The organism is Rhodococcus sp. NPDC004095, from assembly GCF_053604015.1.
The window spans coordinates 1-57,671 of record NZ_JBSGGS010000007.1 but is presented as its reverse complement, the minus strand read 5'-3'; the positions used below and the strand labels follow the sequence as shown (position 1 = coordinate 57,671).

Sequence of the window (57,671 nt, the reverse complement as noted above, 5' to 3'; positions counted from 1 at the left end):
CCCCTGCGGATCCGCCGGGTGACCCGCTGGGGCTCACCGCCCCTCCCCCGACACGAGCGCCTCTCCGAGGAACTGGCTCACGAGCTGCTGGAAGCGCGCCGCATGTTCGATCTGCGTCCAGTGTCCGCACTTGCCGAACACGTGCAGCTGCGAGTTGGGGATGGTGTCGAACATGTGCTGGGACGCCGCCAGCGGCACGACCCGGTCTTCACGGCCGTGCAGGATGAGTACCTCGTGCTCGATCCCCGCCAGCTCATCGTCCGGCACGATCTGGGCGTCGAGGTGGCGCTGCCGCGGCTCCGGGAAGACCATCTCGAACGCCTCCTGAGCGCCCGGCCGGATCGTGGCGCGGTACCGCAGCTCGGCGAGTTCGTCGGTCACCAGAGACCGGTCGTACGCCATGATGTCCATGATCTTCTTCATGTTCTCGATCGACGGCTCATAGCCCCACAGCGCATCGAGTTCCGGGGTGAAGTCGAACTTCACGCCGCCGGCCCCCATCAGGACGATCCGTCCGAGCCGGTCCGGGAACCGCGTCGCGAGGTGCAGTGCCAGACCGCCACCGAACGAGTTGCCCACCACGTGCACCTTCGGGATGTCCAGCCCGTCGAGCAGCGCCAGGACCTGGTCGATCCAGGTATCGAAGATCTCGAACCGCGCCGGTTCGGGCAGCGAGGTGTATCCGAACCCGACCAGGTCCGGTGCGATCACCCGGAAGTTCTCTGCGAGAACGGGAATCAGACCACGCCAGTTGGCCCAGGCCGACACGCCCGCGCCGGACCCGTGCAGCAACAGCACGGGATCACCAGTGCCGACGTCGTGGTAGTTGGTGTCGAACGATCCGGTCCGCAGGCTCTTCCCGACCTCGGGATTGATCACGGTTGTCATCTCGACTCCTAGTTCTGGAAGACGGACGCCACGGCCGACAGGAGGTCGTCCTGCGGTCGTTCGGGCGAGGGGTAGGCGCGCTTGCTGTGCGCGAGGTCGGTCTGCACGAGCATCTCGCACATCTTGTAGGCCACGACACCGGGATTGAGGACGGGAACGTCCAGTACGGACGACAGATGAGCGTGACTCTGGTGCATCGTCGTCGAGCCGAGGACGATCACGTCGGCGCCGTCTTCCTCCACCGCGGCCCGCGCCTCGCGTTCGAGCGCGGCGAAGACGAATTCCTCCTTGCCGGCGAGCAATTCGGCGGCGTCGGGGCGCACACCGATGTCGCGCACCGATGCCATGCGACCGGTCAGCCCGTTCTCGCGGGCGGCCTTGTGGTACAGCTCGTGCCACTGCGGCCACATCGTCACGACCGAGAATCGCTTGCCGAGCAGGCACGCGAGCAGCATCGTGGCCTGGCTCGGCGCGACGACCGGGATCGTCAACCTGGACCGCAGGGCCGCGAGCGCGGAATCGCTCATCGAGTTGACACACACGCCGGCGTATCCCTGCTCCTCCGCTCTGCATCCGGCGTCGAGCACGAAGGCGTCCGCGAGGGTCGTCTCGTACGCGCTGTCGAGCGCACCGCCGCCCGCCCGCGCCGACACGAATACGTTCTCGAACGCCGGGTGCACGAAGTCGCCGGAGAGCTGGGAGGCGAACGCATCCAATGCCTCCGGAGGGACCGGTACGGGGACGATGTTGAGTACACGCTTCACAGTTCGAGTTCCTCTCTGGTACGAGTGAGGGTGTCGACGACGGCATACGCGACCGCTCGGGTCGCTGTCATCACGTCGGACACCGATGCAACACCCATGCCGCCCAGCCCCTCGTTCAGTTCGTCGGGGGCGGTAGCGGGCGGCCACGGGTAACCGATTCGAGCACAAGGAATTCCGAGACGGCGGATGAGCGTGCCGTCCGTCTGCCCACCCAGCAGCGGAGTCGTCTCGTAAGGACGCCCCTCGACCTCCTCCCACCCACGGCGGCAGGACTGGATGATCCAGTTCGCGGTGTCGGTCATGCCTCCGGGGAGGGACCCGTACATCTCCCAGTCCAGTTCGATGTCCGGGTGACGACACCGCACACCGGCGATCATCTCCGCGAACTGGTGACGGACATCGGCGGGCGTGACCCGCGGGTTGACCCGGACGTCGAGGTAGATCTCCGTGGTGGCCGATGGAAACGCCGGCTTGTCCGGACTGCCGGAGCGCACCGCCGAGATCCAGCCCTCGGGCAGGGTGGATCCCGAGGTGTTCCGTGCGGTGTACTCCGGAAGCCACTGCTCGATCTCCTGAATCACGGTCGCGGCCGGGACGATCGACGAGCGGAAACCGTCCGTGCCGCGGGTGATACCCGCGTAGCCGAAGGTGCCGCGCACCGAAACCTTGAACCAGCACATTCCCGGTTCCTCGGGGTACACCGCCCACCACGGCTTCAGCACGATCGCGTGGTCCGGCATCATGCCGTGCGTGAGCATGTGGAACACGCCGCTGCTCATCCCCACGTGGTCGCGGTTGCTCATCGTCACCGGCATGCCGCCGCCTGCAAATCCGATCGCGAGGTCGCCGACCAAAGGTATGTCCGCGTCGACGACCGCGTTCATCACCTCGGTGAGTCCGGCAACCATGCACTTCGGGTTGGAGGCGCCCAGTCCGATCACGAGATCGCCGTCGACCTTCGCCTGGGGAACCATGTCGGGGCGCAACGACTTCCCCACCCACGGCACGTCCGCCTCGGGGTCGATGTGGGTGTCGATGGGCGCGTACAGCAGCAGGCGGCTCCCTCCGCCCGTTCCGGCCAGTTCACCGACGGCGTTGCCCGTGTGCTCCGACACCGCCTGGTATCGCGCGTCGATCCCGACCCGGTCCCGGAGGTGGGTCGCCATGAACTCGGACGCGGCCCGCTCCCGGCCCGTCGGGCTGTGGATGTCGATCAGGTCGACCAGCAGGTCACGGAACCGGTCCTGATCCAGCTTCGAGCAGACCTGCTCGTACATCTCCCGACGCGTGTCGTCGAGTGGCAGTCGTACGGTCGTCTCCGGCTCAGTCACGTTCGATCTCCTCCGGTACTTCCGGGCGCTCCGCCAGTCCGACGCTGTCGGTGAGGCTGGTGGCCACCCGAATCAGCGCCTGGTCGGCGTGTGCCGGTGCGATGAGCTGGATCCCGAGCGGCAGCCCGTATGCGCCGCGCCCGGTGGGCAGTCCGACTGCGGGACAGCCGCTCACGCTGGCCAGCTTGTTGAACACGGGATCGCCGGTGCTCGTCAGACCCGCCGGCGCCTCCCCTGGCGCGGCGAGCGTCAGCAGCAGGTCTACTTCCGCGAGGGCCCGGTCCACGAACGCTCGCGCGGAGCGCAGCACCCGACGCGCCCGCTGGATCTCGCTCGCCGGCGCGGTTCGTCCGGCGAGGAGGAAGGCGTGCAACTGGTCGCTGATCCGTTCCGGACGCGAACGGTGGATCCGATCGGCGAGCGCCGCGGACGCCTCGGCCGCCATGATGAGCGTGTGTGCCTCGTCGAGGTCCGCCAGCTCCGCCGGTACCTCGATGTCACGGACGTTCGACACCACTTCGCCCATGCCCGAACGGAACTCCTCGAGCATGCTCGCAGCGGCGGGGGTCGCACGGTCCGCCCACGGCGGGCGCAGCACACCCACCCGCATGTCGCGCAGCGCCGGCAGGATCACCGAGTGCGGGGTGTGCGCTCCGTCCGACGCCAGCGACTCGTCCAGCGCTCCCAGCCATGCGGGATGGCGGGCGAATCCGCCGACGGTGTCGAAGGTGAGCGCCACGGGCAGCACGCCGTCGAACGGCCACCGGCCGTACGTCGGTTTCAGGGTGAACACGCCACAGAACGAGCCGGGGCGCAGCACCGAACCGGCGGTCTGCGTGCCGAGAGCCAGCGGCACCTGGCCGTCCGCCACCGCGGCGGCCGAACCGCTCGACGAGCCGCCGGGAGTGTGACCCAGCCCGTGCGGGTTCCGGGTCTGCGTCGGACGGTAGGTGGCGAACTCGGTGGTGGTCGTCTTCCCCAGGACGACGGCCCCGTCCCGGCGCAGGCGTCGCACCACTTCGGCGTCCCGTTCCGGGCGCCATCCCGCCCACAGCTCGGAGCCGTAGCCGGTTGGCTGGTCCCCGGTCTCGATGATGTCCTTGAGGCCGAACGGGATCCCGTGCAGTGCCGAGCGCCGCGGCTCGGCGTCGCGGGACCGGGCCTGCTCCAGCGCCAGATCGGGATCCAGGTGGGCCCACGCCTTGATCGCGTGGTCGCGGGCACCGATCCGCTCGAGGCAGTGTTCCACCGCGGCGGAACTGAGATTCTCGTCGGCCAGGATGTCCGCGAAGGGAGAGGAGACGACTGACATCCCGTTCACTCCGCCTTCTGCGGCTCGTGGCCCCAGCGGGACGGCGAGCGGAAGGTCTTGACCTCCCAGTCGTCGGAGCCGACGAGCTCGCCGCCGTAGCCGATCTCGATGGCGAATCCGGAGGGGGTACGCAGGTAGAAGGACGTCACACCGTCGTTGGTGTGCCGGCCGAAGGTCATCTGCAGCGCGATGGCGGCCTCGTTGATGATGTCGTATGCGCGCCCGACATCATCGATCGATGTCACCTCGAGCATCAGGTGGTTGAAGTCCCCGCCCGTGAAACTGAAGCACTCGTTCATCAGCGCCAGGCTGTGGTGCCGCGGATTGCAGTGCAGGAAGGTGGCATCCGCACCGTCCCACACGATGTAGTCGGTCAACCGGAAGCCGAGGACGCGGGTGTAGAAGTCAACCGCCTTCGGGTAGTCCTTGCACATCAGGACCACGTGCCCCAGGCCGAGCTCACCGGTGACGAAACCACCGATCACGCCGCCCTGCGCCAACGGGAGGTGATCGATCGTCGGACCGAAGCAGACCTCGTTCGGGAACCCGTCGGCGTCGACGAATCGGAAGGCCGCCACCGCCATCCGTTCCTCCGGCGCACCCGTGTCGAGCCACTCCACGGCAAGGCCCTCGGCGCCGACACGGTCCGCGATCGCGCGGAGTTCGTCGAGGCTGTCGACCTCCCACGTGATCGTCCGGATCCGATCCTCGGTCGCGGGGTACAGCGCGATTCGATGATGGTGGTCGTCGATGCGGATCAACAGCGGATCCTGATCGGACTCACGGGATCGTGCATGCAGACCCAGGAGGTCGACCAACACTCGGCGCCAAGCCTCCAGGTCCGTGACGTCGACGCTCAGAGCGCCCAGTCGCGAAATACTCATCTCTTGCCTCTGTTCGGAAGTCGAACCGCGTCGCCGCGCAGTTCAATCACGATCTAGCTGGGAAGGAACTGCTCGGCGTGGATACGCTCAGCCGGCATTCCGAGTTCGAGCAGCCGCTGTTCGGCGGCCTGCAGCATCGCCGGCGGCCCGCACAGGTACGCGGCCGTCTGTGGGTGCGCGACGTCGGCGGCGGTCAGGACGCTGACCGGATTCCCGACCAGGATGTCGGGGATCTCGACGGGTTCGTCGACGACCACCCGGACCGCCAGGTTGCGCATGAAGCTGCGGCGGGCGTCGAGTTCGTCGAGGTGGAACAGGTCGGCCCCACGCGTGCAGCCGAAGACGAGGCGGATCGGGTGATCGTCGCGCGCGGTCTGCAGTGTCTCCAGCATCGACAGCATCGGGGCCAGCCCGGTGCCGCCGGCGATCATCAGGGTCGGTCCCGGATCGTCCGCGAGCCCGAATCCTCCGATCGGTCCCTCGATTTCGATCCGGTCGCCGGTTGCGGCACCGCCGCGGAGGTAATCCGACATCGCGCCGGACGGGAGCACCCGAATCGTGAACGTCAGCTTCTTCCGGTCGCGCTCACCGGACGCCATCGAGTAGGAGCGCCATTCGTCGGTGCCGGGAACACGCATCCGCACGTACTGCCCGGCCCGGAACGAAAAGCGCACCGACTTGGGGAGTTTGAGCTGCAGCTCGACGACGCTCTCACCGAGCCACGTAATGGCGCCCACCTTGGCGGTGGTGACGATCACCGGGTACTCGTCGAGCATCGACGCCGGGTAGTCCAGTTCCACTTCGGAGTCCGCGAACGCGTGCGACTGACACAGCAGTCGGTGTCCGGCGTCCAACTCGTCCTGCCGCAACGAGTAGACCCGACCCTCGGGCATCACCACTTCACCGCAGGCGACCCGACCGACGCAGGTTCCGCAGGTACCGATCGTGCACTGACTCACCAGCCGGACACCGACCGCGTTCGCTGCTTCGAGAATCGTGGTGCCTGCCGGCACCGGAACTGTCTTCGTGCCGTCCGTGAACTTCAGGTGGACGTTGTTCGTGGTCACTGCGCACTCCGGAACTGCGTCGGTCGGGGCGATGGACATGGTCAGTCCTCGTCCTGGAAGGGCGACTCGAAGTAGCCACGCGGGTGCCGCGCTGCCATCTTGCGCCAGGCAATGATGGAATAGTCCATGTCGCAGAGCATCTCGTTGTTCCAGCCGTCGAACCGGGTGTAGTGCTCCTCGGTCGCCTCGCGGGCGAAGACGTCGCTGTTGTTGAAGCCTTCGAGCGCGAGCGGCAGCATGAAGTTGTCGTACTTGAAGTTGAACTCGGCGATCTCCTCGTCGGTGGTCGCGCGGGTCGCGATGATCTCCCAGTACTCGTGGTGATGGTCGTCGATCGGGACGTAGAACTCGTACTGCACGTGGTCGGTGATCGGCCAGTGCTCCACCATCAGGACGCCGGGCACCCACAGCGAGGTGCGGAAGTAGTGCGGCACCGTGCCGCGCGCCTTCATGTTGACCTTCGGGTTGTCGAGGCACGGCTTGTAGAGGTCCGGGCGGTCGTAGCGGTTCATCACGCCCTTGGGACCGTCCGGGATGTCGATCTCCTCGGTGGCCGAGTCGGTGAGGGCGTTGACGCCGAGGGGCAGGGCCCGGTCGAGCGCCACCAGGATCTGGTTGTCCCAGTGCACGAGAAGGTGCCCCGGATCGAGACCGTTCTCCGCGGCCAGGCGCCAGTTGCCCACCAGCTTGCGGTGGATACCGCGGATCACGATGCCCTGGTCCAGCAGATGCGGCACAGGATTGTCATTGGGGTCGTTGGTGACCGGTGCCGGCAGGTCGCTGCCGAGCGGCGGCGGAGTGCCGTAGTCCTCGTCCCCGACGAACACGTAGATGATCCCGTTCACCTCTTCGACGGGGTACGTGCGGATGCCGGCATTGCCGATCAGCGAGTCGTCGGGGTTGCCGACGATCGTGGTGAGGCTGCCATCCTCGAGGCCGTACGTGAATCCGTGGTACCAGCAGGTGATCGTGCCCTCCGACAGGCACATCGGCTTGGCGGACAGCTTCACGCCGCGGTGGATGCAGCGGTCCGACACGGCGTACGCCTTGCCCGCCGAACGGCGCACGGCGATGTCGTGGCCGCCGATCGTGATGCCCTTGACGGTGCCGTCCTCGAGTTCGCCGGACAGCAGTGCGGGGTACCAGTGGTTGGCGTAGCCCCAGTCGGCTTTGACGTAGGGCGCGTACTGCCGGGTCACGCCGGCGGACGAGCCGCTGTAAGAAGAACCGGTCATCGAAGAGACCTCCGTTGTGGTCTGAGTGAATGGGCTGTTCAGCTGCGGGGATGGGACCAGCTGCGCGAAGGCCCGGGCTGTGGGCCGCAAGTTCTGGAGAAGTCGAAACACCTTGGGTGTTGCGAGTCACACTATCAGTTGTCCATGGACTGTCAATAGATTTTTTATGGAACTTCGATGGACTCCTCCTGATACCGTGCACCCAGCGCATATCGCTCCTTGCGGTTCGCGCCCGCGCCAGGTCGTCCGTCGAGGAACAGCGAAAGAGGACATGAGCCCCACCGACCCCCAGCCGTCCGGAGAGCCCGAATCGCTGGCGCCAGGACGGCGCTGGCACCTCGCGGAGAACGCCTACGAGGAGGGGCTCACCGCATTCGAGTTCGCGCTCCTGCAGGTGGAGAGCGGTTTCCAACGGTTCGCGGTCCAGGCGATCCGCGTCGCAGCGGACCTCGACCTGGGTTTCAACGAGGTGGTTGCGCTACACGTCGTTCGAATGCAGGAGCGGTCGAAGGACACCGCCACCATCGCGCAGCTGACCAATCGCGATGACCTGCCGAATCTGCAGTACAACTTGCGCAAGCTGGTCAGCATGGGACTTCTCGAGCGCACCAAGTCCGGCGCCGCGTCCGTCTTCACGGTGACCGCGAAGGGCCGCGAGATCACCGACCGCTATGCGCAGTTGCGCCGCCAGACCCTGGTGTCCAATCTCGAGGAACTGAGCGACATCACGACCAAGATGCACCACGCGGTCCGGTCGATGCAGGTGCTCACCGGTCTCTACGAGGCGGCCAGCCGCGAGCTCGCCACCATCAACACCGCGGTTCTGTTCGAGCCATTGCCCGACGACGAGACCGCAGGCTGAAGCCGCTGCTCAGCCGGCGAACACCGCCGGACAGAGCCGCCCGCGATCCAAGCGGACCCGGTCCTGGCCCGACTCGCCTTCAGGACAGGAAGCGCTCGATCGCGTCCCGCACGGCCAGCGCCTTCTCGCCGTACTCCCGATAGAGATCCGCGGTCAGGCGTGAGGCGGGACCGGAGACGCTGAAACAGCCGCGCACGGCTCCACCTCGCCCGCGCAGGGCGACCGCGACGGCGGCGATCCCGTCGTGCAGTCCCTGATCGGTCACCGCGTACCCGCGGCTTCGGATATCGGCGATCTCCCGGCGGAGCACCGCCGGATCGGTCACCGTGCGATCGGTCAGCTGAGCGAGTTCGGTCGACAGGAACTCCTCGACCTGGGTGTCCGGAAGCGATGCGAGGTAGGCCTTGCCCGTGGACGCCGCATGCAGAGGAAGCCGGGTTCCCAACGGAAGGAACGCCCGAAGCTGGTGCGCGCTGTCGAGGCGCTCGATCAGCACCAGCTCGCTTCCGTCCGGAACCGCCAAGTGGACGGTCTCACCGGTCGCGACCTGCAACCGGCTCAGCTCGGGGAGCGCCACGTCGCGCAGGTCGTCGCCGGCCGACATCGCACTGCCCACACTGAAGGCGCGGCCGGTGATCACCCACCGTCCCGCGTCGTTCGTCGCGGGCCGCAACCAGCCTGCGTCGGCCAGGGTCTTGAGGCATCGCTGAACCGTGCTCTTGGGCACGTCGAGGCGCTTGCTCAGCTCCGACAGCCCGACGGGCTGCGCGGCCGCGACCTCCTCGAACACCCGGATCGCGGTGAGAACACTGTTCATTCAAGACCTTTCACACGCGTCGGTTGACTGCGAGCACCACGGGCTATACGTTAGCCGGACCACAATGTAGCACATCGGTCCACTATGCGGACCGATATGACCGAGACCGTCCGGTAAGGACTTCAGAAGGGACCTTCACCGATGACCACCCTCATACCCGGGCCGCTGCTGACATCTCTCGATCCCGGCAACGGCGCCGAGGATCGCTGCGCCGTCCGTGTCGGAGACGACGCACTCACCAGGTCCGAACTGATCGCAGCGGCATCCGCCGTGGCAGACGAAATCACCGGCGCCACAAGAGTTGCCATCGACGCCACGGCGAGCATCGAGACAGTGATTGCGACGACCGCGTGCCTGATGACGGGTGTGACCGCGGTACCGGTGCCACCGGACTCGGGTCCGGCCGAACGGAACCACATCCTGAAAGATTCGAACGCGCAGTTGTGGCTCGGCGCCGAGCGCTCGGACGTCACCCTCCCCCTCGTCCCGGTCGACGCGCGTGCTCGATCCGGATCGACGCACCTCGAGCCCGATCCCGGAACCGCCGCGATGATCATGTACACCTCGGGCACCACCGGGGCCCCGAAGGGTGTCGTGCTCTCTCGCTCGGCAGTGGCGGCGGGGCTTGACGGACTGGCCGAGGCCTGGGACTGGGGGCCCCACGACACCCTCGTTCACGGGCTTCCACTGTTCCACGTGCACGGACTCATCCTCGGCGTCGTGGGCGCGCTCCGACACGGCTCACCGCTCGTGCACACCGTGCGACCCACACCGGAAGGATATGCGGCAGCTGGCGGTTCGTTGTACTTCGGCGTTCCCACCGTGTGGTCCCGGGTGTGCGCCGACGAGTCTGCCGCCCGTGCCCTCGGCTCTGCCCGACTCCTCGTCTCGGGCAGCGCTCCCCTGCCAGTGCCCGTCTTCGAGCGCATGTTGTCGCTCACCGGATCCGCTCCGGTCGAGCGCTACGGAATGAGCGAGACCATCATCACGCTCAGCACACGGTTCGACGGCGAGAGGCGACCCGGCTGGGTGGGACTCCCGATCGGGGGCGTGGCGAGCCGGCTGCGAGATCAGGCGGGCAACCCGGTACCGAACGACGGAGAAACCCTTGGGCAGTTGGAGATCACGGGTCCGACCCTCTTCGACGGATACCTGGACAACCCCGAGAAGACCGCAGAGTCGATGACCGACGACGGGTGGTTCAAGACAGGGGACATCGCCGTCGTCGACGAGCAGGGCTTCCACCGCATCGTCGGGCGGGAGTCGATCGACATGATCAAGTCGGGCGGCTACCGGATCGGTGCGGGGGAGGTCGAGCAGGCACTGCTGAATCATCCCGGCATCAGCGAGGCCGCAGTCGTCGGCGTACCGGACGACGACCTCGGACAGCGGATCGTTGCGTACGTCGTCGGCGACTGCCACGACCATCGCGAGCTGTCGAACTTCGTCGCACAGACACTGTCGATCCACAAACGCCCACGCGAGATTCGCGTCGTGGACGTCCTGCCGCGCAACGCAATGGGCAAGGTCCAGAAGAAGCTGCTCGTCGAGGACGTCCAGGCGGGTCGATGACCACGCCGGCGTGTCCCGGCCGGATCAGGATCGCCATCGATCAGGACGTTGCGGTCCTCACGATCGACCATCCCCGCCGATGCAACGCACTGACCGGGCAGATGCTCTCCGAGTTGACGAACGCTCTGGCGTGTCTGGCCGATGATCCCGCGGTGTCCGTGCTCGTCGTGACCGGTTCCGGGCCCCATTTCTGTGCCGGAATGGACATTCGCGAGCTGAGGTCGGCAAGGAGATCCGGAATTCGGATGGAAGACCGGGTCACCGATGCGGAAGAGACTCTGGCGGCCTTCCCCAAACCGACGGTCGCGGTCGTCTCCGGCTACTGCATCGGCGGCGGCGCACAGCTCGCATTGGCGTGCGACATACGCATCGCTGCGGAGGACGCCGAGTTCGCGGTGACACCGGCAAGGCTCGGCGTGATCTACCCGCCCCGGACGATCACGAGATTGGTCCGCACGCTCGGGCCCGCCACCGCCAAACGCTTGGTGATCACCGGCGACCGAGTGGATTCCGCGACCGCGCTGCGGGTGGGACTGATCTCGGAAGTCGTGCCCGGAGAATTTCTCCGTTCGCGCGCGGCCGCGCTGGCAGCCACGATCGCAACTCGGTCCTCGATCACCCAGCGGGCGGCCAAGGAGATGATCGACGCCGCGGCAGCCGAGGGAATCGAGCCCGAACTCGAACACCGCTGGGCCAGTGTCCGCAACCCCGATCTCCACATCGGTCTCGACGCCTTTCTCACCGGCAGCACCCCACAGTTCACGAGGTCCGCGGCGGCGCCCTGATCGTCCGCCTCCTCAAGATGTAAGGCAGCCAACGAAAGACCCCCGGTGTCGCGGCGGAGGAGGGTGCGCGACACCGGGGGTCTTCGTGCACTCGGCCCCGAACCGTCGGAGCACCGACGGTCCTACCCCTGAGGCCGAGGGGTCTAGGTGGCCTTGCCCGCCACCGCTCGTTCCGTGATCGACTCCGCTGCCGCGGAGACGTCGTCGGCATCGGTGGTGACGACCGCGCCGCCGAACTCCGGCGCCTCGATCGAGTAGGCCGACTCCCCGTGGACGGCGACGTCGAGTCCGTCGCGCTCGATGTCGTGATGGACGCGCAGGCCGGTGGCCTTGTCCATCCCCTTGGCGATCAGCCAGGTGACGATGAAGGAGTACGCGAGGACCGCAACGACGGCCACCGTCTGCTTACCGAGCAGGCCGAATCCGCCGCCGTAGAACAGGCCCGCGACGCCGTTGGGCGCGGCCTCGGTCGCGAGGAAGCCGATCAGCAGGGTGCCGAGGATGCCACCGACGAGGTGGATGCCGACGACGTCGAGGGCGTCGTCGTAGCCGAGTCGGTACTTCAGCGAGATCGCCACGCAGCACACGGCTCCGGCGAGGCCACCGATGACCAGCGCCCCGATCGGGGAGACCGCCCCGCACGCCGGCGTGATCGCCACGAGGGCCGCGATCAGGCCGGACGCCGCACCGAGGGTGGTGGAGCGCCCCTCCCGGATCCGCTCGACGAGCAGCCATGCGCAGATGCCCGCGCAGGCGGCGGCGAGGGTGTTGAGCACCACGACCGATGCGCTGTTGTTCGCGGCGAGCGCGGAGCCACCGTTGAACCCGAGCCAGCCGAACAGCAGGATGCCTGCGCCGAGCATGGTCAGCGGAAGGCTGTGCGGGCGAGGAGGATTGGTGAAGTTGTGCCGCTTGCCGAGCACCAGGATCAGCGCCAGGGCGGCGATGCCGGCGTTGATGTGCACGGCGGTGCCGCCGGCGAAGTCGACCGCCCCGAGCGTGTTGGCGATCCAGCCGCCGACGACGGTGCCGTCCTCGTTGTCGAACGCGAACACCCAGTGCGCCACCGGGAAGTACACCAGCACAACCCAGATCGCGGTGAAGCCCATCCAGGCACCGAACTTGAGCCGGTCCGCCACCGCACCGGAGATGAGGGCCACGGTGATGCCCGCGAAGAGCAACTGGAACGCCGCGACCAGGGCGGGCGGCAGGCCCGGTTCCGCGGGCGCCTCGAGCAGTTGCCCGAGTCCCATGTATTCGAGCGGGTCACCGAGCAGCCCGGCACCGCCGAGCGAGTTGCCGAGCACCGCCGAGTAGCCGAACAGCACCCACAGCACCCCGACCACGGCGAAGGCGCCGAAGGTCATCATCATCATGTTGAGGGTGCTGCGGACGCTGACCATGCCGCCGTAGAAGAGTGCCAGTCCCGGCACCATCAGCGTCACCAGTCCGGCGGCGGCGAGTATCCAGGCGGTGTCGGCCGCGGCCATAGCCTGATCCATGCGGTCCACCTTTTCGTCCGAAGGGGCCACCGCGCGATCGGCGGTGGTGCGACGCCCGTTTGATACGAGGAATCGTCGTCACCCGAGAGTGGACTGCAGGCTCACCGGTCGCAACCGGGGCGTGTGAACTCTGGGTAAAGGCAATTCCCAAGCAGCGCAATGAAAGACAACGAACCATGGGATCAACACGGCTGTAACACGACCGTCACGCACACGCCGCCGCCGGGAGTGTCAGCTCACCCCGCCATCGCCCGGACGGCGGCGACCGCTCCCCCGTCGACGAGCAGGTCGGCGCCGGTGACGAACCCGGCCTGCGGGGACAACAGGAACGCGGCCGCGGCCGCGATGTCGTCCGGTGTCCCAACCCGTTTCGTGGCGGACATGCCCACCATCGCACGCATCGACTCGCCACTCGCGCCGTCGAGCTCCTGCCGCCCCATCGACGTGGAGATCACCCCCGGGCTGATGGAGTTGACCCGCGCGCCGCGCCCACCCCAGGCACCCGCCGCCGCCTGCACTCGCAGAATGTTCGCCCGCTTGGCCCACACGTACGCCACCGTCGGGAGGCCGATGGCCTCGGGACTCAGGAACGGCAGGTCCAGCAACTCGGCGGTCGGCGTCGCGGCCAGCGCGCGCTCCTGCTCGGCGGGGAATCCGCCGGGCATCATGTGACCCGCCATGCTCGCGATCACCACACCGGCACCGCCCGGCGCGACGACCCGCGCGAACTCGTCGAGGGTGTGCGCGACGCCGAGCAGGTCGACCCGCAGGACGGCCTCCGTCGACGCCTGCTCGGGCGACAGTCCCGCCGTGTGCACCACGTGGACGACTCGACCCAGCTCGTCCGCTGCGTCAGCGAGCGACGCCACCGACGCCGCGTCGGACACGTCGACCACCCGGGTCCTGACGTCGTGCCCCTCGCCACGCAGCTGTTCGGCGGCGGCACCGAGCACGGATTCGGCGAAATCCGCGAGCAGGACCACCCGGCCGCTGCCCACACGCCGGGCGATTGCCAACCCCATGCCGCCCACGCCGATGATGACCGAAACGTCCTTCTCCATTTGCTGTCCTTTCATTCTTCAAATTCGACAATCACAATCTCCATCGAAGCGCAGTCTTCGTCAACGGGCGCACGCCAGGCTCGGCGCACGCGCTTGACACGCGAGGGTGAACAGCGTTCACTGGCTCGGCGGTGAACGCTGTTCACCCCACAGGGGAACGTTTGGAGAACGCGATGGAGAGTGCCGTGACCACCACACCGAAAGCCGCGACATCGAGCGGTGCGGTCACGTTCCTGCTGAGCCTGGCCGGTCTCGTCGTGGCGCTGCAGACGACACTGGTCGTTCCACTGCTCCCCGATTTCCCGGAGATCCTCGACGTCACCAACGGCGACGCCACGTGGCTGGTCACCATCACATTGCTGACCGGAGCAGTGGCCACGCCCATCGTCTCCCGCATGGCCGACATGTTCGGCAAGCGGCGGATGATGGTGCTGTCGCTGACGATGATGGTGGCGGGATCGCTGATCGCCGCGATCGGCGGAACCTACCTGGCGGTGCTGATCGGGCGCGCTCTGCAAGGCTTTTCGTCGTCGCTCATCCCGGTGGCGATGGCCGTGCTGCGCGACGTGCTGCCGCGGGAGAAGGTGGCCGGTGCCGCGGCGATGATCAGCGCGACAATGGGAATCGGCGGCGCACTCGGACTTCCCGCCGCCGGCGTCCTGTACGACCACTTCGGCTGGACGTCGGTCTTCTGGGTCTCGGGCGTCGTCGGATGTGCGCTCCTGCTGGGCATCCTCGTGCTCGTCCCGGCCTCCGTGTCGGGCACCCGGGCCCGGTTCGACGTGATCGGCGCGATCCTGCTGTCCCTCGCCCTGACGGCGTTGCTGCTCGGGATCTCGAAGGGCCCGGCGTGGGGATGGTCGAGCCCGCAGACTCTCGCGAGCCTGGCCGCCGCAGCCCTCATCGTCGCCCTCTGGGTCCCCTACGAGCTCCGCGTGACCGCCCCGATGGTGAACCTGCGGATCTCCGCGCACCGGCCCGTGCTGCTCACCAACGTCGCAGGCCTGTTCGTCGGGTTCTCGTCGTACGCGAACACCCTGTCCACCACGCAGCAGCTGCAGCTGCCGGAGATCACCGGCTTCGGGTTCGGACTCAGCGCGGCCACCGCGGGCCTGTGCATGGTGCCGGGCGGTATCGCCATGCTCCTGTTCTCTCCGCTCTCGGCGAGGATGACCGCGCGGTTCGGTGGCCGCAGCACGCTCGTCCTCGCCTGCCTCGTGATGACCGCGGCCTACGCCTTCCGCATGGCCTTCGACAGCACCGTCACGCTGATCATCGTCGGCAGCGTCCTCGTGAGCATCGGCAACGCGATGGCGTACGCCACGATGCCCGCCCTGATCATGGGATCCGTCCCGCTGAACGAAACCGCAGCCGCGAACGGTCTCAACAGCCTCCTGCGGACGATCGGGTCGTCGAGCATGAGTGCGGTCGTCGCCGCACTGCTGACCGGCATCACCGTCGAGGTGGCCGGGCGGACCTTCCCCGGGCACAGCGCCTTCACCGCCATGTTCGCGATCGCGGGCACCGCGACCCTGTTGGCTACGCTGGCTGCCGTGTTCCTTCCGAAGCCGTCCGTCCCCCGGGTCGAACCGTGGGCCGCCGACGAACCTTCGGCCGAGGCCACCAGCCCGACGAAGATCTGACCGCCCCGACACGACGAGGACTGCCGCATGAGCGAGAGGACCACCCGCGACGTCATCATCGACGCCGCGCGGAGGTTGTTCGCCGAACGCGGATTCACCCTGACGACCATCCGGGATGTCGCCGACGCCGCCGACGTCTCGCCGGCCCTGGTCATGAAGTTGACCGGCAGCAAGGCCGAACTGTTCCAGGCGGCCGCACCGGAGGCGCCGAGGGTCGAGGAACTCGACCACCCGTCCGAGCCGCTGGGATGCCGCATGGTGCGAGCTCTCGTCGAACGGCGGGACTCGGGGGATTTCGAGTACTGGGCGATAGCGCCGTTCATCCTCCAGGAAGCTCCGGACCGCGAGGTCGCGCGCGCGAAGATGATGGCCGGATTCGTCCCGAGGATCGCCGCCGCGATCGGTGACGACTCGGCGGGACAGGTGCGCGCCCGACTCATCGTCACCCTCATGCTCGGCCTCGCCAGCGGATTGCGCACCTTCGAAATCGTGACGCCCGATGTGATCGACAGCCGCAGTCTGATCGAGACCTACGGTGCACTCGTGCAGAACGTCATCGACAACGACACGTTGTGATCGTCCGTCGGACATCGCCGCCACCGCAGAGCCGACGACGAATACCGGACGACGCGTAATCTTCTCCCATGTCGTGTCCCGGCTTTCCGTTCACCCTCTCGCAAACTTGACGTGAGAGAACGACGCGAACAGTCAGCACGAGAGAAGGAACCCCCGGCGTTGCACCTGCAGTCACCAGCGGACCGCTTCCAGCAGATCCCGGCCGAGTACCTCCGGTCGCCGTTCGCCGCCGCGCCCCGCACCCTCGTCGACATCCTCACCGCCACCGCCGACGCGCATCCCGACGCACCCGCGATCGACGACGGCGACACCACGCTGACGTACGCGGAGCTGCGGGACGAGGTCGAGCGGGGCGCGCAGTGGCTCGGGGACCTCGGGGTCGGCGCCGGCGACCGGGTGGGCATCCGGATGCCGTCGGGCTCGCAGTCGCTGTACACGGCGATCCTGTCCGTTCTCGCCGCGGGCGCGGCCTACGTGCCGGTCGACGCCGACGACCCGGACGAGCGCGCCGAGCTGGTGTTCGGGGAGGCGCAGGTCGCAGCGATCCTGACCGGCCGCGGCGTCGAGGCCGGCACCGCCCCGGCCCGCGAGAACACGCCGCGCCCGCCGACCCTCGACGACGACGCCTGGATCATCTTCACCTCCGGTTCCACCGGCACCCCGAAGGGGGTCGCGGTCAGTCACCGCAGTGCCGCCGCGTTCGTCGACGCCGAGGCGCGGATGTTCCTGCCCGACGACCCGATCGGCCCCGGCGACCGCGTCCTCGCGGGACTGTCGGTCGCGTTCGACGCGTCCTGCGAGGAGATGTGGCTGGCCTGGCGGCACGGGGCCTGCCTGGTGCCCGCGCCCCGCGCCCTGGTGCGCAGCGGCATGGACCTCGGGCCGTGGCTGGTGTCACGGGCCGTCACCGTCGTCTCCACCGTCCCCACGCTCGCCGCGCTGTGGCCCGCCGAGGCCCTCGAAGAGGTGCGCCTGCTGATCTTCGGCGGCGAGGCCTGCCCACCCGAGCTCGCCGAACGGCTCGCCGTCGACGGCCGCGAGGTGTGGAACACCTACGGGCCCACCGAGGCCACCGTCGTCGCCTGCGCCGCGCAGATGGACGGCAAGTCGCCGGTGCGCATCGGGCTGCCACTCGACGGCTGGGACCTGGCCGTCGTCGACGGCGACGACAACCCGGTCGAGACCGGCGGGGTCGGCGAACTGGTCATCGGCGGCGTCGGGCTCGCCCGCTACCTGGACCCCGCGAAGGACGCCGAGAAGTACGCGCCGATGCCCTCGCTCGGCTGGGACCGCGCCTACCGCAGCGGCGACCTCGTGCGGCTCGAACCGGGCGGCCTGCTCTTCCAGGGCCGCGCCGACGACCAGGTCAAGATCGGCGGCCGCCGCATCGAACTCGGCGAGGTGGACAACGCGCTGCAGAACCTGCCCGGCGTCGCCGGTGCCGCCGCCGCGGTCCGTACGACCGCCTCCGGGCACGCGATCCTCGTCGGGTACCTGGCCAGCACCGACCCCGACTTCGACCTCGCCGCCGCACGCGCCCACCTCGCCGAGCAGCTGCCCGCGGCCCTGGTGCCTCGGCTCGCACTGGTGCCCGAACTGCCGACCCGCACCTCGGGGAAGGTGGATCGGGCGGCGCTGCCGTGGCCGCTGCCCGGCGCCGCGCCGGAGGACGCGGCCACCGGGGCGGGTCTCGACGGCACCGCCGGGTGGGTGGCCGGGCTGTGGGCGTCGATCCTCGGCGCGCAGATCACCGGCCCCGACGACGACTTCTTCGCCGCCGGCGGCGGCTCGCTGGCGGCGGCACAACTGGTGACGGCGCTGCGCGAGCGGTTCCCCGAGGTCACCGTCGCCGAACTGTACGACCACCCGCGGCTCGGGTCGCTCGCCGAGCATCTCGACTCCCTCGCCCCCGCCGAGGTCACCGAACCGCGGCACGTCGAGCCGACCCCCCGTTCCGCACAGTGGCGGCAGATCCTGTGGACCGTCCCGCTCACCACACTGACCGGACTGCAGTGGGTGACCTGGCTGGCCCTGGTGAACAACGTGCTCGCCTGGTTCACGGACGTGCCGTGGGCGCCGGCCCTCTCCTGGTGGTGGGTGCTGCTCGGGGTGCTGCTGTTCATCACCCCGCTGGGCCGGATGGGCATCGCGGTCACCGGTTGCCGGGTCCTGCTGCGCGGTCTGCAACCGGGCACCTACCCGCGCGGCGGACCCGAACACCTGCGACTGTGGGTCGCGCACCGGCTCACCGAGGCCAGCGGCGCCGCGAACCTGTCCGGGGCGCCGTGGATGATCTACTACGCCCGCGCGCTCGGCGCGAAGGTCGGACGCGGCGTCGACCTGCACACCCTGCCCCCGGTGACCGGGATGCTCGAACTCGGCGAGGGCTGCTCCGTCGAACCCGAGGTGGACCTGTCCGGGCACTGGATCGACGGCGACGTCGTCCACATCGGCGGCATCCGGATCGGCGCCGGTGCCGCCGTCGGCGCCCGGTCGACGCTGCTGCCCGGCGCCCGGATCGGCAAGAACGCCGAAATCGCCCCCGGTTCCGCGGTGATCGGGCGCGTCAAGGCCGGGCAGAGCTGGGCCGGTTCCCCGGCCGTCAAGGTCGGCAAGGCCGTGCATCCGTGGCCCGCCCAGCGTCCCCGCCGCGCCACCCACTGGGTACCCGTGTACGGCCTGACGTCCCTGTTCATCGCCTCACTGCCGATCGTCGCCCTCGCCGCGGGTATCGCGCTGATCGGCTGGGGTGTCCACGACACCGCCGACCTCGGCGCCGCGATCCCCCGCGCGCTGGCGTGGCTGCCGGTCGCGACGCTGCTGGCGCTGCTCGTGTTCGCGGTACTGACCGCGGTCGCGGTCCGAGCCCTCGGCGTCGGCCTCACCGAGGGCTACCACCCGGTGCGCAGTCGGGTCGGCTGGCAGGTGTGGGCCACCGAGCGTCTGCTCGACTCGGCCCGCACCTTCCTGTTCCCGCTCTACGCGAGCCTGCTCACGCCGATCTGGCTGCGGCTGCTCGGGGCGAGGATCGGCAAGAACGTCGAGGCGTCGACCGTGCTGCTGCTGCCGAAGTTCACCACCGTCGCGGACGGGGCGTTCCTCGCCGACGACACGATGGTCGCGTCCTACGAACTCGGCGGCGGGTGGCTGCACATCCAGGAGGCGAAGGTCGGCAAGCGCGCCTTCCTCGGCAACTCCGGGATGGCCGGGCCCGGTCGACGGGTCCCGAAGAACGGCCTCGTGGCGGTGCTGTCCGCGGCACCGAGCAAGGCGAAGTCCGGGTCGTCGTGGCTCGGCAGCCCACCGGTGAAGCTGCGGCGCGCGGCCAGTGACGGCGACGCCGAACGCACCTTCGCGCCGCCCACCCGGCTCAAGGTCGCGCGCGCGGTCGTCGAGACCTGCCGGTTGCTGCCGGTGATGATCACGTTCGGTATCGGACTCGGCGTGCTGTTCGCGTTGCAGGCCCTCGCCGGCGCGGTCGGGTTCTGGGCGGCGGCGCTGCTCAGCGGGGTCGTGCTGCTGGTCGCTGGCGCCGTCGCCGGCCTGATCTCGATCGTCGCGAAGTGGGTCACGGTCGGCCGGATCGGCCGCACCGAACACCCGCTGTGGAGTTCGTTCGTGTGGCGCAACGAGGTGTCGGACGCGTTCGTCGAGACCGTCGCCGCCCCCTGGTTCGCGCGCGCCGCCACCGGCACCGCGGTGCTGAACGTGTGGCTGCGCGGGATGGGCGCGTCGATCGGCCGCGGCGTCTGGTGCGAGTCGTACTGGCTGCCCGAAGCCGATCTGGTGACCCTCGCCGACGGCGCCACCGTCGAACGCGGCTGCGTTGTGCAGACCCACCTGTTCCATGATCGGATCATGGCCATGGACACCGTCACCCTCGGCGCAGGCGCGACACTCGGTCCGCACTGCGTCGCACTGCCCGCATCCGGTATCGGCGACGGCGCCACCGTCGGACCGGCGTCGCTGGTGATGCGTGGCGACGTGGTGCCGCCGAACACCCGCTGGCAGGGCAACCCGATCGGCCCATGGAACTGAAGGGGTTGCGGCACATGGTCAAACCGGGCAAGTTCTATGAGCAGCCGATCGACCCCTACCTGCCCGACGTCGGCAACCGCGGGTACCGGGTGTCGCGGTACGACCTCGAGCTGACGTACAAGGTCGCCAGCAACCGACTGGCCGGGAAGGCGACGATCACCGCCGCCGCCACGGACACACGCGGCAAGTTCGCGTTCGACCTGTCACAGGCGCTGGCCGTGTCGAAGGTGTCCGTGAACGGTTCCCGCGCAGCGAAGTACACCCACCAGCGCGGCAAGCTGACCGTCACGCCCACGCAGAAGATCCCGGCCGGCGGCGCCCTGTCGGTGACCGTGCAGTACGCCGGTACGCCGAAACCGGTCCGCGGGCCGTGGGGCGAGGTCGGGTGGGAGGAACTGACCGAGGGCGCGATCGTGGCGAGCCAACCGAACGGTGCGGCGTCGTGGTTCCCGTGCGACGACCACCCGAGTTCCAAGGCCAGCTACCGGATCGCGATCACGACCGACTCGCCGTACTACGTGGTCGCGAACGGGGTTCTGGCGCGCAAGCAGACCCGCGCCAGCCAGACCACCTGGGTGTACGAGCAGAGCGAGCCGATGGCGAGTTACCTGGCGACCATCCAGATCGGGCCGTACCAGCGCAGGCGGGTGGCGGACACCGTGCCCGTCCCGATGTACGCGGTGCTGCCGCAGCGCCTGCGCACGCCCTTCGACCACGACTTCGGCCGCCAGCCGAAGATGATGGAGACCTTCATCGATCTGTTCGGCCCGTACCCGTTCGCCGACTACACCGTCGTCGTGACCGACGATGAACTGGAAATCCCCATTGAGGCACAGGGAATTTCGGTTTTCGGTGCGAACCACTGCGACGGACGGCGCGGGTCCGAGCGGCTCGTCGCGCACGAACTGGCGCACCAGTGGTTCGGCAACAGCCTCACCCTCGCGGCGTGGCGGGACATCTGGCTGCACGAGGGTTTCGCCTGCTACGCGGAATGGTTGTGGTCGGAGAACTCCGACGGGCCGTCCGCCCAGGAGATCGCGGCACAGGTGCACCGGATCCAATCGGGGCTGCCGTACGACCTGACCCTCGGCGACCCCGGTCCGGCGCTGATGTTCGACGATCGGGTCTACAAGCGGGGCGCGTTGACACTGCACGCGCTGCGCACCGAACTCGGCGACGACAACTTCTTCGACCTGCTCCGGCAGTGGACCGCCAAACATCGGCACGGCAGCGTCACCACCGAGGAGTTCACCGACCTCGCCGCGCACTTCACCGACCGGTCGCTGCGCCCGCTGTGGGACCGCTGGCTGTTCGACAGGAAGCTGCCGCCACTGTGAGTGAATTCCGCCCCATCCGGGGTGAAGTTCACCGACGGTGCGGCTACGCCGCGCGGACGAAGTAGGGGTAACGCTCGCCGGGTTCCTCGTGCGCGAAGCGGACCCGGACCGGTTCTGCGGAGCGATCCGGCGGCACGCCCTCGATCCACGCGTAGGTCCACGGGCCGTCGTCGAGTTCGACGATCGCGATGGTGCACTCGACGTAGCCGATGGGCACGTCGCGTCGCGTCGCGCAGTGGACGACGGTGCAGGAGACGATCGACCCGGCGCCGCAGGAGGGCACCCAGGTCAGGTCGGTGCACCCGCAGTGCGAACACGTCGCTGTATCGGGGGCGAGGAGGGTCGTACAGTCGTCGCAGCTGCGGATCATCAACGCAGTCTCGACCGGCGGAAGCGGGTGTTCGAGCATCGGATGTACCTCGGCTTGAAGCGCTGGAACTGTCAAGCACCACCATCCCCGGCGGCAACCCGACGCACGACGGTCGAACTACCCGGTGCCATACCTGTTTTTCGGCGCCACCGTACCCGTATCCCCCGTCGACACCCACCCCGACGGCGGAGTTTCACCAGGTCACGTGCCATACCCGGATTTCTGTTGGGCCACCCAGGCGGCGATCTGGCTGCGTGAACCGAAGCCGAGTTTGGTCAGGACGTGTTCGACGTGCCCCTCGGCGGTGCGGCGCGAGATGACCAGGGTCTCGGCGATTGCCCGGTTGGTCAGGCCCTGCGCGACGAGGTCCGCGACCTGCCGTTCCCGCCGCGTCAGGACGCTCACCTCCGGCACCGGATCGACGGGAAGCTCGCCGAGTGCGTGGGCGACGGAGTCCTCGACGCTCGCCTCCGCGCCCCGCCGGAACGCGACGGCGAACGCCCGGTCCCCGAGTGCGCGACGGGTCCGATCCACGCACTGCTCGTGGAAACCCTGCAACGCCGGAACCGTGACGCCGCTGCTGCCGACCGCCTGCCACAGCGTCTGGGCCGCACCGAGCAGAACCGCGGCCCGGCCCGGATCGTTGTCCCGCTCGGCGATCCACGCCAGCGCCTCCACCGAGATCGCCGTCCCGACGATGTCGTCCGCCGCCCGGTCGAGTTGCAGCCCCTCTTCGAGCAGTGCCCGTGCCCGCACGTGGTCGGTCCGCACCAGCGCGAGTCCGAGGATGCACAACGAGTAGGACCGGTACAGGGTCTCCCCGGTGGCCTGTGTGACCACCAGCGCCGCCTCCTGGGACGCGGCGGCACCCTCGAAGTCCCCCAGAAGGGCCTGGGCAAGCGCAATGCCGAGCAGCGACGACACGTGCCGCAGCGGGTCCACGTCCACCGAGAAGTACGCCAGCGCGCGGTCGAAGAGTTCGAGGGCCCGCGGCAGATCACCCGCGAACACGCACAGATAGCCGTCGGCGTGGGCGAGCAGCGCGTCCAGACGTGGATCGTCGAGTCGGGCGACGACGGTGCGGGCCTCCGCGACCCGCGCCTGCCCCGCGATCACATCCCCCTGGTTGCCTGCCAGGATGACGTCCGCGCAGAGCGCCCTGGCCCGGGTGACGGTGGGCGCGCCGCCCTGGTGGTCGAGGGCCAGGTCGAGCCAGTGCCGCCCCTCCTTGATCTGGCCCCGAGACAGGCAGTAGGGGCTCATCGCGGTAGCGATCCGCAGCCCGGACTCCGCCTCCTCCGGCGCGGCGAGACAGTAGCGCATCGCCGCTCGCATGTTCGGCCGCTCGCGATGCAGGCGGGCCAGCCAGCCGAGCTGGCCCGGCCCGAGCCACTCGGCCTCGGCCCGCAGCACCAGCGCCTCGTACCAGTCCCGGTGCCGACGGGACAGCCGCGCGTCGTCCCCGGTCTCACGCAATCTCTCGCGGCCGTAGTCACGCAGGGTTTCCAGCATCCGGTAGCCGACCACCCCGTCGACCTCGTCGCGGTTGAGGATCGACTTGTCCACCAGTGACGCGATGAGGTCGAACAATTCGTCGGGACCGAGGTCGTCACCGCAGATCGCCTCGGCGGCGTCGAGTTCGAACCACCCGGAGAACACCGACAGCCGACTCCACACCTCCCGTTCCCGGGGGGTGCACAATTCGTGGCTCCAATCGATGCACAGGCGCAACGTCTGCTGCCGCGTCGGCGCACCCCGGCTCCCGACGTTGAGCAGGCGGTACCGGTCGGTGAGGCGTTGCAGGATCTGTTCGGCCGACAACGCCCGCAACCGAGCCGCGGCAAGCTCGATCGGCAACGGCAGTCCGTCGAGCCGCTGACAGATCCGGGTCACCGCTGCGCGGTTCTCGTCGGTCAGCCCGAAGCCCGGCACCGCCGCGCCGGCCCGCTCCTCGAACAGCGTCACCGCCTCGTAGCGGGTGGCGCCACGAATCTTCGCCGGTCGATCCGGGTCCGGGACACCGAGCGGCGGCACCCTCAGTACCGCCTCACCACCGACGCCGAGCGGTTCTCGGCTGGTGGCGACGATGCGCAGCTCCGGACAGCTCCGCAGCAACGAGCCCGCCAGGTCCGCGACCGTGTCGACCAGGTGTTCGCAGTTGTCGAGAATGAGCAGCAGGTGCCGGTCGCCGAGGTGCTCGGCCAGTGACGACGGCTGATGCGGCAGCACCTCGCGCATACCGAGCGCCGACGAGACGTTGTCCTCGACCATGTCCGGGGAGGACAACAGTCCCAGCTCGACCAGCCACACGCCGTCCGCGAAGGCCCGCCGCGAGTCCTCCGCGAGCCGCAACGCGAGCCGGGTCTTGCCGACCCCGCCGATTCCGGTGAACGTCACCAGTCGAGAGGTCGAGAGCAACCGCTTGGCCTCGCTCAACTCGTGGCGGCGGCCGACGAAACTGGTCAGTTCGTGGGGCAGGTTCCCAACCTTGCCCCTGACTGCGGGCGACATCGCGGCGTCACTCTCATTCTCCCGACCCCTGCCGCTACGGTACGCCCGTGGAACCGGTCACCGGTCGCCGTCGGATTGCGATCCGACGCCGATCTCCGAGGAGGCCGGAGAGGCCGGGTCCGCGGGATCGAAACGGCCTGCGGGCAGGTGCGCGCGACTGTTACCGAGCACCAGAATCACGCTCACCGCGGCCACCGCGGCACCGATCAGGAACAGCGCCGGGTAGCCGACCGCTCCGGGCCAGGTCTGCACGACCAACGCCAGCAGCGCGGGCACCGCGAACCCGATGTAGGTGATCGAGTAGAAGACGGCGGTCAGTCCCGCCAGGTCGTCGGGGCGGGCGATGCGCTGGATCTCCTGCAGTCCCGCGACCAGCGCCATGCCGTAGCCACAGCCGAGGATCGCGGCGGCCAGCAGCGCCAGCGGCACCGTCAGCCGGTCCGCGGCGACGGCGCCGAGCGTCATGCCGACCACCAGGATCGCCAACGCCACCACCACCGCGCGGGCACTGCGTGGGGTGTCGATGCGCCGCCCCAGCGCCTGGATGGCGAAGCCACAGCCCAGGGCAACCACGCAGAGCAGTGCGGAGAACCCGACCGGGCGCCCACCGCTGTGGTCGGCCATCAGCGACGGCATCACGGCGTACGCGCAGCTGGCCGCGCCGAACACCCACGGCGCGACGGGCACGACGACCAGCCAGAACCGGCGGTTCGCCGCGGCGGGGATCCTGAGGTCCTCGAGTAGCGGGGCCCGCAGCTCCTTCGGGGTCGCCGGCCGCGATTCGGGCGCCGCCACGAGGGCGGCCCCGGCACCGGCCGCGAGGGCGATGTGCACGACGTACGCCAGGGCGCTCGGCCACGGCGCCCACTGCGCGAGCACCCCCGCGACACCGGCGCCGATCGCGAACCCGGCGGTCAGGCTCATCGCGGCCCGCCGGGCGCCGGACCCTTCCCCCGCCCTGACGTCCCACGGCGGCACCGACAGTTCCTTGAGCCAGCTGCCGCCGACGGCCATGCCGAGCCCGAGGCCGACACCGCTGAGGACGCGACCGGCGACGAGCAGCGCGGCGCTGTCGGCGCCGACGGCAAGCACGATCGATCCGGCGGCCGCGACGAACGGCGCGGGCAGCATGACGGGGCGCCGGCCGAGCCGGTCCGACAGCGGTCCACCGATCAACAGTGCGGGCACGATCCCGAGCACGTACGCGAACAGGAAGCCGTCCACGACGACCGGCGAGTACCCGTGGTCGAGCCGGTACATCACAAGCAGCGGGGTGAATTCGTTGCCGCCCCACGCGACGGCGAACATCGCCGCCGAGACCAGCGCCCACGGCGCGATCCGGCGGCGTGACGATGCCGCCATGTCAACGCGGGTGTCGAGCCGGACGCTCATCGGGCCTCCTCCACGCCGGTGGTGAACGGCAGCCCGTGCACCTGCCGCATGTGGACGTCGACGGCGGCGGCGAACCCCGCGGCGTCGCCGGCCTCGATCAGGTCGGCGAGGCGGACGTGGTCGTCGATGACGGACTGCAGCTGCAGCGGATCGCGGGCCAGCGAACGCGCGGTCATCCGTCGCTGACGTTCCCGCAGGCCGATGTAGAAGGTGACGAGCAGCGGGTTCCCGCCTGCACGCACGATCAGTCCGTGGAAGTCGGCGTCGAGCCCGCTGAACTCGGCGACATCGCCGGCCGCCGCGGCGGCACGCTGCCGGTCGAGGTTGTCCCGCAGTGCGCGCACGAGGGCGGCGCGGGCGGCCGCGTCACGGGCGAGCACTGCCCGGGCGGCGTCGGACTCGACGAGCCGGCGTGCGGAGATCACGTGCTCGGCCTCTCCGTCGGCGACGGGCACGATCAGCGCACCGCGCTTCGGGTACAGCCGCATCCATCCTTCGGCCTCGAGCCGAAGGAACGCTTCCCGGACCGGGGTCCGGGAGGTTCCCATCTCGGCGGCGACCTCGCCCTCGCTGATCAGTTCGCCCCCGGGCAGGGATGCGGACAGGATCCGCTCCTTCACCTCGCGGTACACCTGCTCGGACGCCGAATACAACTTAGACACAAGATGTATTTATACGCTTCGCGAACGAGTTCCCCGACGGCGGGGTGGAATTTCTCAGCTCAGGGCACCCAGTACTTGCGCGCGAGCTGCTCGATCACCGGATCCCCCTCCGGGGCCCGATCGAGCGCGGCGAGATCGTCGTCGAGGGCGACCAGACGGGGGTCGTCGTCCTCGGCGCCCTCAGACGGAGAGCCTCCGTCCTCCGCGATCTGACGGAGCAGCTTTTCGCGGACGCGGTCGCGCAGCGTTTCGGCCATGCCTGAGCATGACCCCACCGGCCGCCGGTGTCGAGTCGGCAGACGCCGAGTCAGTCGTCGCGCTTGCCGAACACCTTGCGAGCCACCGGGATGAGCATGACCAGTGCACCTACGAGCACGATCAGGGAGAAGATCTGCATGGCCATCGGGCGAGCCTCCTTTGTCCGGTTCCTTGCGATCACGTCGGCGCGAGCACCGATCCCCATGGCGTGTTGCGAACCACCGTGAACACCGCGAGGGCAATCAGCACCGTCACCGAGGTACGGGCCGACAACACGATCATCCTCCCGTCCTCACCGCGCCGGCGGCGACGCACCCACCGGACCCAGGCGAGCACCAGCACCAGCACCAACGGCGCGACGAAGACGTTGCTCGACAGCGACGCCCACACCTCACCGTGGGTGAGATCGTGGACGGCCCGCAACCCACCGCACCCCGGGCACCACAGTCCGGTCAGCGCGTGGAAGGGGCAGAAGCCGTACGCACCCGGCCGGTGGGGGTCGCGCACGTACAGCAGTGCCGCGACCGCGAGCCCCGCGGCCGCGACCCCGACGGGCCCGGCCATGCGCTCTCGCGGACCGACCTGTGTGCTCACGCGGTACGGATCACCACCGACGAGACGAGCATGTCGTGCCAGCAGCGGCGCCGCGAATCCCACAGCGGCCACAGGAAGTTCAGGAAGCAGAGGTCACCGAGGATCCCGAGCAGCAACCAGCGCACGAACGCCATCCCGGCACCGAGCGGTCGCCCGTCCGCCTCCCGGACCACCGCGATGTCCAGCCACGACTTGCCCAGCGACTGCCCGGTGCGCCCCTGCCGGAAAACCATGTTCCACACCACAAGAGCCAGCGCGAGCAGGAAGCCGGCGGTCATGATCGCGATTCCGACTCCGCTGACGCCGGTCGTCTCGGAGGTGGTCCCGGTGTAGAAGTCACCGTTGTACGTCGTGGTTGTCGTCGAAGCGTCCTTGAACGCGATGAAGGCACCGATGCCCGCGATGATGTAGCCGACGAGCGGGACGACGATCCCGTCCAACAGGTACGCGCCGACGCGCGCCCACCACGACGCATACGGGTACACCGGCATCGGCGGCGCCGCGTACTGCTGTGGGTACCCCGGGGGCGGATAGCCCGGCTGTTGTGGATATCCCGGCTGCTGTGGGTAACCCGGCTGCTGTGGGTAACCCGGCTGTTGTGGATATCCCGGCTGCTGTGGGTAACCCGGCTGCTGCGGGTAACCCGGCTGCTGCGGGTAACCCGGCTGCTGCGGGTAACCCGGCTGCTGCGGAGATCCCGACTGGTCCGGCGGCGGGGGCTGGTTCGGTGGCCGGTTCGGGTCGGCGTCGGGATCGGTCATCGCACTACGTCCTTTCCGTCCAGGACAGGGTTACTGGAGAACCTAGCCTGATTATCTCGACGACGCCTCGACACGGTTGCTTGTCCGGTCCTGGTGCACGGGTTAGATTTCGCCCGAGCATGCCGCCGTTCGCGCGCTCTGGCCGCGGCAACCCCACACCGAAGGGGAGGAACCCTGAATGACGGACCAACCGACATTCGACAAGGCCGATCAGTTGAAGCAGGTCCAGCAGGACCTACTCGAGGGCGAGGTCGTCATCGCGGTCTACGACTGCACCGGCGCGGGCACCGGGTTTCTCGGGCTGACGAACCTGCGAGTGGTCATCCAGGACCGCAGCTTCGTCGGCAAGCGCACCGCGATCACGTCGATCCCGTACAAGAACATCCGGTCGGTCTCGTTGCTGAGCAACAAGTCCTGGGCCGGCCAGTTCTTCTCCTCCAGCAGCGTCGCGCTGACCGCCGGACCGGACACCTTCGAGGCCGACTTCCGCGGTACCGAGAAGGCACATCACGTGCACGCCGTGATCCTGGACCGAATCACCCGATAGCGGTTGGCGGTTGTGCACAGCCCCTGTGCACAACCGCGGCAAAACCCCTGAACAGATTTCCCCAACCCTGTGGAAAACCTGGGGACGGCGGATGAAAATCAGGCACCGACATTCGGCCTACCTGCAGCAATGGATTTTTCACACCTGTTGACAACTCCGGATTCGACGCCCTGTGGACAACCCGTACGCGGGATCAGCGAGGTGGTGATGGGGTCGACGGCGTGGCCGCGTGACGGTGTCGCGGAAGCCGGACACTGTGGGGGTGGGCCGGTCGGCACAGAGTCCGTGGAGAAACAGATGCCCCTGGGAAGCGGTTAGCTCTGCCATAGCCGCCTCGGGTTGCAGCACAGGGGCGGCCCGCCGGGCTGAGGGGGCGCCGGCGGGCCTACGCCGTTACGCGGAGGGGCGACAACGACGCGGGGCGATGGTATTGCTCAGGTTTTGTGACTTGCGAGTACCGAACCGACCGGTTTTCATGGACCGATGTCCAGCTCGGACGCCAGGCCCCCGATTAGCGGCGGGTGCGCCAAGCCCGAATCCACGAATCCACGAACGGCAGCGGACGGAAGAGCGGCGCGCGACGACGCCGTGAGGTTGCCCCGGCCGCAGATTGCCGCGAGTTGTCCTGAGACTCGCGGCCTCGATGCGGCCGGGACGCCGTCGACAATAATTCAGCAATCAACAAGTTAACCAGATTTACGTGCGTGTCGAGCGACACTGTGTTGCAGGTTTCACCCGAGCAAGCCGCCGATGCGCTCGTCGGGTGCAGCGCCCGACCCGACGTGCGAGCCGAAACCGACCGATGCCGACCCGGCTTGCGCCCACCGCTCCCCCGGAACGCAGAAATCCCCAGGTGGATCAAGCACTCACCCGGGGCTTCGCTGAGCTGCCCGAGAGAATCCAACTCGGGCCTTGACCTGATGTTTTTCCGCCACGGCCCGCTGGCGCCGCTCGACGAACCGGCTCGCTCAGGCCTGCGAAGGTGGACATCGCCAAACTGTTCAGGCACCCCACGAGGAGGGGCGCTGAGCTCTCGCGATCGCAGCCGGCATTGCCCACGCCGTGGTCGGGATCATCAGCGAGACCGATGCGCAGGGCGATGATTCACAGCTGTCTGGGTTCACAGGCAGGGCTTCTATCATCGATCACAGACCGAGAAAATCGATCTGACCAGGTCCGCCGTGAGCGAACTCGGTCGCACAACATCGGTCACGGGCCTGCCCGCCAGGTGACGACCGTCCAGCTCGACGGGCCTGCGATGACCGATCTCGGATCGGAACAAGCCATGAGCAACACATCAACAACCCCAAGGTCACGCGGGCTGCGGATCAGGGCTGCCGTAATCGCCGTGATGACAGCGCTCCCACTCGGCCTGGCGACTGCTCCCGCAATCGCGGAGCCCGCTGCGATGGTCGACCATCCGTGGCAGCAGGACTGCGACCACAACGGGCCGTGGCAGTGGCAGCAGAACCGCGGGAACTGGGAGTGGGGTAACTGCGACAACGGCAACGGCCACTGGGAGCACCGAGATCACGGCAATGGTGACTGGCAGTGGCATCGCGACCGCGACGTACCGCCACCGTCACCATTCGGCAGCCTCGGGCCGCTCTTCGGCAGCTAGGCAGAGTCGTCGAGGTCGCCAGCCAGAAGCCGAATGGGAGGTGCTCCGACGGTTCCCGACCTGGGGTTTCGTGCCCCTCACCCGACGCGCAAGCGCGAAGAAGCCCCAGGCGAATCGTGCTCTCACCTGGGGCTTCGCTGAGCTGCCTGAGAGAATCGAACTCTCGACCTTTTCATTACGAGTGAAATGCTCTACCGACTGAGCTAAGGCAGCGCGCCCGGTCTCGCAACCGAGCAAGCGGAAGTCTAGCGGCTCTCCCCCGAAACACGAAAATCGGGTCCGCTATCCCAGCTCGGCGCCCAGTCTCGCCATCATCGCGGCCACTGCGAACTGGGGTTTCACGTTCGTGTCGAGCGCCTCACGGCAGTCGAGGACCGCCTCGACGCACTTCAGCAGCGCCTCGGGGCTGCCGACGGCGGCCATCTTCTGGACCTGCTCGGCCCGGTCCGGATGGTTCAGTGTCGCGGTGGACCCGAGCGCGGTGGCGAGCGCGTCTCGATACAGGCCGGCCAGGTCGATGAGCGCGCGGTCGAGGCCGTCGCGTTTCATCCGGGTCTCGCGCGACTTCTGCCGCCGCTCGAGGTCCTTGAGCACCCCCGCCGAGCCGCGCAGGGCACCGGCCGCGCCCTTGCCGGTACCACCGGCGCCGAGCGCGGTCCGCAGTTCGTCGGTCTCGCGCTCGTTGATCTCGGCGTTGAGTTCCTTGGCCTCCACGTCGAGCTCCCGGACCAGTTCCTCGGCGACGGAGTACCGGGTCGACCAGCGTGTCGCGGCGGACGCGAGTGCCAGCCCCTGGTCGCGGCGGCGCCGGGCCGCGTCATCGGTGGCCAGTCGCCGGGCCCGGCCCACGTGGCCGCCGCTGATCCTGGCCGCATTCAGCGCGGTCTGCTCGTCGAGTCCGTCGCTCTCGCGCAGCACCGCGGCGATCGACTCGACGGACGGCGTCACCAGTCCCACGTGCCGGCACCGGGACCGCAGTGTCACCGAGATGTCCTCTGGGTCCACGGAAGGCGCGCAGAGCAGGAACACGGTCCGCTCCGGCGGCTCCTCCACCACCTTCAGCAGCGCGTTCGCCGCGCCTTCGGTGAGCCGGTCGGCGTCTTCGATGATCATCACCTGCCAGCGCCCGGTGCTGGGCCGACGGGCGGCGGTCTGCACGATCTCGCGCATCTCCTTGACGCTGATGCTCAGCCCATCGGGGATCACTCGCCGCACGTCGCCGTGGGTACCCGCGAGGACGGTGGTGCACGCGTGGCACCGCCCGCAGCCGGGCTCCTCGTCGCTGGTGCACTGCAGCGCGGCCGCGAAGCACAGCGCGCCGACCGAGCGCCCCGACCCGGGCGGGCCGGTGAACAACCAGGAATGCGTCATGAGCGACCCGGCCGCCTCCGCCCCGCCGCGCGCCGCCGTCGCGGCAGCGATCAGTTCGACCTCGACATCCTGCTGGCCGACCAGTCGATCGAACACTCCTGCCATGCGCACCACCCTATCGACCGGGACCGACCTCGGGTGAGCCAGCGGCACGAGGGCGCACGTCCGAACCGCGGGGGGGCGTCCGAAACGTTCAAGACGCGACGGCCGGCCACCCCTACCGTCGAGGGATGACAGCACACATCGCCGTGATCGGTCTCGTCTCCGCCGATCTGACCCGCAGCTTCGAGTTCTACCGTCGCCTCGGCCTGGATCTGCCCGCGGACGCGGCCGGGCAGCCGCACGTGGAGGTGCCGTTGCCGGGCGGACTGCGGCTCGCGTTCGACACCGTCGAGGCGATCCGCTCCTTCGACCCCGACTACGTGCACGCGGCCGCGGGCGGCGGGCCGTCACTGGCCTTCGACTGCGGTACCCCCGGCGACGTGGACGCGATGTACACCGAGCTGCTCACCGTCGGCGGGACGTCGACCCTCGCGCCGTTCGACGCCTTCTGGGGGCAGCGCTACGCCACGCTGACCGACCCGGACGGCAACCACGTCGATCTGTTTGCGGCACTGCCCGGCTGAGCGAGCAGTTCCGTCAACGGTTTTCCGGCCAGGGCCCGCACCTCGCGGGCCAGGTGCGCCTGGTCGGCGTAGCCGCCGTCGGCGGCGACCCGGGCGAAGGCGTCCCCCGCCCGCGCCGCCGACAGCGCCCGGTCGAATCGCAGCACCCGGGCGAGGGTCTTGGGCCCGTACCCGAACGCGGACAGCGACTTCCGGTGCAGCTTCCGAGGGCTCCAGCCGAGTTCGGCGGAGACCTCGGCGACCGTGGCACCGGCGGCGAGCCGCGCCGCGATCGCCGTCTCGACCGGCAGGTCGGGCGTGTCGAGGCGGCGCCGCACCTCGGCGGTGAGGGCGCCGAGCGGATCGGTCTCCGCGTCCCCGGCCAACCGCCGCACCGCCGCATCGGACCACACGTCCGACAGCGCAATCCTGGTGTCGCGCAGTTCGTTCGCCGCGATCCCGAGTACGCGAGGGCCCAGTCCGGGGGCGAAGCGCAGCCCGATCGCCCGCGGGCCCGCCGCCGTGGTGCGGTGGGCGCGGGTGTCGGGGCCGGCGACGAGGAAGCCGCCGTCGTGCCAGATCACGTCCATGCACCCGTCCGGGAGCACCAGCGCGCCGTCCGTGCCGACCCGCTCCACCGTCCAGGCGACGGTGCCGGGCAACGCGACCGACAGTTCCCGGTACACCGCCACTCCCGGCGCGTCAGTCCTCGGCGGCCGGCTTCTTCGCGGGCGCCTTCTTGGCCGCCTTCTTCGCCGGGGCCTTCTTCGCGGCCGCCTTCTTCGCCGGAGCCTTCTTGGCGGGGGCCTTCTTCGCGGCCGCCTTCTTCTTCACCGGGCCGCGAGCCCGCCTGTCCGCCAGCAGTTCCGCGGCGCGCTCGTCGGTGATCGTCTCGACCTCGTCACCCTTGCGCAGGCTGGCGTTGGTCTCGCCGTCGGTGACGTAGGGGCCGAAGCGGCCGTCCTTGATCACCATCGGCTTCTCGGTCACCGGATCGTTCCCGAGTTCGCGCAGCGGCGGCTGCGCGGCACCCTGCCGGCCGCGCCGCTTCGGCTCGGCGTAGATCTTCAGCGCCTCCTCGAGGGTGACGGTGAACATCTGCTCCTCATTCGCCAACGACCGGGAGTCGGTGCCCTTCTTCAGATACGGGCCGTAGCGGCCGTTCTGCGCGGTGATCTCTTCCTTCGACTCCGGATCGACGCCGACCACCCGCGGCAGCGACAGCAGGCGCAGTGCGTCCTCCAGCGTCACGGTCGCGACGTCCATCGACTTGAGCAGCGAGCCGGTCCGCGGCTTCGGCCCGGCGGCCTTCTTGGCCGCCTTCTTCGCGGGAGCCTTCTTGGCCGGGGCCTTCGTCGCGACCGCGCCGTCCGCGTCCGCGCCGGCCACGGGCACCGGAACGATGTCCGGCGTCGGTTCGGGCTCCGGCTCGGGCAGCAGCTCGGTGACGTAGGGGCCGAATCGTCCTTCCTTGGCGACGATCACGTTCCCGGTGAGCGGGTCGGTGCCGAGGCGACGGCCGTCCTGCGGGGTCGCGAACAGCTTCTCCGCGTACTCCGGGGTGAGCTCGTCCGGCGGCAGGTCGTCGGGGAGGTTCGCCCGCTGCGAGACCAGGTCCCCTTCCGGGTCGTCGGGATTGACGACCATCCGCTCCAGGTACGGACCGAATCGACCGACCCGCACGTGTACCTCGCGGCCCTCGGCGTCGTCGAACAGCCGGATCGAGTTCACCTCGCGGGCATCGATGCCCTCGAGGTTCTCGCCGACCATCTTCTTCAGTCCGCCGGCCCGGGCGACCGAACCCTCCGGCCCCTCGTCGCCGCCGAAGTAGAAGCCGGACAACCAGTTTCCGCGCTGCTCGCGGCCGCCTGCGATCTCGTCGAGATCGTCCTCCATCGCGGCGGTGAAGTCGAAGTCGACGAGCCGGCCGAAGTGCGCCTCGAGCAAACCGATGACGGCGAACGCCACCCACGACGGCACCAGCGCGCTGCCGCGCTTGTAGACGTACCCGCGATCGAGGATCGTCTTGATGATCGACGCGTAGGTCGACGGCCGGCCGATACCGAGTTCTTCGAGGGTCTTGATCAGGCTGGCCTCGGTGAACCGGGCCGGCGGATTGGTGGTGTGCCCGTCCGGGTCCAGCTTCGAGGCCGTGACGCCCTGCCCCGCGACGAGGACCGGCAGCCGGGACTCGGCGTCGTCGGACTGCCCGCCGGCCTCCTCGTCGACGGACTCGACGTACGCCTTGAGGAAGCCGGGGAACGTGATGGTCCGGCCGGACGCCGAGAACGTGGCCTCCTCGCCCGAACGCGCCGTGCCGGTGATGCGCAGCGTCAGCGTGGTGCCGCGAGCGTCCTGCATCTGCGAGGCGACCGTGCGCTGCCAGATCAGCTCGTACAACTTGAACTCGTCGGTGCCGAGCTGGCTGTGCAGCTGCCCCGGCGTCGCGAACACGTCACCGGCGGGCCGGATCGCCTCGTGGGCCTCCTGCGCGTTCTTGACCTTGCGGGTGTACTGCCGCGGCGTCGGGCTGACGTACTCGGCGCCGTACAGCTCGGTGGCCTGCGCGCGGGCGGCCGAGATCGCCGACTCCGACAGCGTGGTCGAGTCGGTACGCATGTAGGTGATGTGGCCGTTCTCGTACAGCCGCTGCGCGGTGCGCATGGTCCGCTCGGAGGAGAAGCGCAGCTTGCGCGCGGCCTCCTGCTGCAGCGTCGACGTCATGAACGGCGCGTACGGCTTGCGGCTGTACGGCTTGTCCTCGGCGGACGCGACCGTCAGGTCCACGCCGTGGAGCGCCTCCGCGAGCGTGCGGGCGGCCGACTCGTCGAGCACGGTCACGCCGCCGGGCGCGGTCGCGCTGTTCGCAGCCTTGAGTGCGCCGTCGGCGCCGAAGTCGCGGCCGGTTGCGACCCGGTTGCCGTCGACGGCGACCAGCCTGGCCCCGAAGGTGCGCGGGCTGGCGTCCGCACCGGCGTCGAGGGTGGCGGAGATGTCCCAGTACTCGGCCGAGCGGAAGGCCATCCGCTCCCGTTCCCGCTGGACGATGACACGGGTCGCCACCGACTGGACGCGGCCTGCCGACAGCTTCGGCATGACCTTCTTCCACAGCACGGGGCTGACCTCGTAGCCGTAGAGGCGATCGAGGATGCGGCGGGTCTCCTGCGCGTCGACCAGGTCCTGGTCGAGGTCGCGGGTGTCCTCGGCGGCGGCGAGGATGGCGGGCTTGGTGATCTCGTGGAAGACCATCCGGCGGACCGGAATCTTCGGCTTGAGCGTCTCGAGCAGGTGCCAGGCGATGGCCTCGCCCTCGCGGTCGGGGTCGGTGGCGAGGAAGAGTTCGTCGGCGTCCTTGAGCAGGCCCTTGAGTTCGGTGACCTTCGACTTCTTGTCGGGGCTGACGACGTACAGGGGCTCGAAGTCCTGGTCGACGTTCACACCGAGCCGCGCCCAGGGCTCGCCCTTGTACTTCGCGGGCACGTCCGCCGCGCCGCGGGGCAGGTCGCGGATGTGGCCGACCGACGCCTCCACCACGTAGTCCTTACCCAGGTAGGGGGCGATTTTGCGGGCCTTGGTCGGCGACTCGACGATCACGAGCCGACGCGTCCGGCCGGCAGCGGTGGTGGTGTCCCCCGCCGTGTCCTTGTCCCGAGTTGCCACGTCCCTGCCTGCACCTTTCTCGACCTGTATTTCGGTGATCACCCGATTACCAGGGTGACACATCGCGGATCAATCCTCGCAGATCAGCTCCGCGACGACCGTTTTACACCCGGGGCCACGCGGCAGATGCCTCCGCCCCTGCCGGCGGTTCGCCGATGTTCTCCACCAGCCGCAGCAGCCGCCGATGGCCGACGATCCGCAGCCCGGGGGCGGTCCCCCGGGTGCCGAACAGGGTCGGCGCGATTCCCGCCCTCATCAGTGACTGCGCGAGGGGCGCGAAGGTGTCGGGGGCGCGGGGGTCCAGCCCCAGGACGAACCGGTCACCGTCGTTCTCCGCGTGGCCTGCGGCGAGCGCCCACGCCCGCAGTGCCCGCGGCCCCGGCACCCATCCGGGCGGCACCGCCTTGACCGCACCCCGCGTCCACCGCACGGCGAGCACGGCCAGTTCGGGCACCGACGCGGTACGGACCAGTGGGCTGCCCTCGTCCGACCGCGTGAGCTCGGCGACCAGGCCGACGTCCTCGATCATCTCGGCGATGGCCTCGGCCCGCCAGCCGGCGTCGACGACCACCGACACCCGCGCGCGGTCCGCGGTGGCCGCGATCTGTCCGGGCCCGGCCAGCAGCCCGTCGAGGTCCGACACCTCGGGTGGCACCGTCTCCGCGGAGAAGAACGACAGCTGGTTCATCCCTCGGACAGTAGCCCTGTCGCGCAGGGTTGTTCATGCGACGCAGGGAGGGGAACTGCGCGCCAACACGACTCGTCCCCCGACACCGTGCGGTGGCGGGGGACGAGAGATTCGTACCCGGTTACAGGTGAATCAGATGGCGCGAACGCCAGTGGCCTGCGGGCCCTTGGTGCCCTGGCCGACCTCGAACTCGACGCGCTGGTTCTCCTCGAGGGTGCGGAAGCCGCTGCCCTGGATCTCGGAGTAGTGGACGAAGACGTCAGCGGAGCCATCCTCGGGAGCGATGAAGCCGAAGCCCTTCTCCGCGTTGAACCACTTCACAGTGCCCTGTGCCATGCTTTTCCTTCTCTTTCTAACACCGGATGCGGCGGACGGCGCTCACAGCCCACCGGGCCGGTTCCGACCGCTGTACCGCTGATTTCCCCCTCAGGAAAAGCATCGAGCACCGCGCTCGCAACATCGTCCTGCGAGCGCGTACACGAACACAGAAGCTGCGACCGCGTGTTAGTCAACCACGCTTCCTGCGACTGCAACAGTCGAAAATCCATAAAGAAATGATCTTGTTGCCAACTACCGGTCGGTAACCGCAGCTCAGGGCGGCTGTCGGGACTCACCCGAGGCTCGGTTCCAGGCCCGCCGGGCGCCCCCAGTAGCATCAAAAGCCCAGGTCGGAGAGTGTGACCTGGCCAACACAGAACTCGGAGAACAGGCAGTGGACGAACCGGCGAGCTACGGACGCCAACTGCTCGGCCGAGTACTCGCCGGCACGCCCGCGGGCGACGACCCCCTCACCCACGTCGCCGATCTGCCCGCGCGCGAATCCCGCTTCGCGCAATGGCCGGGTTGGGCGAACCCGCAAGTGGTGGAGGCGCTGCGCGAGACCGGGATCCCGCTGCCGTGGACCCACCAGGAACGGGCCGCGAGCCTCGCCGCCGGCGGAACCAACGTCGTCGTCGCCACCGGCACCGCGTCCGGGAAGTCCCTGGCCTACCAGCTGCCGGTCCTGACGGCGCTCGCCGAGGACCCCCGCGCGACCGCGCTGTACCTGGCCCCGACCAAGGCGCTCGGCGCCGACCAGATCCGCGCCGCCGTGACCCTCTGCGACGGCGCGGACGACCTCGCCGACGTCTACCCCAACGCGTTCGACGGCGACACGCCGCAGGAGGTCCGGCAGTGGGTGCGCGGGAACTCGAGGTGGGTGTTCACCAACCCGGACATGCTGCACGTCGGAATGCTCCGGTCGCACCAACGTTGGGCGCACTTCTTCCGCAGGCTGCGCTACGTGGTGATCGACGAATGCCATTCCTACCGGGGCGTGTTCGGATCCAACGTCGCACTCGTCCTGCGCCGGTTGCGCCGCATCGCCCGACGGTATGCCGCCGACCCGGTGTTCGTGCTCGCCAGCGCCACCACCTCCGATCCCGGCGCCGCGGCGTCCCGGCTGATCGGCGCCCCGTGCGAGGAGGTCGTCGAGGACGGCTCGCCGCACGGGCCGCGCACCGTCGCCCTGTGGGAGCCCCCGCTGCTCACCGACGTGACCGGGGAGAACGGGGCCCCGGTCCGGCGCGCCGCCGGTAGCGAGGCCGCCCGGATCATGGCCGACCTGATGGTCGAGGGTGCGCGCACGCTGACGTTCGTGCGCTCGAGGCGCGGCGCCGAACTGACCGCGATGAGCACCCGCAGGCTGCTCGCCGAGGTCGATCCGGATCTGGCCGACCGCGTCGCGGCCTACCGTGCGGGATACCTCGCCGAGGACCGCCGCGAGCTCGAGGCCGCGCTCGCCGACGGCACCCTCCTCGGCGCAGCGACCACCAACGCACTCGAACTGGGCGTGGACATCGCCGGGCTCGACGCGGTGGTCGTCGCGGGATTCCCTGGCACCGTTGCCTCGTTCTGGCAGCAGGCCGGCCGGTCCGGGCGGCGCGGTGAAGGCTCGCTGGTGGTGCTCGTCGCCCGCGACGACCCGCTCGACACGTACCTCGTGCACCACCCGTCCGCGCTGTTGGACAGGCCGGTGGAGGCCACCGTCACCGACCCCAACAACCCGTACGTCCTCGGCCCCCAGTTGCTGTGCGCGGCGATGGAATTGCCGCTCAGTGACGCCGAGGTGGTCGAGTTCGGCGCCCTCGACCTGCTCACCGACCTCGCCGCGCAGGGCCTGATCCGCCGACGGGCACACGGGTGGTTCGTCACCTCCGGATCCAATCCCCATGCAGCAGTGGACATCCGAGGCGGCATCGGGCTGCAGGTCGCGATCGTGGACGCCGAGTCGGGACGACTGCTCGGCACCGTGGACGGCGGACGCGCCCCCGCCACCACCCATCCCGGGGCCGTCTACCTGCACCAGGGCGAGTCGTTCGTCGTCGACACCCTCGACCTCGAGGAGGGGTTGGCGCTCGTGCACGCCGACACCCCCGAGTGGACCACCTCCGCCCGCGAGACCACCGACATCGCCGTCACCGCCGTCCTCGACCACAGCGACTACGGCCCGGTCACCGTCGCGCTGGTCGAGGTCGAGGTCACCCACCAGGTCGTCGGCTACCTGCGCCGGCTGGCGTCCGGCGAGGTGATCGACTCGGTGGAGTTGGACATGCCCGCCCAGACGCTCCCGACCCGGGCCGTGATGTACACGGTGACCCCGGAACTGCTCGAGGGCGCGGGCGTCCCGGCCGACCTGTTCCCCGGCGCACTGCACGCCGCCGAGCACGCCGCGATCGGACTGCTGCCGCTGGTCGCGACCTGCGACCGCGGCGACATCGGCGGGGTGTCGACCGCCCTGCACGCCGACACCGGACTTCCGACAGTATTCGTCTACGACGGGCACCCGGGCGGTGCCGGGTTCGCCGACCGCGGGCACGCGCAACTGCGCCGCTGGCTGACGGCGACGCGGGATGCGATCGACTCCTGCGAGTGCAACGCCGGCTGCCCGTCGTGCGTGCAGTCACCCAAGTGCGGCAACGGCAACAACCCCCTCGACAAGGCCGCCGCCGCGGCGCTGCTGACCGCGGTCCTCGGCACCCTCCCCACCCCCGACGCGACGACCGCTGTCACCTCACCGCAGGTTCCGTAATGTCACATTGGGTCACTTGGCGATACCCAATGTGACATTACGGAACCTGCGCGGGTCAGACGAGGTCGTTGCGTTGCAGCCAGCGCAGGGTGGGCCAGCCGATGAACACCGGCAGCCAGCAGGTGAGTACCCGGTACAGCAGCACCGAGGGCACCGCGATCGCGGCGGGGACGCCGAACGCCGCGAGACCACCGATCAGCGCCGCCTCGACAGCACCGACACCACCCGGCGTCGGGGCGGCCGAGGCCAGGGTGCCGCCGATCATCGTGACGATGGTGACGGTGACGAACGCGACGGAGCCGCCGAACGCCTCCACACTCGCCCAGAGCGCCAGTGCTGCACCGAGAGTGGTCGCCGCACAGCCGCCGACGATGATGAGGAACCGTCCGGGATCGCGCGCCAGATCGACGAGTTCGGCGGTCAGGTCCGCGATCTGGGGGCGGAAGTCGTCGCGCAGCCACCGCCGCAGTTTCGGGACCACCATGAACGCACCGACCGCGCCGAACAGCACTCCCACGATCAGGTAGATGACCGTCGCGCTGGGGATGAAGTGCGACAGGTCGGCGTTCTTGCCCGCCGCGAAGCTGAAGATGATCAGCAGCCCGAGGTGCGTGACCACCTGCACCGTCTGCTGCAACGCAACGGCCGCGGTGGCACGCACGCCACCGAGTCCGTTGCGTTGCAGGAACCGCACGCTCAGGGCGAGACCACCGACCCCGGCCGGAGTGGTCGTCGCTGCGAAGGTGTTCGCGAACTGCATGACGGTCAGGTGCCGGAAGTTGACCGACTCGGTCGCGCACGCCCACAGGGCGGCGGCCGCGCCGATGTAGGTCAGGCCCGACACCGCCAGCCCGAGCAGCACCCACAACCAGTTCACCGAGCCCATCTCGGTGAGGAAGGTCGGGACCTGGCTGATGAACGGGTAGGCGACGTACACCAGCCCGATCAGCAGCACCAGCTGGATGAGCTGGTTCCGGGAGAAGCGGGTGACCTGCTCGTCGCGGATGACCTCGGTGTCGGTCTGGGTCCGGACCCCCGCGCGGACTGCGCCCATCAGCTCGCCGGGCTCGCGGACCGCCCGGCGGATCCGGCTCGGGGTCGCGGTGCGGGTCAGCCGCCCCGACGCGGCGATGACCCGTTCGGGCCCCACCGCGTCGATCGCCGCCGCCACCGCGCGCTCCACGCCGTACAGGTCGGCGGTCACCAGCAGAAGTTGCGCGGTGTCGGAAAGCAGCAGCGAATCGGACGCCCCGATTTCGGAGCGCGCGAATCCGTCGAACAGCACCTTGCCGTCGTCGATGCGGATGTTCTCGGGACGCAGGTCACCGTGGGACATCTGGTGGGCGTGCAGCCGTCGCAGCCCGTCCCACACCGCGCTCAGGTGGTCGAGGTCGTGGCGGTCCAGCGGTGTGCCGCGAGAGGTGGTGTGCGCATACATCATCCACCCGCGGTCGAGGACCCCCACCGCGACCGGGACGTTGGCGGACAGGCCGAGCGCCCCCAACGCCGTCGCCATCAGTGCCCGGTGTTCGACGGCACGGCGCAGCGACGCGAACGGTGGCAGCGTCTCGCTGCTGCGGAACGTCAGCCACCTGCCTGCCTGCCGGACCACGCCTTCGGTCCGCTGGTGCTGACCGAACAGGTCGAGGATCAGCGTGGTCTCGGTCCCGCCGCCATCCGCCGCCTCGGCCCCCGGGAGATCCGCCGACGCCGTGTTCGCCGGCGAATCGGCGTCGGCCGCGACGGGGTCGGGGACCCCCGCATGCTCGGCCGGCGGGAAGGGCCCGTGCCCGACCTCGGCGCCCGGCTCCAGCCGGCACCGCGCCGCCAGCACCAGCGGCCCGGGGCCGGCCGGGCTGAGGACGGTCAGTTCCCGCACGCCGCGACCGCGCCGGCCGAGCACCCGCAAGGCCAGGTCGACCGGAACCTCCAGCGCGGGGGTGCCGACGAACAGCACGACCAGCGCACCGACGAACCAGCCGACGGTGAGCCCGAGCATGGCCCGGGCGGGGACCATGGCGCTGACGAACAGGTGGATCGGCACGAACGCCAGCAGCAGCACCCACCAGAGCCGACGCCACCGTCTCGGCAGCCACGGCCCGCACACCGTCAGCACGGCCGCGAGCATCGCGATCCACCGCGAGTCGTCGAGGAACTGGGACAGGAAGGTGTCCCGGTGCTCGCTCAGGTCCAGGTGCCACTGGGGTGCGGCGATGCCGTCGCCGGTGATCGACAACGCGACACCGGCGATCAGCGCGGCGACCGCGTAGCCGGCCAGCAACTTCCAGCGTCGTCCGAAGACCATGCCGACGAGGATCGCGAACGGCAGCGCCAGGATCGCGACCCCGTACATCGAGTACACGCGGTTGGACAGTTCCGGGGAGGCGACGCCGATCAGATCGGAGATCGAGTTCTCCAGCGACTCCCACCGCCCGCGCGTCAGGTACGAGACCACCACCACGGCCACCACGGCCAGACCCGACAGCACCACCCTCAACTGGTCGCTGGTGCGACGTCGCAGCGGCTGCAACAGGCTTCCGTGGACCGGGATCTCCCGGCCGTCGACTCTCATACCCGCCCCCTACCCGACGTGGACGTGCGGTCGGCGGGACACGTCCGGCTCGGCCCGGCGCAGTACTTCTCTGGTGACCGGGGCCACCTCGCCCTGACCGATGAACAGGAACCGCAGCAGGTTCGAGATCGGGTTTCCCTCGGTCCAGTCGAAATACACGTGCGGGATGGCCCCGGTCCGGTCCCGGATGTCGAGGAGAACCGCGGCGATGGTGTTCGGGATCGCTGCGCTGTTGACCCACAGGATCCGGTGCTCGTCGCGCTGCCGGCCGTGGACGCGTAGCTTCGTCGCGAACTCCGACGAGTCCTTGATGTTGACCTCCAGGAACAGGATCGGTTCGGTGTCGGGAAGGTGGCTCTCGGCACGCTGTTTCGCGGCCTTGGCACGGTAATCCGCCGAACCTCGCCGATCGACGTCGTGGGTGACGATTCGGATGGTGCCGCGGGCGGCCTCGTCGATGAAGCGCTGCGCGGTCTCGTCGTAGCTGACCGAGTCGGCCCGCAACTCGAACGCCCGACTGAACCGGGACGCGAACGACACCAACAGGATTGCGATGATGAACAGGGTGGCGACCTGCACGCCCTCCGGCCGTTCGAAGACGTTTACCACGGTCGTGTAGAGGAAGATCGCCGACACGACAGCGAACCCGACTGCCTTGCGGGGCTGGCCGCGCCGCCGTGCGGAGATCGTGACGGCGACCGCCGCGGACGTGATCAGCACCAGAACTCCGGTCGCGTACGCGGCGCCCTGCGCGTCGACGCCGGCATCGAAGTACCAGGTGATCGCGAAGGCGATCGTGGCGAACACCAGCACCAGGGGACGGACGGCACGCGCCCAGTCCGGGGCCATCCCGAAGCGGGGCAGGTAGCGCGGCACCAGGTTGAGCAGCCCGGCCATCGCCGACGCGCCCGCGAACCACAGGATGGCGATCGTGCTGACGTCGTACACGGTGCCAAACCCGTTTCCGAGATACTCGTGCGCCAGGTAGGACAGGGCCCGCCCGTTCGCCTGCCCCCCGGCTTCGAACTCCGCTTCGGGAATCAGCACAATGGTCAGGAAGCTCGTGACGATCAGGAACCCGCTCATGATCAGTGCCGATGTGGTGAGCAGGTGCCGGGCCCCACGGATGCGTCCGCGCGGCGAGGAGGCGGTGTCGGTCTCGTCGCCGGTGATCTGCGGCATCACCGCGACCCCGGTCTCGAAGCCGGACATCCCGAGTGCCAGCTTGGGGAACACGAGCAGGGAGACGGCGATCATCGCCCACGGGCTGCCGTGCTGCGCGGACAGCGCGTGCGTCCAGTCGGTGACGACCGACGGCGCCGTGGCGACGTGCCAGAAGCCGGCCACCACGACCACGAGGTTCAGGGCCAGGAACGCGGCGACCAGAGCGACCGCGATGCCGATCGCCTCGGAGAACCCCTTGAGGAACACCGCCGCCAGCAGGGCCAGCAACACCAGGGTGACCACCAGGTTGCGCCCGTCCAGGAAGCTCGGGGCGAACGGGTTCTCGACGACGTGTGCGGCACCGTCGGCGGCCGAGAGCGTCATCGTGATGATGAAGTCGGTCGCGGCGAAGCCGAGCAGCACGAGGACGAAGATCTTGCCACCCCAGCGCGGCAACAGTTTTGCGAGCATGGCGATCGAGCCCTCCCCGCGGGGGCTCTCGGCCGCGACCCTCCGATACACCGGCAGCGCTCCGAGGAGGGTCAGCGCGACGAGGACGAGCGTGGCCAGTGGCGACAGCACACCGGCAGCCAACGCTGCGATGCCGGGCTGGTACCCGAGGGTGGAGAAGTAGTCGACGCCGGTCAGGCACATCACCTTCCACCAGGGGTGCTTGTGCTCCTCCTTCTTCGGCGGTGACCGGAAGGGCCCCTGGTGCCCGGCGGGCTCCTCGGTGATGTCCGCGAGCAGCCACGATCGCAGTCGCAGCGCGGAACGGTCCGTCATGGTCACACCCGAATCCTGCCATTGGCCCCGATACCCGGCGCCGAGGATATGTGCGTGTTGCACATCCGGGCGTGCTAACGACGGGTCGAGCCCGTACCGGGCCGACCGTCCGGTCCCGACGGGTCCCACCCGCCGGCAACAACGCAGCATCGACCGAACCACACGGTCACCGGGCAGGCGAGCGACTCCGCGCCGAGTCGGCCCCTGTCGGGGAAGTGCCGGTTCCGGTGGCGACACCTCGGTCCGCGGCGGGCCCCGCGCGGGCCGCGGCGGTCGCCTCCGTGTACCCGAGCGAGAGCGGCACCGGAACCGCCACCCTCACGACCGCGTCCCAGCCCTCCAGCCGGCACTCGAGCACCGTGGCCCGCGACCGGCCTGCGACTTCGCCGGCAGCGGTGCACGCACCGTCCACCCCGAGATCGGCCACGCCCGCCGCGGCCAAGGCTCCGAGGTCCGCGACGGCCTGCGCCCGGTGCCGGGTCACCAACGCCGAGCCGAGATACCCGACCGCCGCAACAACAGCCACAAGCGCCAGCATCGCGAAGCACGACAACACCGTCGCAGAGCCACGCTCATCCCTCACCGCGACCCTCCCTCATCGACAACCGAGTCCTCGAGCGCTGCAACGGCTTCCGCGGAAACCTCGAGCATCGGAAACAGGGCCGCGTCGACCCGAACGCGCGCGGTCACGAACCCTTCGGCCTCGTGCAGATCGATGCGCGCGCCGTCCGGCGCCACCCGCCGCGCGGCCGGTACCGCCTGGTCGTGGTCTCCACGCGCCGCCAGACGCGCCGCCTCCCGCGCGGCGTCGATGCACCGCACCTGCGCGGTCACGGCGAGCACCGCGCCGACGCACAGAATCACGACCACGACGATCGCCGTCAACGCGATCGCGGCCTCGACCGTGACCGCACCCCGGTCGCCGATTGCCGGGGTGCGGCCGGTGACTACACCGACGTGCTGAGCGCCTTGTCGATGATGCCGGTCAGCGCGGAGACGATGCTGTCGCCGGTGACCACCGAATACAGCACCGCCCCAAACGCCGCGGCAGCGATGGTGCCGATCGCGTACTCCGCGGTCGACATGCCGTCGTCCGCCACCGGGGCCAGCAGCAGGCGCATCCGAAGCACTCGTGCACCGGCCCGAATCGAACGCAGTCCCTTGTCGGACATGACTTTCCCCCTTGATCTTCGTCGCGGCCGTTCCGCGACGACGTGCGTGTGCTGTCACAGCAACCCCTCACCGAGCACGTGTGTGGCGAGCCCGATGACGACCGGGGCGATACCCAGGCACAGGAACGCGGGCAGGAAGCACAGGCCGAGCGGGCCGCTGATGAGCACACCGGCACGTTCGGCTGCCGCCGCGCCGCGGTCCTCGATCGAGGCGCGTTCCTCGGCCGCGAGTTCGGCCATGGCGTCAGCGAGCGCGGATCCGGATCGCGCCGAGCGCCGGGCCATCCGCGACAGCGCCTCGGTTTCGGGGCAGGTGCCCGCGTGCTGCCACGCGATGTCGGGCTCGGCCCCGAGCGCCAGGAGGTTCGCCGCCCGGCGCAGCACCTCCGCGAGTGGATCCGGCGCCTCCTCTGCCACGGCGGCGGCTGCGGCGGCCACCGGCAGGCCGGATCGCATGCACGCCGCAAGCAGGTCGTAGCTGGCCGCGCCCGCCAGCGGATCCGGTGACGCCGGGCCGGCGCGTCGTGGGACGACGTCCGGGACGTGCCCGGGCAGCGCCCGCAGCCGCGCACGGGCGACGGTCGGACCGGGCGCCGCGAGCACCGCCGCGGCGAGGGCGAGCCCGGCCGCGCCGATCATGCCGTCGCCCGGGTGGTGATTCGGTCGGCCCAGGCCAACCCGGCGCAGGCGAGTGCGGTGCCGACGACCAGGAGGATGCCCCCGAGCCCGCCGGACAGCAGCACCCGCACGGGCCCCGCACCCATCATCTGGCCGAGTCCCACGCCGAGCAGCGGTAGCCCGGCGAGGACCGCGGCCGTCGCTCTGGCGCCGGCCATCCCCGACTCCACTCGAGTGCGAAACCTGATCCGCCCCAGCAGATCCGCCCGTGCCGCTTCGAGCAGATCAGCGAGCGCGATGCCGTGCCGTTCGGCGATCTTCCAGGCGGCCGCGATGCGGTCGAGGTCCGAAGCGATGTCCGCGTCACCCGATTCGCCGCGACGGCCCCCGGCGACCAGCCCCTGCGCCGCACTCCCCCCGAGGCGTGCGGTGGCGGCGGCGGACCGAAATGCTTGGGCAACGGAACCTTTCGTCTCGTCCGCGGCGCCGTTGCACGCGGCCTCGGGGTGCGCTCCGACTCGGAGATCGGCGATGACGACCTCGAGCGCCGCGAGGAGGGTCCGGAGCTCCCCCGCATGACGGCGGGTCCGCCGCGATCGCCGCACCCGATATCCCACGGTGCCCACGACCATCGCCGTCGCCGCGCCGGCGGCCGGTTCGACGACCGTCGCGGCCGCGACCGCGGAGGCGGCGAGCGCCACACCGATTCGGGGCAGCGCCCCGTGGACCGCGCCGCGCCGGTCCGGCCGTGGCCGCAGCCGGTGACGTGCCGGCGACGCCGGCACGACGAGCAACGCCACCGCCGCAACGATCAGTGCGGCGGTCACCGGTTCGCCCGTTCCAGCAGAGTGTGCAACCGGTCCGCACCCGGACCCCAGCCCTCGCGCCACGCGGGCACCACCATCACCTCGCCGGAGGAGTTCCTTTCCAGCACAGCTACTTCCGCGAGAGACCGATGGCCGGTCGCGTCCCGGCGGCAATGCAGGACGACCTGCACCGCGGCGGCGAGCTGACTGTGTAGCGCCGCCCGATCCATCCCACCGAGCGCCGCGAGCGCCTCCAGCCGGGCGGGCACCTCCTCGGGCGAGTTGGCGTGGACGGTTCCGGCGCCACCGTCGTGACCGGTGTTCAGCGCGGTGAGCAGATCCACCACCTCGGCGCCGCGAACCTCACCGACGACGATGCGATCCGGCCGCATCCGAAGTGCCTGGCGCACGAGGTGCCGAACCGACACCTCCCCCACCCCTTCGACATTCGCCGGACGAGCGACCAGTCGCACCACGTGCGGATGGTTCGGGGCAAGTTCGGCCGCGTCCTCGACGCACACGATCCGCTGACCCGCCGAGACCGTCGCCAGCAGCGCGGCGAGCAGGGTGGTCTTGCCCGCCCCGGTGCCGCCGATCACCAGGAACGCCAGCCGGGCGGCGACGATGCGGCGCAGGAGCTCGTGCGATTCCGCCGTCAACGTGCCCGAGCGGAGCAACGCGTCGAGGCCCTGTGTGGCCGGCCGCAGCACCCGCAGGGACAGGCAGGTACCCGCCTGCGCGACGGGGGCGAGCACCGCGTGCAGACGCACCCCGAAGTTCGCGCCGGGTGTGCCCGGCAGCCGGCCGTCCACCCATGGCTGGGCGTCGTCCAGTCGCCTGCCCGCGGCGAGTGCGAGACGCTGCGCGAGCCTGCGCACCGCGGCCTCGTCGGCGAACGCGACGGGGGCACGCTCGAGCCCGTGCCCCCGATCGACCCACACCTCGTCCGGGCCGGTGACCAGGACATCCGACACGTCGGGCTGCCCGAGGAGCGGTTCGAGGATCCCCGCCCCGGTCAGTTCGGTCTGCAGGGTCCGCAACGCCTCCAGCAGGTCGGTGTCACCGAGCACCCCGGACGACTCGGCGCGGATCGCCGCGGCCACCGTCGCCGGGGTGGGCGTGTCCGATGTCTGTGCAAGCCGCCCGCGCACCCGGTCCAGCAGGTCCGCGGACACCAGCGCGCTCACGAGTCCCGCCCGGCGGTAGCAACGAGGTCGAGAACCGCCGTGGCCGCGCGGCGCAACGGCGATCGACCGCGCAGCCGCAGCCCGCCGTGTTCGAGCGCGGTGGCCAGACCCGGCTCCGGACGCATCGACGCAAGAACCGGCACGCCAAGCAGATCCGCGATCTCGGTGCCACGTAACCCACCCGGCGCCGGACCACGAACCACCGCAACGACATTGGGATGCTGGTCCCGCAGCCCGGCGAGCAGCGCCTCGGCCGCGGCGACCGCGCGCACTTGCGCGCGAATCACCACGACGACGACGTCGGCGAGGCTCAACGCGAGTTCCGTGACCGTGCGCGAGTACCGCGGCACGTCACACACCACCACGTCCCCGGCGGCGCGACCCGCCTCGACCACGGCGGTGAGCGCCGCCGCGCCCGGCTCCTCGAGTCCCGGCCCGCGACCGCACGACAGGACCGAGACGCCCTCCCCGAGACCGGGCAGCGCGGCGTGCAGCGCAGCAGCCGACACCGCACCACCCTCGACGAGCAGCGATGGCCACCGCAGTCCCGGCCGCTGCTCGGCACCGAGAAGCAGGTCCAGGCCACCTCCGAGAGCGTCGCAGTCGACGAGCAGGGACCGCCGCCCGGGGCACTTGACGGGGCCGGTCAGTGCGAGCGCGGCCGCCAGAGTCGACGCGCCGGCGCCGCCGCGACCACCCACGACTGCGACGACCGGTCCTCTTCCGTCACGCCCCTCGGCGCGCCGGGCGAGGGCGGCCACCAGGTCCGCCTCTCCGGCGGGCAGGCTGAGCACCGATTCGGCACCCACAGCGGTCGCGGCGCGCCATTCGGGCGCCCCGGGCGGGCCGGAGCAAACGAGGTGCACCCCGCCGCGCCGGGGCAGGTTCGCTCCCGCGCACCCGTGGGCCGACTCCGCGTCCACCACGACGTGGGAGGCGCCGACCCACAACCGGCGCGGCGCAGGCGAGGGGTGCTCGACGATCTCGCGGTCGGCCGCAGCACCGGCGCGGCGGACGCCGGAGGACAGTTCTGCATCGGCGGTGAGCACGAGGACCTGCAGCCGTTCCGCGTCCCTTGGTGTGTCCATGCGTCGAGCGTGCGGGCACGGACAGCGGCGCACCAGAGGGTGTCCGCCGATTGTGGAGAACTTTCGTCGCCCGTGGACAACCCTCGCGACCTGCCTCGAAAACGGCGATCCACCAGGAGCTTCGGCACCCGGACCGAAGAAGACCCCCGCCAGGGGGGGAGGAGGCGGGGGTCTTCGGAGTTCAGTCCCGGGGGGTCGGACTGAACACACCTAGATCAAGTCCAGGTGCCCCTGATACTACACCTCGCCGCCCATCCCATCGCAAGTTCAACTGGTCACATGTCCATCTTGCGGCCCGCCGTGCGCGCGGCTGTCCGCGACCGCAGGCCGGACCTCTACTCTGTACCCGTGACGGCGAACACGCAGGAGAGTTCGGGGGATCGGCGCGTGGCCGCATTCTTCGACCTCGACAAGACCATCATCGCCAAATCGAGCATCTTGGCCTTCAGCAAGCCGTTCTTCGAGCAGGGTCTGATCAACCGTCGCGCCGTGCTCAAGAGCAGTTACGCACAGTTTCTATTCCTCGTCTCCGGCGCGGACCACGACCAGACCGAGCGGATGCGCGTCCACCTGACGAACATGTGCGCCGGCTGGGACGTGGACCAGGTGCGGACGATCGTTGCCGAGACCTTGCACGACATCGTCGACCCCCTCGTCTTCTCGGAGGCGGCCGACCTGATCGCGGACCACAAGGCCCGCGGCCACGACGTGATCGTGGTGTCCGCGTCCGGCGAGGAGGTGGTGACCCCGATCGCGCAGGCACTCGGCGCCGACCACTCCGCCGCCAGCCGGATGGCGGTAAAGGACGGCAGGTTCACCGGCGACCTCGAGTTCTACTGTCACGGTGAGGGCAAGGCCCGGGCGATCCGCGAACTGGCCGCGACCCACGGGTACGACCTCGACCGTTGCTACGCCTACTCCGACTCGTCCACCGACCTGCCGATGCTCGAGGCCGTCGGACACCCGACAGCCGTGAATCCCGATCGCACACTCCGCAAGGAGGCCACCGAAAAGGGTTGGCCCGTACTGACTTTCTCGAACCCGGTGCCGTTGCGGGCACGACTGCCCTCGACGTCGACGACCTCCACGATCGCCGCCACTGCGGTCGGATTCGCTGCCGTCGCGGCGGGCGCGGTGACGTACGGAGTATTGCGCCGCCGGCGCTGACACAGGCAAAAAACTGGTATCGATCCAGGCCCGGATATCCCTTGAAGTGCGCGGAGTCACAGGGTACAAAGGAGTTACGGACGAACGGCAGGCCAGGATCGAATCAGAAGAGAAGGTCCGATTCCCCAGTCGGGAGTCCCAGCACGGACACCAGGCACCCACGCGGAGCGCAAGCCACTATAAGGGCAGAGTCATTGTGGGCCTGCGTAACTCGCGCACACGTTGGCGAGAACCTTGCACAAGTTGCAGAGGCGAACCGACGGTACGTGAGCCTACGCCGAGGCCGGATCACAGACCATTTTGCACGCTTGGTAACCAGGTAGTCCGTGCTAGCGGGCGGCGAAGTCGACAGCAGTCGGCAGCGCCGCCCGTTTCATGCGCCGACAGCATCGACGCCGTAAAGGAATTTCCTCCGCTTTCCGCTGTCCCGCAGGCCGATTCAGGGTGCTGCGGCCTCCGCGATGGAAAGCGCCTCCCGGGCACCGGCTTCGAGCGCGCCACAACACAGGATCACCCATCCCCCGACACCCTCGACCGTCCCTGACGCGAACCCGGTGGCCGCATCCCGGTAGGCCTGCTGCCGACGCAGCCAACTGACCTCGGGCACCCCGAGATTGTGCGGATCGAGTCCGGTCGAGACCGCCACCAGACGCGAGGCCGCCCGGGCCACGACGCCGTCACCGGTACCGAACGGCCGCAACGCCAGCAGCTCACCGTGAACCACGGCCGCCAGCACCGGGGCCGGGGCCTTCGTTCCACCGGTCACCAACTGCGCAAGCAGGTCCAGCCGCTCGCCCACGCCCGGTTCGGTACGCGGACGCCCCAGAGCCGCCTCGTCGTCGACCAGCCCGGCCGCAGCCAGCAGGTGCAGCCGCGCCAACGCCTGCAGCGGTGCGCGCTGCCACGTCGAGACCGTGTTCGCCAGCGCGTCCCCGTCGAGCGCCTGCGCAACCCGCAGGGCCCCGGTCAGCACCGGATCTCCCACCTCACCGGCGCCGGGAAGTTCGGTGCTGCCGCCGTCGATCGACGCCGACGCCCGCGCGGCCCGAACCGACGCCTCGGCCGCCGTGGTCGGCCAGCCACGCCGGTTCGTCTTGTGCCGATGGACCTCGCCGAGCGCGTCGCGGGCCCGGTCGGCGGCCTCACGCACGCCGGGCAGGTCCACCAGGGGCTGAAGTGGGTCGTTCACACCGGTCGACGCTACCTGCTGCCACCTACCGACCTCGCACGCAGGCAATCCCCACTCACTCCGGGCCGTCGGGCGTGCCGATCTCCACGCGACCGTCCGAATGCACCACCAGTCCGGGATTGTGGACAACCTCCCAGCGGTAGCCGTCGGGATCCGCGAAGTAGCCGCTGTACCCGCCCCAGGCCCGGCGGGCCCCGGGAACCAGAACGGCCCCGCCGGCGGCCACGGCACCGGACAGCACCGCGTCGACCTCGTCCGCCCCGTCCACGTTGTGTCCGAGCGTGACGGGGGCACGCCCCTCCGCAGCCACAGGAGGGGCGGTCGGTCCGGATTCTCCTGCCATCGCGTCGATCGACCACAACGCCAGGACCACTCCCCCACCGACCTGGAGGAACAACACCTCGCCCGGCACGTACAGCGTCGGGCGCCAATGCAGGCCGTCGACGTAGAAGGCGTACGCACGGGCGACATCGGCCACGCCGAGCGTGACGACATTCACATGCTGCTGCATGCACCCACTGAACCATCTCGAGGTGCAACCCGCCCTACCTGCGGTGTCCATTCGTCGCGCCCGATCGCCGTCGGTCGCCCCGAAACGACCGGTCACCGCAGGAACAGGGGTTGCAAGCGGATGCAACGATGCGCTCGCCTGCGGCTGTGACTACCCTCACAACTGCGCCGATCGACGCGCCACGACACTGAAATGAGGGTACGGCCGACATGACCAGCACCGCCGACACCAGCGCCGCCGAGCACGGGGCCGAGATCTACCCGCCGAGCCCGGCGTTCGCCGCGGCGGCCAACGCCGGCCCGGAACTGCAGGTCGCCGCGGACGCGGACCGCCTCGGCTTCTGGGATACCCAAGCCAAGCGCCTGGACTGGGCGACGCCGTGGTCGCAGGTCCTCGACTGGTCCGACGCCCCGGTTGCGAAGTGGTTCGTCGGCGGCACCCTGAACGTGGCATACAACTGCGTGGACCGGCACGTCCTCGCCGGCAACGGCGACCGCGTCGCCATCCATTTCGAGGGCGAACCGGGCGACTCGCGGTCGCTGACCTACAACGATCTGCTCGCCGAGGTCTCCAAGGCCGCGAACGCCTTCACCGAGCTGGGGTTGGTGGCCGGGGACCGGGTCGCGATCTACATGCCGATGATCCCCGAGGCGATTGTCACCATGCTCGCCTGCGCGCGCCTCGGGCTCACGCACTCGGTGGTGTTCGCCGGGTTCTCCGCCACCGCGCTGCGCTCACGCATCGACGACGCCGCCGCGAAGCTGGTGGTCACCGTGGACGGGCAGTGGCGCCGCGGTCAGGCCGCCCCGCTCAAGCCGGCCGTCGACGAGGCCGTCGCGGGTGCGGAGTCCGTCGAACATGTCCTGGTGGTCAAGCGCACCGGCATCGACGTCGACACCGTCGCCGGCCGGGACCTGTGGTGGCACGAGACCGTCGAGAAGGCCTCGCCCGAGCACGAGGCGCAGCCGTTCGACGCCGAGCACCCGCTGTTCATCCTCTACACCTCCGGCACCACCGGAAAGCCGAAGGGCATCATCCACACCTCCGGCGGGTATTTGACGCAGGCCTCCTACACGCACCACAACGTCTTCGACCACAAGGCCGGTGAGGACGTGTACTGGTGCACCGCCGACATCGGCTGGGTCACCGGCCACTCCTACATCGTCTACGGACCGCTGTCGAACGGTGTCACCCAGGTCGTCTACGAGGGCACCCCGAACTCCCCGAACGAACACCGCCACTTCGAGATCATCGAAAAGTACGGCGTCTCCATCTACTACACGGCGCCGACGCTGGTGCGCACGTTCATGAAGTGGGGCCGGGAGATCCCCGACGCCCACGACCTGTCCAGCATCCGGCTCCTCGGGTCGGTGGGTGAGCCGATCAACCCGGAGGCGTGGCGCTGGTTCCGCGACGTCATCGGTGGTGGTAGCGCCCCGATCGTGGACACCTGGTGGCAGACCGAGACCGGCGCGATCATGATCTCCCCGCTGCCGGGGATCACCGCCACCAAGCCCGGTTCGGCGATGGCGCCGCTGCCCGGCATCTCGGCGAAGATCGTCGACGACGACGCCCACGAACTCGGTGCCGGCGGCAGCGGGTATCTGGTCCTCGACGAGCCGTGGCCGTCGATGCTGCGCGGCATCTGGGGCGACATGGAGCGGTACAAGGACACCTACTGGTCCCGCTACGCCGAGGAGGGCTGGTACTTCGCCGGTGACGGCGCCAAGTACGACGAGGACGGCGCCCTGTGGGTCCTCGGCCGCGTCGACGACGTCATGAACGTGTCCGGGCACCGCATCTCCACCTCCGAGGTCGAATCCGCCCTCGTCGGGCACCACGCGATCGCCGAAGCCGCAGTCGTGGGTGCCGCGGACGAGACCACCGGGCAGGGCATCGTCGCGTTCGTGATCCTCCGCGAGGGCGCGGAGAACACCGGCGAGACCCTGATCGCGGAGTTGCGGGCGCAGGTCTCGACGGAGATCTCCCCGATCGCCAAGCCGCGGCAGATCACCGTCGTCCCGGAGCTGCCGAAGACCCGCTCCGGCAAGATCATGCGACGCCTGCTGCGCGACGTCGCCGAAGGCCGCGACCTCGGCGACACCTCCACGCTGGTCGACCCCAAGGTCTTCGAAGCAATCCGAGGAAAGTAGCGGGCATCGCCCGCGCGGAGAACAGTCCGGCACCGAGTGACGTCGAGGCCCCTTCGCCAACAGGCGAGGGGGCCTCGACGTCACCCACCCTCACCCAGGCAGTCCGCCAATTGATGTACTGCCCATGCGATCTCGTCCCGCTCGATCACCAGAGGGGGCGCGAGCCGGATCGTCCCCTCGTGGGCGTCCTTGGCCAGTACCCTGCGGGACAGCAGTCGCTCGCACACGACCCGCGCCGACGGCTGACCCTCCGCGAGATCGAGGCCGGCCCACAGCCCGCGCCCACGGACGTGCGCCACGGCATCTGCGGGCAGCGTCGCCAGCAGTGAGTGCATGTACTCCCCCAGTTCCCCACTGCGCCTCTGGAACTCGCCGGTTTCGAGCATCCGCACGACTTCGGTGCCCACCACACATGCGAGTGGGTTCCCGCCGAAGGTACTGCCGTGCTGCCCCGGACCGATGACACCCATCACCTCCCAGTCGGCCACCACCGCCGACACCGGAAGAATCCCACCCCCCAACGCCTTTCCGAGAAGGTAGACGTCGGGGACCACCTGCTCGTGGTCGCACGCAAACGTCTCGCCGGTTCGGCCGAGCCCGCTCTGGATCTCGTCGGCCACCATGAGAATGCCGCGCTCGTCGCACAGCCCGCGGACCGCCGCGAGAAAACCGTCGGGAGGTACCCGAACCCCCGCCTCGCCCTGGACCGGTTCGATCAGCACCGCAACGGTGTTCGCGCTGACGGCCGATGCCAGCGCGTCGATGTCGCCGTACGGGACCGTTCGAAACCCTGGTGGGTACGGGCCGAAACCGTTGTGGGCGTCGGGATCCGTCGAGAAGCCGACGATCGCGATCGTGCGGCCGTGGAAGTTGCCCTCGAAAGTGATGATCTCCGCCTGGTCGGGCGGAACTCCCTTGACGTCGTAGCCCCAGCGGCGTGCCAGCTTGAGCGCGGTCTCGACCGCCTCGGCGCCGGTGTTCATCGGGAGCACGGCATCCTTGCCGCACAGGCCGGCGACGGCCTCACAGAAGTCCGCGAACGCCGCGTGCTGAAAGGCGCGGCTGGTCAGGGTCAGCCGGCCGAGCTGCCGCTCCACCACCCCGACCAGCCGTGGGTGGCGGTGCCCGAAATTCAGCGCCGAGTACCCGGCCAGCATGTCGAGGTAGTCGACGCCGTCGACGCCGCGGGCCCACGCACCGCTGGCGACCTCGAGCACCACCGGCAGCGGATGGTAGTTGTGCGCGCTGTGCGCGTCGGCCCGCGCCAGCTCGGCCGCGGTCCGGGACTGCGACGGAACCTCGTTCACGATTGCGCCCCGGGGCTCCAACCCCGCAGTTCCAGTGTGCAGCATTTGATTCCGCCACCGGACTTGAGGAACTCCGACATGTCCACGGGAACGGGGTTGTATCCACGGGCGCGCAGCCTCGACGCCAGAGCCGTCGCCTGCGCGCCGAGCACGACGTTGTGTCCGTCGCTCACCAGGTTCAGCCCCAGGCACCGAGTGTCCGCTTCGGTGGCGATGACAGCGTCCGGGAAGAGCGATCGCAGCAGGGTGACGCTCCGCTCGTCGAACGCGGAGGGAAGATACGCGATCGTACGGTCGTCGAGCACACCCATCGCCGTGTTGAGGTGGTAGTAGCGGGGGTCAACCAACCGGAGCGTCGCGACCCGCTTGCCGAGGTGCCACTCGGCCTCGGCATGCGCGCGTTGGTCGGTACGGAATCCGGTGCCTGCGAAGATCATCTCGCCGACGACGAGCAGGTCGCCGCCGCCCTCGTTGATGTAGCGCGGGCGGCGGGGTTTGCGCAGGCCGTTCGACTCGAACCACCGCATCACGTACTCCGCCTCGGGCGCCCGATGCTCACTGCGGTACCGGGCGCCCAGGGCAACACCGTCGACGACCAGACCGCTGTCTGCGACGAAGACCATGTCGGGCAGCCCCGGAACCGGGTCGACCAGGTGCACACCATGTCCGAGATCCCGGTACACCTCGACGAGAGACTCCCACTGACGCTGCGCCAGCGCACGGTCCACCGGGATCGCGGGGTCCATCCAGTCGTTGATCCGGTATGGAACGTCGAAGTAGGTCGGGGGGCACATAAGGTACTCGTGCCGCGACGGCGGAATCTGCGACGTGGTGGTGCCGGACCTCGACGTCATCGTCATCTCGTACCCCCTCAGGGCAACCGGTGACGTCAGTATCCGCGCCCGCCACCGGTCCCGCCACCGGTACGGAGACGGCGCTGCACACGCGCTCCATCCGATGCACGCGGGTGTCCGGCATGGAACAGCTGTGTGGATACTCCGTGCACATGGGTTGTGTGGTGCCCGGCACCGTCCACTACCGCGGCCGGCCACGGCTCAGGTCGGCGAATCCGACCGCACACCCCGGATCGATGAGGGGGACATGTGCACACGACTTTTCATCAGTGCACACGACTTTTCGTCAGTGCACACGACTTTTCGTCAGTGCACACGACCGTTGCGCGTGCATCGGGTGTGTGGACGCGGCATCGGGTGTGCACAGGGGTTTTCGGTGCCGCGGACGGCGTACCGCCGCCGGCATCGCGGCACCGTCTCCCGTCGGGCCGAGCGCACAGGAGTTCGCCGGTTCACACAGGGGTTGGACGCGTAGCGGGTATGTGGACACCGCATCGGGTGTGTGCACCGGGGTTTTGGCGCCGAAGCGGCCAACTGTCGTGTGCACGCGCCCTGTCGTCGGTACACACGGCCTTTATGCGTGCATTCCGTGTGTGCACGCTCCAACAGGTACGTGCACACGGGTTTTCCGCGCCGGGTAGCGGAATTGTCGTGTGCACACGCCCCGTCGTCGGTGCACACAGCCATTGCGCGTGCATTCGGTGCGTGAACGCGGCATCGGGTGTGTGCACACATGGGTGCTCGGTGCCGCGGACGCCGCCGCACCGGGTACCGCCACCGGCATCGCGGAAGGCCTCCCCACCGGCCGAGCACACAGGAGTTCGCCGGTCCACACAGCCATTGCGCGTGCATGCCGTGTGTGAACGCGGCATCGGGTATGTGCACAGGGGGCTCGATGCCGCGGACGCCGCCGCACCGACTGCTACCGCGGCCTCCCCGCCGGCCGAGCACACAAGAGTTCGGCGGTCCACACCGGGTTGGACGCGTACGCAGGTGTGAGGACGCCGGCATCGGGTATGTGCACGGAGGTTTGGCGCCGGGCCGACCAGCTGTCGTGTGCACACACCAATTCCGCGATTCGCACAGGTATTGCGCGCGGAACCGGTGTGTGCGCGCGGCATCGGGTGTGTGCACACCGGTTTTCGGTGGCGCGGGATGTCGCCACACCGGAACCGCCGGCCGGCTCCCAAACGGGGAAAACACCCCAGAAATGCCGGTTGCCCGGGACCAGAAGAAAACTCCTGATCCCGGGCAACCGGGGATGTTATGTACGGCGGTGTCCTACTCTCCCACACCCTGTCGAGTGCAGTACC

Annotated in this window: 49 protein-coding genes and 1 tRNA gene (1 of these 50 running past the window's edge); 13 read left to right on the top strand and 37 right to left on the bottom strand. The window is 69.5% G+C overall.

Translation table 11 applies throughout. The annotated features are described in order from the left end of the window. The 8 genes in view from ACWEPG_RS15045 to ACWEPG_RS15010 are tightly spaced (at most 53 nt apart) and all read right to left on the bottom strand, a layout consistent with a single transcriptional unit that may run on beyond the window. Nucleotides 1-37, bottom strand: partial view of a flavin-containing monooxygenase gene (locus tag ACWEPG_RS15045; RefSeq protein ID WP_450112410.1) — the 5' portion only. Its footprint begins 1,511 nt before the window's first position; only the first 37 of its 1,548 coding nucleotides appear in the window; it begins with the start codon at nt 35-37; its stop codon lies off the left edge, out of view. After that, complete coding sequence (locus ACWEPG_RS15040) at nt 34-888, bottom strand: alpha/beta fold hydrolase (protein WP_450112411.1); 855 nt, start codon at nt 886-888, stop codon at nt 34-36. The genes ACWEPG_RS15045 and ACWEPG_RS15040 overlap by 4 nt, the downstream gene beginning before the upstream one ends. A gap of 8 nt (nt 889-896) precedes the next feature. Then, a complete protein-coding gene (locus ACWEPG_RS15035; RefSeq protein ID WP_450133260.1) occupies nt 897-1,652 on the bottom strand; it encodes an aspartate/glutamate racemase family protein in 756 nt (251 codons plus the stop codon). Further along, the gene (locus ACWEPG_RS15030; protein ID WP_450133261.1) at nt 1,649-2,983 is read right to left on the bottom strand and encodes a M20 family metallopeptidase; all 1,335 of its coding nucleotides are present in this window, start codon (nt 2,981-2,983) and stop codon (nt 1,649-1,651) included. Before ACWEPG_RS15030 ends, ACWEPG_RS15035 begins: the two co-directional genes overlap by 4 nt. Next, nucleotides 2,976-4,295 (bottom strand): amidase, encoded by a 1,320-nt coding sequence (locus tag ACWEPG_RS15025; RefSeq protein WP_450112414.1) that lies wholly within the window; start codon nt 4,293-4,295, stop codon nt 2,976-2,978. Before ACWEPG_RS15025 ends, ACWEPG_RS15030 begins: the two co-directional genes overlap by 8 nt. Before the next feature lie 5 nt (nt 4,296-4,300). Next, nucleotides 4,301-5,179, bottom strand: a complete 879-nt coding sequence (locus ACWEPG_RS15020; RefSeq protein ID WP_450133263.1) for a VOC family protein — start codon at nt 5,177-5,179, stop codon at nt 4,301-4,303. A gap of 53 nt (nt 5,180-5,232) precedes the next feature. Next, nucleotides 5,233-6,285: an FAD-binding oxidoreductase gene (locus ACWEPG_RS15015; protein ID WP_450112416.1), complete on the bottom strand. Its 1,053-nt coding sequence runs from the start codon at nt 6,283-6,285 to the stop codon at nt 5,233-5,235. 2 nt (nt 6,286-6,287) lie between these two features. Continuing rightward, nucleotides 6,288-7,481, bottom strand: coding sequence for a Rieske 2Fe-2S domain-containing protein (locus tag ACWEPG_RS15010; protein ID WP_450112417.1), 1,194 nt, complete (start codon nt 7,479-7,481; stop codon nt 6,288-6,290). Nucleotides 7,482-7,752: 271 nt separating this feature from the next. Here ACWEPG_RS15010 and ACWEPG_RS15005 point away from each other — a divergent pair, with 271 nt between their 5' ends. Further along, nucleotides 7,753-8,343 (top strand): helix-turn-helix domain-containing protein, encoded by a 591-nt coding sequence (locus ACWEPG_RS15005; RefSeq protein ID WP_450112418.1) that lies wholly within the window; start codon nt 7,753-7,755, stop codon nt 8,341-8,343. 79 nt (nt 8,344-8,422) lie between these two features. Here the strand turns inward: ACWEPG_RS15005 and ACWEPG_RS15000 are convergent, their stop codons facing one another. Further along, nucleotides 8,423-9,160: an IclR family transcriptional regulator gene (locus ACWEPG_RS15000; protein WP_450112419.1), complete on the bottom strand. Its 738-nt coding sequence runs from the start codon at nt 9,158-9,160 to the stop codon at nt 8,423-8,425. Between the two features lie 141 nt (nt 9,161-9,301). On the opposite strand from ACWEPG_RS15000, the gene ACWEPG_RS14995 reads away from it, so the two are divergent. Further along, nucleotides 9,302-10,732, top strand: a complete 1,431-nt coding sequence (locus ACWEPG_RS14995; protein ID WP_452594711.1) for an acyl-CoA synthetase — start codon at nt 9,302-9,304, stop codon at nt 10,730-10,732. Then, complete coding sequence (locus tag ACWEPG_RS14990; RefSeq protein ID WP_452594710.1) at nt 10,729-11,517, top strand: enoyl-CoA hydratase/isomerase family protein; 789 nt, start codon at nt 10,729-10,731, stop codon at nt 11,515-11,517. The genes ACWEPG_RS14995 and ACWEPG_RS14990 overlap by 4 nt, the downstream gene beginning before the upstream one ends. Nucleotides 11,518-11,660: 143 nt before the next feature. Here the strand turns inward: ACWEPG_RS14990 and ACWEPG_RS14985 are convergent, their stop codons facing one another. Beyond that, nucleotides 11,661-13,019: an ammonium transporter gene (locus tag ACWEPG_RS14985; protein ID WP_452594709.1), complete on the bottom strand. Its 1,359-nt coding sequence runs from the start codon at nt 13,017-13,019 to the stop codon at nt 11,661-11,663. 236 nt (nt 13,020-13,255) lie between these two features. After that, nucleotides 13,256-14,080 carry an SDR family oxidoreductase gene (locus ACWEPG_RS14980; protein WP_452594708.1) on the bottom strand — a complete coding sequence of 275 codons (825 nt, stop codon included), beginning with the start codon at nt 14,078-14,080 and terminating at the stop codon, nt 13,256-13,258. 185 nt (nt 14,081-14,265) lie between these two features. On the opposite strand from ACWEPG_RS14980, the gene ACWEPG_RS14975 reads away from it, so the two are divergent. The 4 genes from ACWEPG_RS14975 to ACWEPG_RS14960 all read left to right on the top strand — a co-directional run bounded on the left by ACWEPG_RS14975 (nt 14,266) and on the right by ACWEPG_RS14960 (nt 21,674). Further along, on the top strand, nt 14,266-15,723 hold the full coding sequence (locus ACWEPG_RS14975; RefSeq protein WP_452594707.1) for an MFS transporter: 1,458 nt from the start codon (nt 14,266-14,268) through the stop codon (nt 15,721-15,723). A gap of 27 nt (nt 15,724-15,750) precedes the next feature. Next, on the top strand, nt 15,751-16,299 hold the full coding sequence (locus ACWEPG_RS14970; RefSeq protein WP_452594706.1) for a TetR/AcrR family transcriptional regulator: 549 nt from the start codon (nt 15,751-15,753) through the stop codon (nt 16,297-16,299). Between the two features lie 159 nt (nt 16,300-16,458). Further along, a complete protein-coding gene (locus ACWEPG_RS14965; RefSeq protein ID WP_452594705.1) occupies nt 16,459-20,337 on the top strand; it encodes a Pls/PosA family non-ribosomal peptide synthetase in 3,879 nt (1,292 codons plus the stop codon). After that, nucleotides 20,328-21,674 (top strand): M1 family metallopeptidase, encoded by a 1,347-nt coding sequence (locus tag ACWEPG_RS14960; protein ID WP_450112427.1) that lies wholly within the window; start codon nt 20,328-20,330, stop codon nt 21,672-21,674. The genes ACWEPG_RS14965 and ACWEPG_RS14960 overlap by 10 nt, the downstream gene beginning before the upstream one ends. Nucleotides 21,675-21,717: 43 nt before the next feature. On the opposite strand, the gene ACWEPG_RS14955 is transcribed toward ACWEPG_RS14960, so the two are convergent. From ACWEPG_RS14955 to ACWEPG_RS14925, 7 genes are all read right to left on the bottom strand, one after another. Continuing rightward, nucleotides 21,718-22,083 carry a Zn-ribbon domain-containing OB-fold protein gene (locus tag ACWEPG_RS14955; protein WP_450112428.1) on the bottom strand — a complete coding sequence of 122 codons (366 nt, stop codon included), beginning with the start codon at nt 22,081-22,083 and terminating at the stop codon, nt 21,718-21,720. A 162-nt stretch (nt 22,084-22,245) separates the two neighbouring features. Then, complete coding sequence (locus tag ACWEPG_RS14950) at nt 22,246-24,555, bottom strand: ATP-binding protein (RefSeq protein ID WP_452594704.1); 2,310 nt, start codon at nt 24,553-24,555, stop codon at nt 22,246-22,248. Nucleotides 24,556-24,612: 57 nt separating this feature from the next. Next, on the bottom strand, nt 24,613-25,917 hold the full coding sequence (locus ACWEPG_RS14945) for an MFS transporter (protein ID WP_450112461.1): 1,305 nt from the start codon (nt 25,915-25,917) through the stop codon (nt 24,613-24,615). Between the two features lie 26 nt (nt 25,918-25,943). Further along, nucleotides 25,944-26,609, bottom strand: coding sequence for a GntR family transcriptional regulator (locus tag ACWEPG_RS14940; protein WP_450112430.1), 666 nt, complete (start codon nt 26,607-26,609; stop codon nt 25,944-25,946). A gap of 59 nt (nt 26,610-26,668) precedes the next feature. After that, nucleotides 26,669-26,866: a hypothetical protein gene (locus ACWEPG_RS14935; RefSeq protein WP_450112431.1), complete on the bottom strand. Its 198-nt coding sequence runs from the start codon at nt 26,864-26,866 to the stop codon at nt 26,669-26,671. 178 nt (nt 26,867-27,044) lie between these two features. Next, a complete protein-coding gene (locus ACWEPG_RS14930; protein ID WP_452594703.1) occupies nt 27,045-27,461 on the bottom strand; it encodes a DUF2752 domain-containing protein in 417 nt (138 codons plus the stop codon). Further along, a complete protein-coding gene (locus ACWEPG_RS14925; protein WP_452594702.1) occupies nt 27,458-28,222 on the bottom strand; it encodes an RDD family protein in 765 nt (254 codons plus the stop codon). The genes ACWEPG_RS14930 and ACWEPG_RS14925 overlap by 4 nt, the downstream gene beginning before the upstream one ends. A gap of 178 nt (nt 28,223-28,400) precedes the next feature. Between ACWEPG_RS14925 and ACWEPG_RS14920 the strand changes: the two genes are divergently transcribed. Both ACWEPG_RS14920 and ACWEPG_RS14915 read left to right on the top strand, forming a co-directional pair. Further along, complete coding sequence (locus ACWEPG_RS14920; protein WP_450112434.1) at nt 28,401-28,769, top strand: PH domain-containing protein; 369 nt, start codon at nt 28,401-28,403, stop codon at nt 28,767-28,769. 1,351 nt (nt 28,770-30,120) lie between these two features. Then, nucleotides 30,121-30,390 carry a hypothetical protein gene (locus tag ACWEPG_RS14915; protein ID WP_452594701.1) on the top strand — a complete coding sequence of 90 codons (270 nt, stop codon included), beginning with the start codon at nt 30,121-30,123 and terminating at the stop codon, nt 30,388-30,390. A gap of 140 nt (nt 30,391-30,530) precedes the next feature. Here ACWEPG_RS14915 and ACWEPG_RS14910 read toward each other — a convergent pair. Further along, nucleotides 30,531-30,603, bottom strand: a tRNA-Thr gene (locus tag ACWEPG_RS14910). Between the two features lie 69 nt (nt 30,604-30,672). Then, on the bottom strand, nt 30,673-31,866 hold the full coding sequence (locus ACWEPG_RS14905; RefSeq protein WP_452594700.1) for a DNA polymerase III subunit delta': 1,194 nt from the start codon (nt 31,864-31,866) through the stop codon (nt 30,673-30,675). 125 nt (nt 31,867-31,991) lie between these two features. Between ACWEPG_RS14905 and ACWEPG_RS14900 the strand changes: the two genes are divergently transcribed. Further along, the gene (locus tag ACWEPG_RS14900) at nt 31,992-32,387 is read left to right on the top strand and encodes a VOC family protein (protein ID WP_452594699.1); all 396 of its coding nucleotides are present in this window, start codon (nt 31,992-31,994) and stop codon (nt 32,385-32,387) included. On the opposite strand, the gene ACWEPG_RS14895 is transcribed toward ACWEPG_RS14900, so the two are convergent. From ACWEPG_RS14895 to ACWEPG_RS14880, 4 genes are all read right to left on the bottom strand, one after another. Further along, on the bottom strand, nt 32,324-33,052 hold the full coding sequence (locus tag ACWEPG_RS14895; RefSeq protein WP_452594698.1) for a helix-turn-helix domain-containing protein: 729 nt from the start codon (nt 33,050-33,052) through the stop codon (nt 32,324-32,326). The two genes, ACWEPG_RS14900 and ACWEPG_RS14895, sit on opposite strands and share 64 nt — an antisense overlap. A gap of 16 nt (nt 33,053-33,068) precedes the next feature. Further along, nucleotides 33,069-36,026 (bottom strand): type I DNA topoisomerase, encoded by a 2,958-nt coding sequence (gene topA / locus ACWEPG_RS14890; protein ID WP_452594697.1) that lies wholly within the window; start codon nt 36,024-36,026, stop codon nt 33,069-33,071. Nucleotides 36,027-36,129: 103 nt separating this feature from the next. Beyond that, nucleotides 36,130-36,714 carry a hypothetical protein gene (locus ACWEPG_RS14885; RefSeq protein ID WP_450112440.1) on the bottom strand — a complete coding sequence of 195 codons (585 nt, stop codon included), beginning with the start codon at nt 36,712-36,714 and terminating at the stop codon, nt 36,130-36,132. A 132-nt stretch (nt 36,715-36,846) separates the two neighbouring features. After that, entirely contained in the window at nt 36,847-37,050 is a 204-nt protein-coding gene (locus tag ACWEPG_RS14880; protein WP_005515803.1) for a cold-shock protein, read from the bottom strand. A gap of 376 nt (nt 37,051-37,426) precedes the next feature. Between ACWEPG_RS14880 and ACWEPG_RS14875 the strand changes: the two genes are divergently transcribed. Next, nucleotides 37,427-39,784, top strand: coding sequence for a DEAD/DEAH box helicase (locus ACWEPG_RS14875; RefSeq protein ID WP_452594696.1), 2,358 nt, complete (start codon nt 37,427-37,429; stop codon nt 39,782-39,784). 55 nt (nt 39,785-39,839) lie between these two features. Here ACWEPG_RS14875 and ACWEPG_RS14870 read toward each other — a convergent pair whose 3' ends face one another. From ACWEPG_RS14870 to ssd, 9 genes are all read right to left on the bottom strand, one after another. Further along, on the bottom strand, nt 39,840-42,356 hold the full coding sequence (locus ACWEPG_RS14870; RefSeq protein ID WP_450112442.1) for a lysylphosphatidylglycerol synthase domain-containing protein: 2,517 nt from the start codon (nt 42,354-42,356) through the stop codon (nt 39,840-39,842). Nucleotides 42,357-42,365: 9 nt separating this feature from the next. Beyond that, the gene (locus ACWEPG_RS14865; RefSeq protein ID WP_450112443.1) at nt 42,366-44,306 is read right to left on the bottom strand and encodes an amino acid transporter; all 1,941 of its coding nucleotides are present in this window, start codon (nt 44,304-44,306) and stop codon (nt 42,366-42,368) included. 166 nt (nt 44,307-44,472) lie between these two features. Then, nucleotides 44,473-44,889 carry an Rv3654c family TadE-like protein gene (locus ACWEPG_RS14860; RefSeq protein WP_452594695.1) on the bottom strand — a complete coding sequence of 139 codons (417 nt, stop codon included), beginning with the start codon at nt 44,887-44,889 and terminating at the stop codon, nt 44,473-44,475. Continuing rightward, entirely contained in the window at nt 44,886-45,233 is a 348-nt protein-coding gene (locus ACWEPG_RS14855) for a TadE family type IV pilus minor pilin (protein WP_450112462.1), read from the bottom strand. Before ACWEPG_RS14855 ends, ACWEPG_RS14860 begins: the two co-directional genes overlap by 4 nt. Before the next feature lie 20 nt (nt 45,234-45,253). Then, nucleotides 45,254-45,478: a DUF4244 domain-containing protein gene (locus ACWEPG_RS14850; RefSeq protein WP_452594694.1), complete on the bottom strand. Its 225-nt coding sequence runs from the start codon at nt 45,476-45,478 to the stop codon at nt 45,254-45,256. Nucleotides 45,479-45,532: 54 nt separating this feature from the next. After that, nucleotides 45,533-46,117 carry a type II secretion system F family protein gene (locus tag ACWEPG_RS14845; protein WP_452594693.1) on the bottom strand — a complete coding sequence of 195 codons (585 nt, stop codon included), beginning with the start codon at nt 46,115-46,117 and terminating at the stop codon, nt 45,533-45,535. Continuing rightward, nucleotides 46,114-46,923 (bottom strand): type II secretion system F family protein, encoded by an 810-nt coding sequence (locus ACWEPG_RS14840; protein WP_452594692.1) that lies wholly within the window; start codon nt 46,921-46,923, stop codon nt 46,114-46,116. The genes ACWEPG_RS14845 and ACWEPG_RS14840 overlap by 4 nt, the downstream gene beginning before the upstream one ends. Beyond that, on the bottom strand, nt 46,920-48,089 hold the full coding sequence (locus ACWEPG_RS14835) for a TadA family conjugal transfer-associated ATPase (RefSeq protein ID WP_452594691.1): 1,170 nt from the start codon (nt 48,087-48,089) through the stop codon (nt 46,920-46,922). The genes ACWEPG_RS14840 and ACWEPG_RS14835 overlap by 4 nt, the downstream gene beginning before the upstream one ends. Beyond that, nucleotides 48,086-49,177, bottom strand: a complete 1,092-nt coding sequence (gene ssd / locus ACWEPG_RS14830; protein WP_450112449.1) for a septum site-determining protein Ssd — start codon at nt 49,175-49,177, stop codon at nt 48,086-48,088. The genes ACWEPG_RS14835 and ssd overlap by 4 nt, the downstream gene beginning before the upstream one ends. Nucleotides 49,178-49,456: 279 nt before the next feature. On the opposite strand from ssd, the gene ACWEPG_RS14825 reads away from it, so the two are divergent. Further along, nucleotides 49,457-50,344: an HAD family hydrolase gene (locus ACWEPG_RS14825; RefSeq protein WP_450112450.1), complete on the top strand. Its 888-nt coding sequence runs from the start codon at nt 49,457-49,459 to the stop codon at nt 50,342-50,344. Nucleotides 50,345-50,783: 439 nt separating this feature from the next. On the opposite strand, the gene ACWEPG_RS14820 is transcribed toward ACWEPG_RS14825, so the two are convergent. Beyond that, nucleotides 50,784-51,533 carry an oxidoreductase gene (locus ACWEPG_RS14820; protein ID WP_450112451.1) on the bottom strand — a complete coding sequence of 250 codons (750 nt, stop codon included), beginning with the start codon at nt 51,531-51,533 and terminating at the stop codon, nt 50,784-50,786. A 55-nt stretch (nt 51,534-51,588) separates the two neighbouring features. Continuing rightward, the gene (locus ACWEPG_RS14815) at nt 51,589-52,044 is read right to left on the bottom strand and encodes a VOC family protein (RefSeq protein ID WP_450112452.1); all 456 of its coding nucleotides are present in this window, start codon (nt 52,042-52,044) and stop codon (nt 51,589-51,591) included. A gap of 209 nt (nt 52,045-52,253) precedes the next feature. Between ACWEPG_RS14815 and acs the strand changes: the two genes are divergently transcribed. After that, nucleotides 52,254-54,197: an acetate--CoA ligase gene (gene acs, locus ACWEPG_RS14810; RefSeq protein WP_452594690.1), complete on the top strand. Its 1,944-nt coding sequence runs from the start codon at nt 52,254-52,256 to the stop codon at nt 54,195-54,197. A gap of 80 nt (nt 54,198-54,277) precedes the next feature. Here the strand turns inward: acs and rocD are convergent, their stop codons facing one another. Together rocD and ddaH are read right to left on the bottom strand one after the other, a co-directional pair. After that, a complete protein-coding gene (gene rocD, locus ACWEPG_RS14805; protein ID WP_452594689.1) occupies nt 54,278-55,504 on the bottom strand; it encodes an ornithine--oxo-acid transaminase in 1,227 nt (408 codons plus the stop codon). Beyond that, on the bottom strand, nt 55,501-56,358 hold the full coding sequence (gene ddaH, locus ACWEPG_RS14800; protein WP_452594688.1) for a dimethylargininase: 858 nt from the start codon (nt 56,356-56,358) through the stop codon (nt 55,501-55,503). Before ddaH ends, rocD begins: the two co-directional genes overlap by 4 nt. Nucleotides 56,359-57,671: the final 1,313 nt, after the last annotated feature.

Bases quoted from the DNA above. Each gene is read 5' to 3' on its own strand.
- ACWEPG_RS15040 (WP_450112411.1), bottom strand. From the start codon at position 888: ATGACAACCGTGATCAATCCCGAGGTCGGGAAGAGCCTGCGGACCGGA.
- ACWEPG_RS15025 (WP_450112414.1), bottom strand. From the start codon at position 4,295: ATGTCAGTCGTCTCCTCTCCCTTCGCGGACATCCTGGCCGACGAGAAT.
- ACWEPG_RS15020 (WP_450133263.1), bottom strand. From the start codon at position 5,179: ATGAGTATTTCGCGACTGGGCGCTCTGAGCGTCGACGTCACGGACCTG.
- ACWEPG_RS15015 (WP_450112416.1), bottom strand. From the start codon at position 6,285: ATGTCCATCGCCCCGACCGACGCAGTTCCGGAGTGCGCAGTGACCACG.
- ACWEPG_RS15010 (WP_450112417.1), bottom strand. From the start codon at position 7,481: ATGACCGGTTCTTCTTACAGCGGCTCGTCCGCCGGCGTGACCCGGCAG.
- ACWEPG_RS15005 (WP_450112418.1), top strand. From the start codon at position 7,753: ATGAGCCCCACCGACCCCCAGCCGTCCGGAGAGCCCGAATCGCTGGCG.
- ACWEPG_RS15000 (WP_450112419.1), bottom strand. From the start codon at position 9,160: ATGAACAGTGTTCTCACCGCGATCCGGGTGTTCGAGGAGGTCGCGGCC.
- ACWEPG_RS14995 (WP_452594711.1), top strand. From the start codon at position 9,302: ATGACCACCCTCATACCCGGGCCGCTGCTGACATCTCTCGATCCCGGC.
- ACWEPG_RS14990 (WP_452594710.1), top strand. From the start codon at position 10,729: ATGACCACGCCGGCGTGTCCCGGCCGGATCAGGATCGCCATCGATCAG.
- ACWEPG_RS14985 (WP_452594709.1), bottom strand. From the start codon at position 13,019: ATGGATCAGGCTATGGCCGCGGCCGACACCGCCTGGATACTCGCCGCC.
- ACWEPG_RS14980 (WP_452594708.1), bottom strand. From the start codon at position 14,080: ATGGAGAAGGACGTTTCGGTCATCATCGGCGTGGGCGGCATGGGGTTG.
- ACWEPG_RS14970 (WP_452594706.1), top strand. From the start codon at position 15,751: ATGAGCGAGAGGACCACCCGCGACGTCATCATCGACGCCGCGCGGAGG.
- ACWEPG_RS14960 (WP_450112427.1), top strand. From the start codon at position 20,328: ATGGAACTGAAGGGGTTGCGGCACATGGTCAAACCGGGCAAGTTCTAT.
- ACWEPG_RS14955 (WP_450112428.1), bottom strand. From the start codon at position 22,083: ATGCTCGAACACCCGCTTCCGCCGGTCGAGACTGCGTTGATGATCCGC.
- ACWEPG_RS14950 (WP_452594704.1), bottom strand. From the start codon at position 24,555: ATGTCGCCCGCAGTCAGGGGCAAGGTTGGGAACCTGCCCCACGAACTG.
- ACWEPG_RS14945 (WP_450112461.1), bottom strand. From the start codon at position 25,917: ATGGCGGCATCGTCACGCCGCCGGATCGCGCCGTGGGCGCTGGTCTCG.
- ACWEPG_RS14935 (WP_450112431.1), bottom strand. From the start codon at position 26,866: ATGGCCGAAACGCTGCGCGACCGCGTCCGCGAAAAGCTGCTCCGTCAG.
- ACWEPG_RS14925 (WP_452594702.1), bottom strand. From the start codon at position 28,222: ATGACCGATCCCGACGCCGACCCGAACCGGCCACCGAACCAGCCCCCG.
- ACWEPG_RS14920 (WP_450112434.1), top strand. From the start codon at position 28,401: ATGACGGACCAACCGACATTCGACAAGGCCGATCAGTTGAAGCAGGTC.
- ACWEPG_RS14915 (WP_452594701.1), top strand. From the start codon at position 30,121: ATGACAGCGCTCCCACTCGGCCTGGCGACTGCTCCCGCAATCGCGGAG.
- ACWEPG_RS14905 (WP_452594700.1), bottom strand. From the start codon at position 31,866: ATGGCAGGAGTGTTCGATCGACTGGTCGGCCAGCAGGATGTCGAGGTC.
- ACWEPG_RS14900 (WP_452594699.1), top strand. From the start codon at position 31,992: ATGACAGCACACATCGCCGTGATCGGTCTCGTCTCCGCCGATCTGACC.
- ACWEPG_RS14885 (WP_450112440.1), bottom strand. From the start codon at position 36,714: ATGAACCAGCTGTCGTTCTTCTCCGCGGAGACGGTGCCACCCGAGGTG.
- ACWEPG_RS14880 (WP_005515803.1), bottom strand. From the start codon at position 37,050: ATGGCACAGGGCACTGTGAAGTGGTTCAACGCGGAGAAGGGCTTCGGC.
- ACWEPG_RS14870 (WP_450112442.1), bottom strand. From the start codon at position 42,356: ATGAGAGTCGACGGCCGGGAGATCCCGGTCCACGGAAGCCTGTTGCAG.
- ACWEPG_RS14865 (WP_450112443.1), bottom strand. From the start codon at position 44,306: ATGACGGACCGTTCCGCGCTGCGACTGCGATCGTGGCTGCTCGCGGAC.
- ACWEPG_RS14850 (WP_452594694.1), bottom strand. From the start codon at position 45,478: ATGTCCGACAAGGGACTGCGTTCGATTCGGGCCGGTGCACGAGTGCTT.
- ACWEPG_RS14845 (WP_452594693.1), bottom strand. From the start codon at position 46,117: ATGATCGGCGCGGCCGGGCTCGCCCTCGCCGCGGCGGTGCTCGCGGCG.
- ssd (WP_450112449.1), bottom strand. From the start codon at position 49,177: ATGGACACACCAAGGGACGCGGAACGGCTGCAGGTCCTCGTGCTCACC.
- ACWEPG_RS14825 (WP_450112450.1), top strand. From the start codon at position 49,457: ATGTCCATCTTGCGGCCCGCCGTGCGCGCGGCTGTCCGCGACCGCAGG.
- ACWEPG_RS14815 (WP_450112452.1), bottom strand. From the start codon at position 52,044: ATGCAGCAGCATGTGAATGTCGTCACGCTCGGCGTGGCCGATGTCGCC.
- acs (WP_452594690.1), top strand. From the start codon at position 52,254: ATGACCAGCACCGCCGACACCAGCGCCGCCGAGCACGGGGCCGAGATC.
- ddaH (WP_452594688.1), bottom strand. From the start codon at position 56,358: ATGACGTCGAGGTCCGGCACCACCACGTCGCAGATTCCGCCGTCGCGG.